Genomic DNA, 57,671 nt, shown 5'->3' on the forward strand with positions numbered 1-57,671 from the left:
GGAATCCCCGCAGCGGAGAGTTTGAGTTTTTGCCCGGGCCAGTTTTTGCTAATGTTTTGCTTGCCGATGAAATCAATCGGGCGACCCCGCGAACTCAGTCAGCTTTGCTGGAAGTGATGGAAGAAAAGCAGGTGACAGTAGATGGAGTTTCTCGGAATGTTCCGGCGCCGTTTTTTGTGATTGCGACTCAGAACCCGATCGAATATCAAGGCACTTTTCCGCTACCGGAAGCCCAGATGGATCGGTTTACTTTGTCTTTGACTTTGGGCTATCCCGCTGCGTTGGAAGAGTTGCAAATGTTGGAACGACTTTCTGATAGTTTTGCAGTGGAAGATTTGCAGCCTTGTATTTCTTTGGAACAGGTGCAGGAATTGCGGCGTTTGTGCGCTGCTGTGAAGGTGGAAGGCTCTTTGAAACAGTATATGGTAGATTTGGTGCGATCGACGCGCGAAGATGAGGAGATTACTCTCGGGGTGAGTCCCCGGGGTGCGGTGGCTTTGCACCGGGCATCCCAGGCTTTGGCATTTATGGAGGGCCGGGATTTTGCTACTGATGATGATGTTAAGTATGTGGCGCCGCACGTACTGTCTCACCGTTTAATTCCGGCGGGGGGAAGGAGGGCTAAGGCAATTGTAGATCGATTGTTGCGCTCTGTTCCTATTCCTTAAAAAGTTTGTAAGTAGGTCGTTCTAATTAAATAAATAGGCAAGATGCCTGTTCCACAAAGAATGATTTTTATTATAGGACAGGCATAATGCTCGCCCTTGTTATCTCAAATCCGGTGGCATCGGAATTAATATTACCCACCTTCAGGAAACGGCACTGCCGTTTCCCTACCATTAATAGGGCGAGAGTTACATCCGAGGAGGGCTAATGATTATTTTGGGGTAGGGAAACAGCATTGCCTTACTACTTTTTTAATCACGCCTTAATAGCACTATCAAACAGCGCGACTAATTTTTGGGCCTCTAAATCAACGTTGTGTTGTTGAGCAACTCTCTCGGCTCCTGTTTTCCCCATTTGTTCTAGCTTTTCTAAAGGTGCTTCCAATACCGCGCGCATCGCTACGGCTAATGCTTCTGCGGAACCGGGAGGAACTAACCAACCGCAAACACCGGGTTCTACGAGCTCCGGGATGCCAGCAACATAAGTGCTAATTACGGGCCGATTGAGAGCGAGGGCTTCCATAATTACGACGGGCAAACCTTCAGCAAAACTCGGCAATACCATTGCCCGTGAACCTAAAATCTCTTGCTGAACTCGATCGCCACTGGCCCACCCGGTAATTTCTATATGATTTTGCAGGCCGAGTTGCAGAATCTGCTTTTCAATATCCGATCGCAGCGGCCCGTCTCCTACGAGTACCAACTTAAACTCTAAGCCTTGAACTGCTAGCAAGTTAGCAGCTTCTAGCAATAACAAATGACCTTTTTGTTCGCTGAGCCGGCCAACGCAAGCTAAGCGCGGTGCTGGGGGTATGGGGACGTAGGGTGCAGCTAAAAATGCGGCATCTACGCCGCAGTGTATGACGTGAATTTTTGACCAAAAAGTGCGATCGCACCACCGAAAAAGCTGACTTTTACCGAAGGAACTAACTGCCGCTACAAAGGTCGATCGTTTAATTTTTTCGTCTAAGGAAAGAAGTGTCGCTTTATCAAATTCTTCAGGGCCGTGAACGGTGAAACTGTAAGTCGGGCCGCCAAGCACGCGGCACAGCATTGCAACTGTTGTGGAATTTGTCCCGAAGTGAGCGTGAACGTGTGCTGTACCGGATTCTGCAAACCAATTTAAAAGAATGCAAGCTTCTGCTAAATAAGCTAGATGCAGCAAAATCCCCCGTTCCGAGTGCCAGCCAACTTTGAACATTAACCGCACAGCTTCGATGAATCGAATGGGTCTAGTTGCGGCAACGCGCAGCAAACCCCACGCTAACCCCTTTACACCAACTCCTAAGATTACTTTAGTCAATTCTTGCTCTAGTTTGTCGGCCCCATCAACGAGTTCTGACTCGCAGGATCGGATCGAAAAACGTGCGACTTTCATGCCGCAATTTTCAACCGCTAGGACTTCTCTGCGGACAAAGCTGTGGCTGACTTTGGGATATTGGTTGACTAAATAAGCGATGTTCATGAAGGGGGAGAAAATTTTATGGTAAAACTTAGATTAGTTTAGCCTTTGGCAGCAGTACGTGGGCAACAAATTTAGCTGATTTGTTGAGCTTATTTGAGCAGGGGCGGAGGGCGATCGCTTTTGGTGGGATGGGGGAAGTGACAGCGGGGCGATGTCTATTCCGCCGAGAGGAAATCAATCCACACATTTTACATTTTTAATACAATAGTTAGGACTGTTTTTAGGTAGTAGTCACAAACCCTTGATTTTCCCGCGAGCACATCGATCACCATCAAAGCCTTTTTTTAGGGTTCCCAATCAAAAACTGTCTGAAGTATTTTCATATGCAAACCACTCCCAATCCGGTTTAACAGCGTTCTGTTTACCTCAATAATTAGTAATTATTCAACCTGCAATTCCATCTAATTTCCTATTGTCACCTCAATTTTCCCGAAAATCACCAGCCCGAAAAATAATTGCCCAAATCCCCAAAAAACCAGCAAATCTCGCACATCTCGCAACTCTCACAACTCCCTCCACTCTCGCCACCAACGATTTTTCTGAGGCGACTTGCTCTGCATCTACCCAAGATGACAGCAAATAAGGTAAAGTAAACGGCACAAGAGTCTAGAACTCTCCAACAACCGCAACTCGGCAAACCCGCCCCTGACCAGCAAAACTGGTCGGTACAGGTGGCATTAAGCGCTAACCGTCAACCTCTAACAACCCAGAAAAATGCAAACCTACTACTACGTTTTAGCCAGCCAACGCTTTTTGCTAGAAGAAGAAGCCCTAGATGAAGTGTTTAAAGAAAGAACTCGCAACTACAACGAACAAGAAAAACAAATAGACTTCTGGTTGGTCAAACAGCCGGCTTTCCTAGAAGCACCGACAATGGCAGAAGTTAAAGCAAAATGCCCTCAGCCAGCCGCCGCTATTATTTCTACCGATCCTGTCTTTATCACCTGGTTGAAACTGCGATTAGAATATGTACTGACAGGTGAATTTCAAGCACCGTCAGCAACTATTCCCGATGCCCTTGCATCCCTACAGACAGCATGAACAAAATAGCAAAATATCAGACGAAACAACTAACAATAATTAGGGGTAAATTGTACAAATTTATTTTGTCTCTCCCCCTATTTTCTGCTACTTCGATCGCCCTTTTGGTATTGACAATTTTATCGAGTTCTGTTAAAGCTCAGTCGGGCTGCCAACCGCCCCAGTCCGATGAATATCTACTGTTAATTGTCACCCCAACACCCGAACAGCAAGAAAGAGCAAAACGCTCTTTCCCTGGAAATACTAACAACACAGTTTGTCGGTACATTAATGACACGGTGACGCGAGTGGGTGGCTTTCGGGACTCGCAAATCGCCAGCGATTGGGTGAAATACATCGAAGATGTTGTCGGATTGCAAGCTTACGTAGTACGATCGCCCGCAGCGGCGCTACCCCAAAATTTGCCAGTCTACAACCCTCAGCCAGCACCAGGTTCTGAACCAATAACCAATTCTCCCAGCGGCAATCTTGCCTTCAATCCCCAACCCCTGGGTCCTGGTTATGCAGTGTTAGTAGATTACTTCAACCAACCGGAATTAGCCGCCCAAGTCAGGCAAGCATTAGGCACGCAAGTAGGCTTAGCTTCCTACGGCCAGCGTCCCTTTTTATTCGTCGCTTATACAACGGATCAAAACGCCGCTACTGCTGCGGTAAAAACATTGAGCGATCGAGGTTTTTGGCCGATGTTAGTAGACAGCCGCCGAGTTACCTTAATTTCTCCCGCTGTTCGCTAAAAGATAACTTACCCCACGATTATTGGGAGCGTGAAATCATTACTACACCCAAAGTCCTAGCAGAGGGGGACTAATGACAATTATTGTTGTTGTTGTTTTTGGGATTCTAGCGGGCTGCTTCCTAGCTGACTTTCTGCCCGCTTTTTTGCTTCCATTGCCGCTCCGTAATCCGGTTTGTAGCGAATTGCTTTGTCATAGGAGGCGATCGCATCTTCGTATCTTTTTACCGCTACAAGTGCATTACCGCGGCTGTACCAGGCTTCGGAGTAGTCTTGCTTGACATAAACGGCTTCGTTGTAAGACACTAGCGCATCTTCGTACCGATTCAAATTGTACTGAGCATTTCCTCTATTGTACCACGCCTGATATTCTTTCGGATTTAAATCTAAGGCTCTGTTATAACACTCAATTGCTTGTTCATACTTGCGTAATTCGTGGTACGACCAACCTAAATTGTACCACGCTTGATAATAATCCGGTTTTAATTTAACAGCTTTTTCGTAAGCTTCTACTGCTTCTTCATGTCGGCGCATTTTTAGCAAAGCGATGCCTTTACTGTACCAGGCTTGATAAAAATTTGGCTGAAACCGCACGGCTTTTTCGTAGGCTTCAAAAGCTTCTTTATTTTTGTTTAATTCTAGGAAAACATTGCCTAAGTTATACCAAGCTTCAAAATTATCGAATTTAATTTCAACTGCTTTTTGATAGGATTCTACGGCTCGATCGTACTGTTTTAATTTTTGGTAAGCTTGCCCCCGATTGTACCACGCACCGTACAAATTTGGCTGAAACTGTACCGCTTTTTCGTAGGAGGCGATCGCTTCTTCGTACCGCTGCGAATCTAACAGAGTATCGCCTCTGCCTTCCCAGGCGGCGGCATAGTCGGGCTGGATTTTCAAAGCGTTATCAAAAGATGCGATCGCCTCTTGAGACTGTTGCAACTTCTCCAAAGCATAACCGCGTCCCGTCCAAGCTTCCAAGTATTCCGGCTTTAATTCTATGGCTTTATCATAAGCTGACTGCGATTCTTGGTATTTTTTCAATTCATATAAAGTTTTGGCTTTTTCCTGCCAAACTTCCGCGTAGTCCGGTCTGAGAGTTATTGCTCGCTCGTAAGCTGCCAGAGCTTCTTCAAATCGGCTTAAATTGTAAAGAGTATTGCCTCGGTTGTACAAATCAGTTGCATTGGCAGAATTAAAAGTGTTTACACCATAAATAGATGCTATAATACTGACGCCAATTAAACTGGCGATCGACAATATTTTTAAATAGAGTTTTTTTCGGGATTTTACAGGCTTATTCGCAGCAGCAACCGGAGGTAATACAGGAACTGTACCGCTGAAATAATTTTTCAATTCTTTAATAGCTTGCAGCGTTTCGCCGGCACTAGAATAACGCTGGCGAAAATCGTACTTTACCATCTTATCTAAAATCTTGGCAAATTCAGGACTGACTGATGTTTTGTCCTGCCAAATAATTTCCTCTGTATCGGGGTTTCTTGGCATTTGGTGGGGATTGATGCCCGTCAGGAACTGAATTGCGATCGCACCTGCGGCATAGATATCGCTGCTAAGTTTCGGGTTGCCGTGAGCTTGTTCGCTAGGCATATAACCGGGAGTACCGATGCTGACACTCAAGCTATTTTTGATCTGAGGATTGGTGATTTGAGTAGTAATTTCTTTGACTGCGCCGAAGTCAATTAAAACTAATTTTCCGTCTCTATCTCTGCGGAGGATATTGCGGGGATTGACATCGCGGTGAATCACATTTTGCTGGTGTACGAAATCTAAAATTTCCAGAAGTTCTTGCAATATACAAATAACTTGATCTTCCTGCATAACTCCCGCATTCCCAGGAGAAGCAGGCGTAATTTCTTGACTTAAATCGTGACCTTCTATAAATTCTTGAACGAGATAAAACTCTTGATTCTCTTCAAAAAAAGCAAAAAGTCGGGGAATGCGATCGTGATTTCCCAATTTGTACAAAACTTGTGCTTCGGTATCGAATAAACGTCTAGCTACCTGTAGAGTTTCCGGATCGGTTGCTTGAGGTTTAAGCTGCTTGACGACGCAGAGGTGATTGCCTGGTAGCTGCTTATCTTCAGCTAAGTAAGTTTGAGCAAATCCGCCGCCTCCCAAGTGACGGATAATGCTGTAGCGATTGCTGAGTGTTATTCCAAGCATGAGATTTACCTAATATTTCCTAGTCTTTTGGAGAATTAGCTTCCAACCAAGCTGTTAAATCTTCCGCATTTGAAAAATCTAATATAGCCTCTCTAAATTTTTTAATTGGTCGAACGACCACTGGGAAGTTTGAATTTCCATAAAATAAATTTCCGGGTGAAATCCATGATGCAGTTGTTCAATCATTAATTTAGTTCCATTTGCTTTCTTTCTTGTTCCCTCCCCTTACGGAGGGGGGAGGGTGAGGGTGGGGTTCTACATTTTTGCTGGCATTGGGATGCTCCCACTCTAACTTAACTTTGAACCGATTTCAAAATTTCATCATCGACTGAAAAATTTATCTCAGCTTTGTCCCGTCCCGAAACTACATAATCATTCTGAAAAGAATCTTTCAATCCAGAAAGTAAATCAAATTCCGGCTGCCAGTTAAGATCGGTGACAGCTTTATTAACTGAAGCAAAAAAGTGCTGCAATCGCATCGGAAAAGCTTTCTTTTTGCCGAAGTCAAATTGTTTCGGATCGTAGTGTACAATCTTAATAGCATCAGGGGATTTGCCTGCCGCTTGAATGCAGGCGCGGGCTAAACCGTCAAAGGTGACAAATCGATCGCCCGAAACGTTGTAAATTTGCCCGATCGCCCTAGAGTTGCCCAAAACCGCCGCCATTGCTTTAGCCAAATCCTGACAGTGCCCCAACTGCGTGAAGTGCATTCCGTTACCGGGAATCGGAATCGGTCGATCGCGCACAATGCGGTCGAAAAACCAAGCCTCTAAATCATTATAATTTTGGGGACCGTAAATGTATGTCGGGCGAATCGAAGTCCAAGGCAAACCCGATGCGGCCAAGTAATTTTCGGTTTCGCATTTACCCAAATGCCGGCTTTTAGGATCGGTAGCGTCCCCTTCGATATGAGGCATTTGATCCGACTTCAAATAAACCCCCGCAGAGCTCATGTAAACAAAGTGCTGCACCCGCCCTTTAAATATTTCAGCTAAAGGCTTTGTATCGCTGAGTTCGCGGCCGTTGTTGTCAAAAACAGCGTCAAACTCGACCGTCGATAACTTTTCTTGCAGTTGTTCAACATTTGTGCGATCGCCCTGAATCTGTTTTACGCCCGCAACCGGTACAGGCTTGTTGCCCCGGTTAAACAACACCACTTCATGCCCTTGTGCTGCTAAAATCTTAGTAAGATAAACCCCGATAAACCGAGTACCGCCCATAATTAAAATTCGCATTATTTTCGATGCTCCTTACAGTTAGTGTAAATATCTTACAATAAAGTTATGCCTTACGGAGAAACCGGGTTTTTTAATAAAACACATATTAACAGCGAGCAGCCCTGGTACAAAAAACCGGAACGCTTGAGTTTTTGTGTGCAAGTCCTGGAAGTCAGTTTTGTGCTTTACTAAAGTGCGATCGCTCAAAATAAACATCATTTTAATTCGCCTCAAATAACCCTATGCAAGTTCCCCGGCTGCATCCAGAAACAATCGAAGAAGTTAAACAAAGAGCCGACATAGTAGACGTTATTTCCGGTCGCGTCGTGTTGCGAAAACGCGGCAAAGAATTTGTAGGTTTGTGTCCTTTTCACGATGAAAAATCTCCCAGCTTTACAGTCAGTCCCGGCAAACAAATGTATTATTGTTTCGGCTGCGGTGCAGGCGGCAATGCTTTTAAGTTTCTCATGGAACTGGAGAAACGCCCTTTCAGCGAAGTAGTATTAGAATTAGCTAAAAATTATCAAGTCCCCGTCAAAACAGTCGAACCAGAACACCGACAAGAATTGCAGCGGCAAATTTCTCTGCGGGAACAACTTTATGAAATCTCAGCACTAACAGCCAACTTTTACGAACACGCTTTGCGACAAACCCAAGGAGAAGAACCCTTAGCATATCTCAAATCAGAGCGCCAGCTAAGCGAAGAAACTATCCAACAATTTCAATTAGGTTATGCACCCCAAGGTTGGGAAGCACTTTACAGTTATTTAGTAGAACAGAAAAACTATCCGGCGCAATTAGTAGAACAAGCTGGATTAATTGTACCCCGAAAAAATGGCAGCAGCGGTTATTACGATCGCTTCCGCAATCGGATTATGATTCCCATACGCGACACCCAAGGCAGAGTCATCGGTTTCGGCGGTAGAGCTCTCGGTGACGAACAGCCGAAATACCTCAATTCTCCCGAAACAGAACTGTTCGACAAAGGCAAAACTTTATTCGCCTTAGATACAGCAAAAACAGCCATTAGCAAAGCCGATCGCGCAGTGGTGGTAGAAGGGTACTTTGATGCGATCGCACTTCAGGCCGCCGGCATCTCCAACGCCGTCGCTTCCCTCGGCACAGCCTTAAGTTTAAACCAAGTACGGCAGTTATTGCGGTACACTGACTCCAAACAAATTATCCTCAACTTCGACGCCGACAAAGCAGGAACTCAAGCAGCAGAACGCGCGATTGGAGAAATAGAAAAACTCGCTTATCAAGGAGAAGTGCAACTGCGGGTGCTCAACATTCCCGACGGCAAAGATGCCGATGAATACCTCAAAACATACTCCCCAGAACAATATCGAGAATTGCTCGAAAATGCTCCGTTGTGGCTCGACTGGCAACTGCAACAAATGCTCGTCAATCAAGATTTGAAGCAAGCCGATACTTCCCAGCAAGTTACCAAAAAAATCATTAACTTATTAACTAATATCACTGACGACAATCAGCTAGCACATTACCTGCAAAAATGCGCCGAAATTCTCAGTAAAGGAGATTTTAGACTCACAAAAATGATTGCTGAAAACTTACTCAATCAAGTAGTCAGCGATTGGGCAAAGCGGCAGAGTCAAGACGAAGCTTTGACAATGCCCCTGTTAATTAGAAACAAGCTCAAGCCGAACAAACAATATAAAAAGCAGCGTGCAAGCGGCGAAAACAAAAACTCAAAATCCAGCTTATCTGCCGTAGCCCGCAGTCTTTTAGAAGAAGCAGAAGCGCAATTATTGCAGATTTATTTGCACTGTCCCGAATACCGCCAAGATGTCAGAGAAGCAATAGAAGCTAGAGACGTGCAGTTTAGCCTTTCTCACCACAGATTTTTGTGGCATCAGATTGTGAATGCAGAAATATTGCACAAAATGTCTTTACAAGTAGCGCCTTCTGAGTTAATATTAAAATTGCAAGATAGCTTTCTTGAATATCCGAATCAACTCAATCAAATCTCGCATTTATTTCACTTAAATGAGTTCTCAGAAAGAAACGTTTATCGCGCACCTCTAGTAATTAGATCTGCCCTCGCCTGTATCGAGCAAATTATCAGCATGAAGCGCCGCCGGATTGCACTCAATATGTGGGAAAAAGCCAAGGCAGCTAGCAGTGGCGAAGAGGCGATAGAATATCACCAACTATTTTGTGCCGAACAAGAATGGCTCAAGGAATTAGAGCGGCTGCGTCAAGTTAATTTTTACGATTTAACATCCGTGCCTTGGGGCTAATACCTTTTTTGATTTTTGATTTTTGATTGGGGATGACTCATTCGATATAGGTTTGAAGCTTGCCTGCGGTTACATTATTTTTTTACTGGTAGAAGGAATAAAGCCCTTACTCCAAAATGGTTTGTAGTAAGGGCTTTATTCCTTTATTCAACGAGCCTTTTAATAATCGCAAAAAAGAGTTTCGCGAGTATCTCTACCCGTCACCGGATTAGTCCCTTTTGCCACTTTACAAAGTTTTTCTATCATATCGTCTCGCAGCAGTGTCTCAGTAAAATCTGCACCGTCAATGATAGCTCCTTCCAGCCTGGTATTGTAAGCGAAAGCACCCTCAAGGATAGCATTAGTTAAATTCGCTTTCATCATGCGAGCTAAATCTAAAGTAGCACCCGTGAAATTAGCGCATTCTAAATTTGCTTCTTCCATATTGGCCGCAAAAAAGCTGACGCCCCGCAAATCTGCATTGGTAAAATTGCTGTTGCGAAGATTGGCTTTATTAAAGCTGTCGTCAGTCAGAACTTGCCCAGTAAAATCAGCGCCGACTAGGATTTCTTTGTCGTGATCCAAAGCGAAAGCAGGTGCGGGATTAATACCGATCGCCCCAGCGGCAATTACTGCTAAAATAACAAAACTCAGCAAGAAAGTATAAATATGTTGGCGAATTCGAGAAATCATCATACAAGTTCAAGCTAATGGGCAGTCGTGAAAGTTCAGAATTGAATTCTACCAGAAAGAGCGTCAACCGTAGCTATCCCCTAGGGAATCGCCCGTTAGCCACGGCTGACTCCAATTCCTCCCAATCCCCAAACTCTAGGGATATCGGCACATTGGGAGAAAACTTAGTCGCCGAGTGGTTGCAGCAGCAAGGCTGGGAAATTTTGCACCGCCAGTGGCGCTGTCGCTGGGGAGAGATTGACATCATCGCACTCGGAAGAGATGAAGAAAGCGAAATCAACATAGGTAACGAAAATTCCCCATTCCCCATTCCCCATTCCCAAACATTAGCATTTGTAGAGGTAAAAACTCGCCGCCGGGGAAATTGGGATGCGGGTGGAATGTTGGCTATTACTACCACAAAACAAGCCAAACTTTGGCAAACAGCCGAAATATTTTTAAGCACTCACCCAGATTTAGCAAATAATTCTTGTCGCTTTGATGTCGCCTTAGTCAGGTGCGAACCTTCACAACAAAACACTAAGCAAATATTATTACCATTAACAGCAGCGAGTTCTCAATATTCCCTTGCAGGAAACTACCGACTCACCCTGCAAGAATACATTCGATCGGCTTTTAGCATTTAAAAATATATAATTAAAATTCAGAGGGTAAAATCTCAAACGAATGCCACTAGGTAATTTTTAATTGTTAACTTGCCTAGGCTGTCGCGCATTTCTTTCTTGAGCTTTAACGGAGCTGAAAAAAGCGTTAAATCTTCTCCCGCTTTCCCCTTCTCTCCCTCTCCTGTTCTGTCATCACAGTTAATGTATATGCGTAGCAATCTAGGCCAGAGTTTCCGGGCAATATCCCAGACCCTTGACAAACTGCTGGCGAAACGCTTCAATTTCCTTACGGTCAGGGCTGCCGTGACAAACCACGGCCACCTGGTAGCGGCGCATCACGCTCAGCGGCGACTGTCCGGTTTCCAAACTCCAAAGCGCCATTTGCAAGCGAATTTCAGGATCGTAAGGAATCCCGAGTTCGTTCATAAAAGCCCGAAAATCCCCGTGCATTTCGGGAGTTAAATATTGGCTCATCTTCACCTTTACCACCCAGCCGTCAATTTGGTGAATAACAGTGATAAATTGCAAGGGAAGATGATGAGCCGTGCGTAGGTAATCCACGACTCTCAGAGTAAGGCTAGTATTGGCGATGTAGTAGAGGTATTCCATAACGATCCTTATGAGCAAAGCTGATGCTACACCTCTATCCTCGCGGGCTATACCCGCCACCACAAGGGGAAAAGCACCCGACTTTGCATGGGGGTTTTTACCCAATTTGTTACCCAGTTGACAGATCGATCGCACAGGAATTCACTCGATGACAGAGATGGACTGGTCTTTGGACGGCTACGACTACGAACTTCCGCCCTCGCGCATTGCCCAAAATCCCGTAGTGCCGAGGGACAGTTCTCGCTTGTTGGCTGTAGATTCTCCCAGCAGCCACCAACACCGGATTTTTAGGGATTTACCCGATTTGCTGCAACCGGGCGACTTGCTGGTACTGAACAACACCCGCGTGCTGCCAGCGAGGCTCTACGGGCACAAACCCAACGGCCCGGCTGTGGAGATATTGCTGATGGAAGAACGGCAGCACAACTGTTGGCTGGCTTTGGTTAAACCGGGGAAACGCTTAAAGTTGGGAGCAAAAATTGAGTTTGATCCCATAGCGCCTGCCTGTGAGGACTCTACCACAGCTCCTTGCTGTTGCCTTCCCGATGCCACGATGCCCGATCGTCGTCGATTGACTGCGACAGTTATAGAGAGGGACGACGCAACAGGGGGACGGCTACTGGAGTTTGACATCCCCACAGATGAGAATCTGGTGAAGTTTTTGGACGAATACGGCCACGTACCCCTGCCGCCCTACATCGAAAATTCCCAAGCTTCAGCGGAACAGTACCAGACTGTTTATGCCGAGAGGCTTGGGGCCGTGGCTGCTCCCACAGCAGGCCTGCACTTCACCGAAGAATTGTTTAGCCGCTTGGAACAGCGGGGAATCGAAAAAACTTTTGTCACCTTACACGTCGGAGTAGGGACGTTTCGCCCGGTGGAGGTAGCAGACGTGACGGCTCACAAAATGCACGGCGAATGGGTGGAAGTACCCGCCGCCACCGTAGAGAAAATCCGGGAAACTCAAGCCCGAGGCGGGCGGATCGTTGCCGTGGGTACAACAGCAGTCCGAGCTTTAGAGGGAGCCGCGGCCGCGAGTGGCGATTTTTCCTTGCAACCTTTTTGCGGCCCGACCAATTTGTTTATCTACCCTGGTTACAAGTGGCGGGTTGTAGAGGGGATGATTACCAATTTTCACTTGCCCCGCTCTACTTTGATGATGATGGTAAGTGCGATGATTGGAAGGCTTCGGCTGTTGGATTTGTACCGAGAAGCGATCGAGCAACAGTACCGCTTTTATTCCTTTGGCGATGCCATGCTGATTTTACCCACAGCAAAAAAGGATTGATCGATCGGGCATCGGGTTCGCCCCATGCCCGGTATTCCCTTTCTATTCTTCCTCCTCTTCTTCATTGCCGGGATACACGAAGCTGTTGGAACGCCCAGTCAGAACAGATTTGCCCAGAGACAGAGCTTTCTGAGCTGCCACTACAGCTTTGCGCTTCCATGTGGCCTTACGCATATTCTTCTTGGATTTGGAGGTTTTCTTCTTAGGGACTGCCATGACGCTAAATACTTTCTGCTTGCTTATATAGACAAACAAACATTCTAGCCGATTTTGCCGGCAATGCTTACTCGAAAAACCGCAACAACTGCTCGGTCAGCAATATCAAGTAGTAGGGTGCGTCAGCGATTAGCTTCTGGAAAAATAGACAAAATCCCCTAGGCAACGCACCCGCAGCAGCTAAAGTTCGTGAAAGTGGTAGATCACGACGCCAGTTACGGCATCATTCTCGATACTCACATAACCGGTTTTGAGCATTGCCGTGAAAGCCTCTTCCACTTCGGCAAAGGTAGCGCCGGTTGCCATCACCCCTTGGGTGACAGATAATCTTCCGTTCTTTGTATAAGCTGCTTTCAGGAGTTTAACCCCTAACTGGTCTGGAGTTTGCTTGGGGTATGTCGCGGCGATCGCCCCGCTGCTGGGATATAGCGGTATACCTTCGCGAGATACGCCGAGTTTGCCCCTGAGACTGGCATTGTGTTCGTCCACCATGTTCGGCAGCAGCAGCAAGTCAAACAATTGCCCAAACCCAAACAAACCAAAGGTAAACAGCCACAGCAAACCCGTACCAATCTTGCCGTTGTAGAGGCGGTGGAGTCCGAATGGGCCGAAAAAACAAGCTGCCCATAAAAGGTAACTAACACCTAAATTGCTCATTTTCTGACCGTCCTGCCTGGTTATTCTAAGAATTGGAGTCCCTCTATACATTGTGTACTTTCTGTCTGGTGTTTAAACAGCTTGACATGGGAATTTATTTGTGTGGTAGCCTAATAAACTGACAAAAGGCAGAATTTGGTTTCCCAATACCTTGTCTGGAAGCCCATGAGTAATTTTGCGTAGCAATTCTTAACGCCAGTAACATATTTGCGCGGGCGAGAGCTTGGTAAACTGGAGGGCGTGGAAATTACAGCAGCTTAGACCGGGATTCCACACGGAGCGCCAAACCAAGCGCGCCGCCAGCGCTGGCCGGACATACACGAGCGCGATCGCCCGCAGTACCCGACAATTGAAACAAGCGAGTAGTTATAAGCAGAAATCCAATAAAAATATGGTAGATTCCCTCAAAAAACCCACTTTTGAAGAACTGCGGCCGGGAGTGAAAGCCCCAGCCAAAGAAACTATTCTCACGCCGAGATTTTACACAACCGACTTTGACGAGATGGCCAAAATGGACATCTCGGTAAATGAAGCCGAACTAGAAGCAATTATCCAAGAGTTCCGCGTTGACTACAACAAAAACCACTTCGTGCGGGATGAGGAGTTCGCTCAATCTTGGGATCACATTGACGGCGAAAAACGCCAGTTGTTCATTGAGTTTCTAGAACGTTCGTGCACCGCTGAGTTTTCTGGGTTCTTGCTTTACAAAGAATTGGGACGCAGGCTCAAAGACAAAAATCCAGTGCTCGCCGAGGGTTTCAACCTGATGTCGCGGGACGAAGCGCGGCACGCCGGTTTCCTCAACAAAGCTCTCTCGGACTTTAATTTGTCCCTGGATTTGGGTTTCTTGACAAAGAGCCGCAGTTACACATTCTTTAAGCCGAAGTTTATTTTCTACGCGACTTACTTGTCTGAAAAGATCGGTTATTGGCGCTACATCACCATTTATCAGCACTTAAAGGCCCATCCTGAAGACCAGATTTATCCGATTTTCCGATTCTTTGAAAATTGGTGCCAGGATGAAAACCGCCACGGAGATTTCTTCGATGCGGTGATGAGAGCTCAGCCTCAGATGTTGAACGATTGGCGCGCTAAGCTTTGGTGCCGTTTCTTCTTGCTGTCAGTGTTCGCGACAATGTATCTCAATGATATCCAGCGCGCCGGTTTTTATCGATCGCTCGGTCTCGATGCTCGCGAATACGACATTGAAGTGATTAAAAAGACCAACGAAACAGCAGGCCGCGTCTTCCCCGTCATGCTGGACGTGAACAATCCAGAATTTTATGAACGACTGGATGTTTGCCTCAAGAACAATCAGAAGTTGACTACAATTGCTGCTTCTAATACTCCGAAATTCTTGCAGTTCTTCCAAAAATTGCCTTTGTATTTGTCGAACGGCTGGCAATTAGTGAAGCTGTACTTCATGAAAACAATTGAATCACCTTCAGTACAGGGTGTTGTGCGTTAAGTTTTGATTTTTCATCCTCTGTGACGGCGGTTCTGCAGGAAGCGGAGCCGCTTTTTTTGGTATCCAGATTCACCGCAAAAAGTTCTCGCCAGACTTACACTCGCCCGGAATGGGAATTAATGCTGGTTTTTTTCCTAAAATTTATCGCCATTCCCCCTGAAGGGTAAAAGCCGCCCAATAATAAGGAGAACGCCACTCTTCCTGCTTCCACATTTCCAGTTGTGCGGCCCTCAATGCTGCCGCTGGCGTTAACCCTTTTTGCAGCATTCCCTGATAGAAACTCGACATTAAAGTAGCTGTTCCTTCATCATCCACATTCCATAAACTCACCACGACTCGCTGAGCCCCTGCATACATAAATCCCCGTGTCAATCCTACCATCCCCTCGCCTTGAACGATCTGCCCCATTCCGGTTTGACAGGCACTTAACACTACTAAATCTGCTGCTAACTTCAGATTAAAAATATCAGTAAGCCGCAGAAATCCGTTTAAGGGATTGCCCTTTTCATCTACCAGTGACAAGATGATTCCTGATAGTTCCGGGTTAGTGCTATTCGCTAAACCGTGAGTGGCAAAATGAATGATTTTATATTGGCTTAAGTTCTGACTGGTTGCTGCGGCGCGGCTGGCTGCAAAATCCAAAGATTCGGTGCGAGAATTAGCTGGTACTAACGCTTGAATGATGTGAGCTTCTTGGCGTGTAAATTTTAAACGGCTCAACTGTATGTTATTGGCGCGGCTAGAGCGGCTTAAACCGAGATTTACTGATTCTATTGCTTGGGGATTGGCGCTATTAGACTGGATTCTGAGTCGTTCATCGTCAGCGCTAAAAACTGGATCGGCGAGCATTGCTAAAGTCCGAGTTGGGGGTTGTCTGTCATTGTAGTTTTGTCTTAAGATTCCCAAGGTGGAAGCTGAAGGCAGCAGCACAATTTCATGGTCTACAATTAAAGGCTGATTCCGATTTTTACCTGGTGTTTCGGGGAGTGAGAGGGCGGCAAAGGGGAGGTAATTGAGAATGCCATCGCCAACTATCAGCAGGCGTTTTTGAGCGAGTTGTGCTGCTACGGGCTGTAAAATAATTTGACTGAGCGTGTTGTTAGCTTCAGCCACTCGATCGGGAATGTTTCGGTAGCGCGGGTTAGTCACAGCATCGCGGAAATTGCGGGCGGCTTTTTCGATGTCAACCTGTTTGGGCAATTCATAACTGGTGAGACTGGTTTTAGTCACAGCCCACAGATAGCTGCGCTCTTTCCCTAGAGAATACTGGAGTAAAATTGTATTCTGATCGAGGATTTGTTCTTGAATCTGTGCCAGGGTTAAAGGTTGCGGTTGGGTGAGGGTGGCGTACCGGGGACTGGTGGAGCGGATTTGGGCTTGAACTTCCTGATATTGTCCTAGTAAAGTTTGCCGTTTTTGGTCTAATTCTGCTGTTTCTGTGGGGGTATGATTGGGGCGGCTTATAGTTTCGATTCGCCGTGTTTCTAAGGCATCAAGTTGCTGTTGTAAATTGCGTTCTTGCTGCAATAATTCTGGGGCGACACCTTGGCGAATATCGGCGTTTGCTTCTTGAAGAAGTTCCAATAAAGTGCGGGCGCGGGAGCGTTCGCTAGCTTGAAAGGCTTTAGTATCATAACCAGATTTGGGTTGCGTTTTGTGCAGTTGCATTAACAGGTCAATGTAGAACTGGTAATAGTCCTGCACGGTGGCAAAGTATGATAGGCGAAGCTCGTGGTTGGTAATTTTGGTGCGGAGGTTTTCGATGATTTTGATGGAGGTTTCAATGTCAGTGAGGGCTGCGATTAAATTGCCTCGATCGCCTTTGATATTAGCCATATTGTAGAGGGTGAGAGCTTCCCCAGGACGATCGCCCACAGCGCGAAACAGTGGCAGAGCTTGGTTGAAATATTCTTCTGCTTTCTGCTGTTTTCCCAATTCTGAGTAAGTAGTACCTGTATTGTTGAGGGTGAGGGCTTCTCCACGCCGATCGCCCGCTTTTTGTCTCAAATCGAGGGCTTGTTTGTAGTAGTCGAGGGCTGTTTGTTTTTCTCCCAAATCTGAATAGACTAAGCCAATATTGGTGAGGGTAGTTGCTTCCTTAGCCCGATCGCCCACAGCCCGGAATAAGGGAAGGGCTTGGTTGAAATACTCTTTTGCTTTCTGTTTTTCTCCCAAATCGCTGTAGGCTAAGCCGATGTTGTTGAGTGTGGTGGCTTCCGCAGTGCGATCGCCCAAAGATGTGTCGCTGTTTGCGGGTAGGTTCGAGATGTTGCTGAGGTTGATACTTGCTTCAGGGCGATCGCCCATTTCCCGAATTAGGGAAAGGGCTTGGTTATAGTAGTCGATGGCTTGCTGTTTCTCTCCCAAAGCATAATAGACGGCCCCAATGTTGTTGAGGATGAGGGCTTGCACAGGGCGATCGGCTACAGTCTGATTCCAAGAAAGGGCTTGCTTGTAGTAGTCCAGGGCTTGCTGTCTGTCTCCTAATCTATTAGTAATGAAGCCCATTTGATGCAGCGTGTAAGCTTCCTTCTCCCGATTTCTAAGCCTTTGATAAAGCGAACGCGCTGCATCAAACTTTTGCAAGGCCTCCTGATCAGATGCTGCTGTTTCTTGAGCGAATAATAGCCTAGCTTCCTGAACCAATCGCTCGGCTTCATCTGTTTTTTGATTTAATCGTTGTTTATTTTTCTCAATTAATCGATCGGCTTCCCCATCCGGGATTTGATTTCTACTGAGATCGAGGGTTGTCAGATATACCAATCCCGCTAAAGGTTTGGCATCTGCGATTTGATTTCTACTGAGGTGTAGGGCGGTCAGATTTGTCAATCCCGCTAAAGGTTTGATATCTGCGATTTGATTGGATTCGAGGAAAAGCAGTATCAGATTTGTCAATCCCGATAATGGTTTCACATCTGCGATTTTATTGCCACTCAAATAAAGAAAATTTAACTCAGTCATTGTCGATAAAGGTGTCACATCTACAATTTGATTTGATGCGAGGGACAGCCCTGTTAGATTAGTCAACCCAGCTAAAGGTTTTACATCTACGATTTGATTGGCTTCGAGGAAAAGCTCTGTCAGATTAGTCAGCGCCGATAATGGTTTCACGTCTGAGATTTGATTGAAATTGAGGACGAGAAATCTCAGATTAGTCAGTCCCGATAAGGGTTGCACATCTGTTATTTGATTTCTACTGAGGTTGAGCTTTCTCAGATTGGTGAATTTGGATAATGGTTTGATATCGACTATTTGATTGCGAATCAGGGAAAGTTCTGTGAGATTAGTCAGGGTTTTTTGAGCGCGATCGCACTCTTGTGTTTTTGCTTTTGATAGCAACACCTCCACCGTATGTCTGGTTTCAGGGGGCAAATTCTCTTTGTGGGCACAGAAATCAGCAAAACTTTCAAATGTCTGGGGATTTGGCGCGGCGGCAGATCCCATTAGGATAGTCGCACCTACAGCTAAGCCCCAACGCCCCCAAATCGAAAGTATGGGATTCATAAGCACTCGCTCAAAAAAGACATGATTAGCTGCTATCATAATCTATCGCACCTTATGATGCGCGCTTTTCCTTCCTGCTTGCCAATTAGATCGGGAGCATTTGGTGAAACAATAGTCGCTAATGCTTCTCGCTGCACTCTCCAAGCATTATTAGAAGCCAGCTTTAAGAAACCGGGTGTTTCCAAAAAACCCTGTTTCTTACCAAAAATTCGGTTTCTGCACAAGTCCTATTTTACGTTACTCTCAACTCAGGAATTTTAAATTAGCGATTGCCCTCAAATCTAGCATCTATTATTTGCTGTTGTTTTATGAAAATAAACAAAAAAAAAATTAACAAATCGAATGTTATTTTTTCCCTGGGAATGCTCGGCGTTTTCCTTTTATCCTTAACTCTCCGCTTTTGGCAACTAGAGCGATTTAACACTTTAGTATTTGACGAAGTTTACTACGCTAAATTTGCCAACGATTATCTCACAAAAACTCCCTTTTTCAATGCTCACCCGCCTCTGAGCCAGTACATAATTGCGATCGGCATTTGGATCGGCACTCACCTTCCCTTCGGCAAAACAGCCGTCAACAGTATGGCCGGATCCCTGCTTTCTCCTTGGGATTACCGCTGGCTTAATGCTCTCACAGGTTCCTTTATTCCGCTAGTTGTGGGAACCCTGGCTTATCAGCTAGTTCCGCGCCGCACCTTTGCTTTTATTGCTGCTTTATTTATCGCCTGCGACGGTCTGTTTTTAGTTGAGTCTCGCTACGCGCTGAACAACATTTATCTAGTTTTGTTAGGAATTTTAGGTCAGTTATTTATTTTAAAATCCGTAGAAGCCGAAGGCAAAAAGCGCTGGCTTTGGCTGGTACTCGCCGGAATAGGTTTCGGCGCATCTGCTGCTATCAAATGGAACGGATTATGGTTTCTTTTCGGTACTTATCTAATTTTAATCTGTGCTTGGGCAGTTCGTTTTATCCAGGGGAACAGAGGAAATGAAGAACAAAGCCGCGAGGTAGATTCACCTCTAATTCCTGCCGAAAGCCCAGTACAAAAACTGACTAAACTCAATTTTATAGAACTCTGTTTGAGTCTAGCTATTATTCCTATTCTAGTTTACAGCATCTCTTGGATTCCTCACCTGTACTTTAATCCAACTCCCAATTTCTGGCAGATGCAAACGGAGATTTTAACTTATCACCAGCGTATTAAAAGCGGACCTGACGTGCATCCTTACTGTTCCACGTGGTACAGTTGGCCTTTGATGCTGCGCCCCATAGTTTACTTCTACAAAACGGCTAGCAGCAATGGCCAACCAGATCCGGAGTTGCCGCCTTTACCTGAAGGTGCAACTCAGGCAATTTTTGACGTTCACGCAATGGGAAATCCACTGCTTTGGTGGCTGTCAACCTTAGCTTTACTGCTAGTAATAGGAGTTTTAGTTCACCGGATTTTGGTGTGGCTGCAAACGCGCAGCGAGGCTTCTGTTGACACGATAGAACAGCAGCGGCCGATTTTGTTTCCGCCGACTGCTGAAATGTGGCTGGGGTTATATTTAATAGTTAATTGGGCCGCTAATTTGCTGCCTTGGGTGAAGGTCACTCGCTGCATATTTTTGTACCATTATATGGGCTGTTCTGTGTTTGCAGCCTTAGCACTTGCTTGGTGGGTTGATAGGTGGCTGCACAGCCATAAAACTCGACTCCGAGGGATGGGGGTAACAATTATTTTTCTGGTTTTGAGTGCTTTTATTTTCTGGATGCCTATCTATTTGGGACTGCCTTTGTCGCAAATGGAATGGAAAATTCGGATGTGGCTGCCGTCTTGGGTTTAAGTTAGAAATAATTCTTTTATTAACGGGCAAGATGCCCGTTCCACAAGAAAATTAAGTTTTGTGGAACATGAATCTTGCCTGTTCCTAACCAAGGTGCAAGATGTAAGTTATAACATTTATTACCAAGGTGAGTTTGCAAAAGCGAGCATTATTTTTGATAGAGTGCTCGATAAACTGGTTCGCCCCGTTTCAGAGTAGCAATTTCTCTTTCAGTAGCCACAGGTAGAGGATTTTCAGCTAGCCAGTTGTCGCCGTTTTGACGTTTAAAACTGGGGTGAGATGAAAAGCGATCGCACATTTCCCTTTCTACTTCTTCAATATCTGACTGAATAAACACTTCGCCGCCAATTGCCAGATAAGTTGCCAATTCATTAACTAATTCCTGCTGCACCACTCGCCGTTTGTGGTGCTTTTTCTTGAACCACGGATCGGGAAACTGAATGCTAACTCGCTGCAAAGTGTCTGGGGGTAAAGTTTCTAAAATTGGTTTCAAGGAACTATTCGCATTGCAAAACAAATAGTGCAAATTTGTCAACCCTTTTTCGTCCCGCCAAAGATTTGCCTCTTCTACCAGAGGTTCCCGAATTTCTAATCCTAAAAAATTCCAGTCTGTTTGGATTTGCGCCATGTGCCACAAAAACCGTCCTCTGCCGCAGCCGATATCTAAATGCAGCGGTAAATTTAAGTCGGCATAGATTTTAGTCCAATCCGGGGGATTTGCAGATGCTTGATATCTAATTGATAGGGGATTGACGTGTTCCCGCACTCTTACTCTTGCCAATTTTGCTATCTCCTGAATGTAATTTTGAACCGCTAATGAAGGCAGATTAACGTGGATTAACGCAGATAAATATTGATTTTTGCGAGGTTGTCTAATACTTTTTAAGGAATTAGAAATGAAAAATGCCAGACTTACGATTGTTCATTTCTAATTATTGCATTAGGCTTCTGGTTCAATGCCTGCTGCTCTTAATTGGGCAGCTAGTCGATCGGCCCGCTGCCGTTCCCTATCTACCATTTCTGCTCCCCACAATAACATCTCTCCGCTCTCATCCCACCACCGCAACCAATATCCCGTTCTTTCGGCCTTTGTTCCCTGCCAAACCCCCAGAAATAACCCAACTCCTGGAATCCAATAACGGCCGTTTAAATCAGGTGGTTGTACTTCATATTTTCCTGATGAATCCAACTGGTATACTTCTAACACTCCAGCGGCTGGCTCAAAAAGTGCATAGATTGGAACTCGCAATACTTGTTCGTAAAAAAACCATTTTCCCGGCGGATAAGTTTGTTTACTAGAATATTCATCGTTGGGACTAGCTGATAAAAATTCCATAACAATCGCCGGGACTTCCCCTTCTAAGTTGGGAGTGTAACTACGGCGAATTTCTTGACTAGAAAGCGGCTGGACGTTGCGGGTATAAAACCAATCTGGAGCTTTGATAACTAGCTTGCCGTTTAATGTAGCGCAAATTCCCATGTTTGGGGCAACTAATATTCCTGTTAATTAGCCCTGCGATTTCTAGGATTTCGCGCAAGGCAGCAGCTAGCAAGGGCTGGTCGATATTTTCCACAGGTTCCTCATCTAAAATGAAGTCGTCGGGCAATTTTTCCCAGGTAATTTTTAAGTCTGCTGTACTGACTGTCATTTTATTTCACCTCTGAATGAGATTACTGGAGCGCGGCTCGCAATACTTCGCGATGAAAGAGCGATCGCTCTACTATGAATTTTATCCTGTCTGGCGATAAGGCGTCGCCGTTAGCATAGTGTTCTATCCAGGTTTTGCTGATTAAATAAGGATCGTCTGGCAATTCTGATAATAAGTATCCTGGCATTTCTAGCTCTTCCATTAACTGGCTGACTTTGGGATCGTAGCTGAGGGCAAAACAGCGGCATTCTTCGGATGCTGCCATAATTAAACTGTGGTAGCGCATCCCGATCGCCATTTCGACTCCCCGGAACACTCCTTTCAATTTTCTCGGATCGTCTAAACTGAGGATGCGACTCCTTTTGGGCAGCGCTTCGTGCAAATGTTGGGCAATCTCTAAGTCGTGAGACGCTTGAAAAGGCAGCAGCAAAATTAAGGTGCGAGTTGCTTTTTGAAAGTCAACTAAAGCTTGAGTTAAGATTGACAAACGGGCAGGAGTTAGTGTAGAATGAGAACGCAAACAAACAGCAACTCTGGGCGCAGGTAAATCCCACAAACCCGACACGGGAGAATTCTCCAAAGCCCACACAGGATCGGGCGCTAAAGTAAAGGGAATTTGCCAATCTGCAAGTAAAGTAGCTGAACCTTTATCCCGCACGCTGACGGCTGTGCATCCAGCAAAACACCGCTGAGATAACTTGCGAGTCATTTCCCGCTTTAAAGGGCCAATTCCCTGGGCCCAAGCAACAGTTTTTAAGCCCATCCGCTGCGCTAATCCCATCAAACCCCCATAATAGAAAGGGCTTGCAATGCTAGTAGCGTCTTGGATTAAACTACCGCCGCCCCAAATTAGCGCGTCAGAGGTGCGGAGTGCTTCGAGAACTTGAAAGGCATTCATGCGATCGCGCGCAGCTACCCCGTACCGCTGATTTGTCTCGACAGGATTGCCAGACAGGACGATCGGCGTCACGCCATCTGGTAACATTTGCAGTAGCGATGCCAACAGCGCCTCGTCGCCGCCGTTGCCTTTACCGTAATAGCCGCACAAAATTGCTCGCATTTCTACTCTTTTATTTGTTTGTGATGGGGAATCTAACTATTTTAGATTTTAGATTTTTTTGAGATTCTAGATTTGATCCTACTACAAAAAAATGTTACTGTCAGCAAGCTTCAAGGCTTTACGTCATCAGTCAGCTCAAATCGCAAATCTAATAAAATCTCAAATCGCTAATCTAAAATTGTATGACGCATCATACTTTCTTTATATGACAGTTGCGTAAGTCCCGATCGATAAATCTTTCATCTTCGTTCACAATACAAAAAATGCACGCTTTGTCAATTCCCACCTGGATTATTCACGTCTCTAGCGTCGTCGAGTGGATTGCCGCAATCTGGTTAATTTGGACTTACGGCGAAGTCACTCAAAACCGAGCCTGGTGGGCCCTTTCCGCCGCAATGCTGCCCGCTCTCGTCAGCGCTATGTGTGCCTGTACATGGCACTATTTTGACAACTCTCCCGCCCTAGAATGGATCGTTACCCTGCAAGCGGCGATGACTCTCATTGGCAATTTTACTCTGTGGGCGGCGGCTTGGTGGATTTGGCGATCGGTTCAACCAGAAAAAATTAAAGATTGAAAAAGAGGTAAATATTTTGAAAAAAATCACTATTTTGAAAAAAATCACTATTTGGATCAAATTAGCCGCGAGTTCGCTGTTGTTAACAGCCGGATTTTTGCTTCCCAGCAAAGCCAGTAACACTTCCTTGCAACTCGCCCAACAGCCTAACTGCAAAAGTCCTCAAACTACACAGGAGCAGAATACGTGTTCCGGTCAAGAGTTTCAGGCCGCAGACAGAAAACTCAATCAAGTATATCAGCAACTTCAGCCGAAACTCAACAGCAAACAAAAGCAAAGATTGATAGTAGCACAGCGTACTTGGCTCAAGTTTAGAGATGAATCTTGCAATTATGAAATGGGACAGTTTGAAGGTGGAACTTTGGCTGCTTCTACCTACGGTTATTGCAGAGCGAGGGTGACACAAGAACGAGTTAAAGACTTAGAGCGTTATTTGCAACAAGCAAATTTGTAAAAGTTCGATCGCTCTTTAGGGAGTTACACACTGCTAACCCTAGGATATGGAACTCTGGTTTTTTTTGCACTTACCTACTTAGCGAGAGAATTAGCAGCAATTAAACCTGCCTCAATCAACAAGCGATCGAGACTGTCAACCAGTCCATCAAGACAAGGTAAAATTTGGCGATCGCCCGCAGGTAACGAAATAGAATGAGTTAGAGTGTGTATTTGGCTCTCCAAATCTTCCGGCAACTTTGAACACAAAGCTGTTGCCCTTTCTATCAGGCGCTTTTCGCCCGGATGAGGGATAGAATTAACCGCAAAAACCATATCAAAATAACTGCCTAAAAAAGCTGCTGTTCGATGGATAATACTTACTGAATCGCGGCGCAAAACAGCGGATTCTAACTGGTGGTGAAATGAAAAAATCTGGTGGCGCAAAATCGGATAATTTTTGGCAATTATGGCTTGACGGAGTTGTTCTGGATAAGGTCGATCGACATTGGCTTGCAATTGCTGAAACCAACCGTCTTTGTCATACAATGATACTGAGGTGAGAACGTTCCACCAAAAACAGGTTGAATAACCTACTGATGCTTGATGTTTGACCAGGACGCGATCGAGCTCTTCTTCGATCCATTCGGGCTTGCGGTACATAATATCTATACCGCAGCCAGTTTTAATATCTATCCACTCGTCCCCGGGTTCCCAAAATTGATTGTTGATTGCCATGCGATCGGAAAATTGTCTCGCTATCGCCTCCCGTATGTCAACAGGAATATCCTCTTCAACATACACGTAAAAATCAAAATCCGACGACTCATCCGTAACTATAGTTGTGCGAGAACCTGCTAAAACCACCGCTACAACTTGAGGCAAACTGCTAAAATGATCGCTAATAGTTTGAGCAAGTGGCGGAATTTCTTCTAGAGCTAATTTATAATTGTGCAGCATTTAATTACCTGGCTTTTTACTGAAAAAATAATAGAAAATGCTTAACTCTAGCAGTCAATATTTTAACGCATAAATTTGAACTCTTAACTCAACAATTGATAATTGTTAAGAAATAGGGCGGAGGCGAACTGATGTGCTGCACCATCGTATCCCCTACCAAAATTATCTCAAAAGTAACATAAAACATTGTTTTTTTATTTTACCCTTTGACACGCAGATAGTGTAGAATCTAAAATCTAAAATCTAAAATCTAAAATCCCTATGTCCTTCGTTGGTTTGCACATTCACAGCGATTATAGCTTGCTAGATGGGGCTTCTCAGCTACAGCAGCTCGCAGAACGGGCGGTGGAATTGGGGATGCCCGCGATCGCCCTTACAGACCACGGGGTGATGTACGGCGCGATCGAACTAATCAAAGTTTGCCGAAATAAAAATATCAAGCCGATTATTGGCAACGAAATGTATGTCGTCAACGGCGACATTGAAGTAAAAGTTCGAGGTAGAAGAAAATACCATCAAGTTGTTTTAGCTAAAAATACCCAAGGTTATAAAAACCTCGTCAAACTAACCACAATTTCCCACTTAAAGGGAATGCCTGAAAGAGGTATTTTTGCCAGACCTTGCATCAACAAGGAACTGCTCAAACAATACTCCGAAGGTTTAATTGTCACCAGTGCTTGTTTGGGCGGCGAAGTTCCCCAAATGATTCTCCAAAACAAGCTAGATGTTGCCCGTGAAGTAGCCAGTTGGTATAAAGAAGTATTTGGGGAAGATTACTATATAGAAATTCAAGACCACGGTTCCCCGGAAGACCGGATTGTTAATGTTGAAATCGTCAAAATTGCCCGCGAACTCAAGATTAAAATAATTGCCACCAATGATTCTCACTATATTTCCTGCAACGACGTAGAAGCACACGATGCTTTGCTGTGTATTAACACCAACAAACTGATTGAAGAAGACAAGCGGATGCGCTACAGCGGTACTGAATATCTTAAGTCCGCAGACGAGATGGCGCAACTGTTTCGAGACCATTTGGATGATGAAACAATCAAAGAGGCGATCGACACCACTTTAGAAGTAGCAAATAAAGTATCGAGATACGAGCTGACAGGAGAAGCTCGGATTCCCACAATCCCAATTCCTCCAGAACATACAGCCGATACTTATGTAGAAGAAATATCATGGCTGGGACTCTTAGAACGCCTCAAAGCCCGCACCAGAAATGAAATCCCTCCCGTCTACAAACAAAGGCTAGAATACGAGCTGAAAATGCTTCAGCAGATGGGCTTTTCAGAATACTTTTTAGTAGTTTGGGACTACATAAAATATGCTAGAGATAACAATATTCCCGTAGGTCCAGGACGCGGTTCTGCAGCAGGTTCTCTAGTTGCTTACGTCCTCAAAATTACCAATATAGACCCCGTACACCACGGACTACTATTCGAGCGATTTCTCAATCCCGAACGCAAATCTATGCCAGATATTGATAGCGATTTCTGCATAGAAAGGCGAGATGACATGATTAAATACGTTACTGAAAAATATGGTAGCGATCGCGTAGCGCAAATTATTACTTTCAACAGAATGACATCAAAAGCTGTTTTGAAAGATGTTGCCAGAGTGTTAGGTATTCCCTACAAAAAAGCAGACGAAATGGCAAAATTAATTCCCGTGTCTCGGGGAAAACCGGAAAAACTTAAAGTGATGATTTCCGATGACACACCTGCACAGGAATTCAAAGAAAACTATGAAAAGACTATTTGCATTAATGAAGAAACAGGGACAGAAGTCCCAGTTCGTCAGTGGATTGACATGGCAATTCGCATTGAAGGAACCAACAAAACCTATGGCGTTCACGCGGCAGGTGTAGTAATTTCTTCAGAGCCGTTGGATGAAATTGTACCGCTGCAAAAGAATAATGAGGGTGCTGTAATTACCCAATATTTCATGGAAGATTTGGAATTTTTGGGGCTGCTGAAAATGGACTTTTTGGGATTAAAAAATTTAACAACGCTCCAGAAAACAGTTGATTATATTAAGCAAACCCAAAATCAAATTGTCGATCCAGAAATGCTACCTTCTGATATAGAACGCAGAGCTCAAGAGGCTTTTGCCAGAATCAAAAAGCTACCAAATGATGTAGATAAAACTTATAGACTTTTAGAAAGAGGAGATTTAGAAGGTATTTTTCAGTTAGAATCCTCGGGAATGCTGGATGTAGTGAAAAAACTCAAACCTTCCTGTCTGGATGATATTTCTTCTATTTTGGCACTTTACCGACCTGGCCCGCTGGATGCAGGTTTGATTCCTCAGTTTATTGACTGCAAGCACGGTAAAACAGTTGAGTACGATCATCCGCTATTAGAACCGATTTTAAAAGAGACTTACGGGACGCTTTGCTTTCAAGAGCAAATTATGCGGATGGCTCAAGATTTGGCGGGCTATTCTTTGGGGCAAGCTGACTTGCTGCGGCGTGCAATGGGCAAGAAGAAAGCTGATGAAATGCAGAAGCAAAAAGAAACCTTTATCGACGGCGCAACTAAGAATGGAGTCAGTCAAAGAATTGCTGATAAACTGTTCGCGCAGATGCTGCAATTTGCGGAATACTGCTTTAATAAATCCCATTCAATGGCCTATGCTTATATCACGTATCAAACTGCCTATTTAAAGGCGAATTATCCTCTAGAATACATGGCTGCACTGCTGACTGCTAACAGGGGCGATCAGGATAAAGTACAGAAATATATTGCCAATTGTCTCAAGCTGGGTATTGAGGTTGAGCCGCCCGATATTAATAGCTCGGAACTTACTTTTACACCGCTTCCCAAACAGATGACTGGCTCGGCAAAAGATAAAATTTTGTTTGGAATTTCTGCTGTTAAAAATGTGGGAGAAGCGGCGATTGAAAATATTTTGGCAGCGAGGAACGAAGGGGGTAAGTTTAAATCGTTGGCTGATTTGTGCGATCGCGTAAATCTCCATTCTGTCAACCGCCGCGCTTTAGAAGCATTAATTCAATGCGGTGCTTTTGATAAAATTGAAAACAACCGCAATCAATTAGTACACGACCTCGAAGGGGTGATTAAATGGGCCCAAGAGCGCAAAAGAGACCGAGAAAGCGGCCAAGGTAATCTTTTTGACTTGTTAGGTGCGAATAGCTTCGGGAAGTCGGTCAATACCTATGAGTCTGCGCCAAAATCTAAAGTGGTAAAAGATTTTGACCAACAGGAAAAATTGCGTCTAGAAAAAGAATTGCTGGGCTTTTATGTATCAGAACATCCCCTAAAGTTTCTCATGCAAGTAAACCCAGACCCCGATGTAGTGACTCTCGAACAGTTAGCAGAGAAAAAGGGGAAAGTATCAGTTATTGTCATGCTCAGCGCTATCAAAATGGTAGTGACCAAAAAAGGCGATGCGATGGCTATTTTGCAGTTAGAAGATTTGACACATCAGATAAAAGCTGTTGTGTTCCCCAAGGCTTACGAACAAGTGAAGCCTTATATTGTAGAGAATGCTATCTTACAGATTAGTGGAAAAATTGAGAAAGATGGGGAGGAAATTCAGATAATTGTAGACACGGCCAAGCTGGTTGAAACAGTACAGATTACAGAGGAAATAGAGAGGGCGGAATCGGAAATAAACAACTCTTGGGCGGCGGAACCAGTCAACGTTGTACGATCGACAAAACCTGTCGAAGTTTTAGAAATGGTGATTGTCAAGCTGACACCCCAGCAAATACAAGACGGCAAAAAACTCAATTCCCTCAAAGCTATTTTGCAAGAACTTTCCAATCGTGGAGAAGGTGCTAGCGTTTCTGTGGGGGGAATGGTTGTCGGTGAATATTCCTGTCAACCCCTTCGCATTAACCCTCAATTGTGGGTGCAAGATGGCGAGGGAACTGTTAGCCGTCTCAAGTCGGCTGGATTTGATGCTGGGGTTTTTCCTCTAGACAATCGCAGGGATGCTGCGGTGTTTCGAGAAATGCGATCGCAACTTAATGTACATTCTTGGGCCAGTCGTTTACTTGATACTGACACCGATCGCCTTCACAAGTATGTCACTTATCTCGCCCAACTAAACAGACGCGCGCCAAATTAACACTTCGCCGCCATCTCCACCGGTGACTAAAGTTTGACCCTCAGGACTAAAAGCCACCGGATTGCACCCAGCCAGACTGCACAAACATTCTCCTGTTTCCAGGTTCCAGAGTTTAACCGTACCGTCTCGACTGCCGCTAGCCATAGTTTCGCGATCCGGACTAATCGCCACCGAAATCACCGCATCAGAATGCCCCCTCAAAGTATTAATCAATTCCCCTGTATCGGCATTCCACAATTTAACAGTAGCGTCGGCACTTCCACTGACAATCATTTTGCCGTCTTGACTAAATGCGATCGCATAAACCCAATCTGAATGACCGACAAAAGTCCGTACACTCTCCCCAATACCTACAAGCCACATCTTGATAGTTGTGTCAGCACTGCCGCTGGCAAGCATCATACTTTGAGGACGAAAACTAACAGATAAAACCTTGTCAGAATGTCCCGAAAGTTTTTGAACCAATTCTCCGTTGCGCTGGTTCCACAATTTAATACTCTGGTCGCCGCTAGCACTAGCAATCGCTCCAGAGTCGCAACTAAAAGCCACCGAGTACACGGAGCCGTAACGATGACTGTACGGCGACCCAAAATCGCTGTAAAATTCGCGAATCATCGCCTTTTTATCCAGCTTCCACTCAATAACTTTTCTGTCAAAACTGCCGCTAACCAGCATTCTCCCGTCTGGGCTAATTGCCACAGCATCAACCGTTGCGGAATGTCCGAAAAAAGTATGGATGAATTCACCTGTTTGCAGGTTCCACAGCTTAATTGTTTTATCGTCGCTGGCGCTAGCGAGAATATTACCTTGAGGATTAATAACCACAGCATTAACCGGGGCCGAATGACCCTGGAGAATGCGTTCGCACCGCCAGTTATTAGACGACAATAATCTCGGATTGCCAGCGGATGGTACAACATGAATCTTCTGGGGCGGCGCGGCAGAGACGGCGGTTGCTGTATTTGGCTGCGAGTTAGTTACTGGCGAATTAATAGCGATTTTGGTTCGATAATTATAAGAAATTTGAGAGCGGGGATATTGCCCAATATTTACCAAGTCTTGCAACACTTCAGCAGCGGATTGATATCGCTCTCGTACCGAATCTTTGAGTAATTTATTCAAAATAGTTGCTAATTTTTGGCTGACTTTTATGCCTTTTTGCGCCAAGTGCGATCGCCAAATCCATTTGCATTCCAAAGCATCGAACAAATCCTTCAATACCGCCCCAGTTAGCAGGTGAATGCAGGTAACGCCCAAACTGTAAAGGTCGCTCGCCGGATACGCCTTGCCGCTGCGAATTTGTTCGATGGGCGCATAGCCAGCAGTTCCAGTTATCGTCCCAGTTTGCGCCTCAGAAAGGCCGGTAATGTGCTTAGCAACTCCAAAATCTACTAGCACAAACTGACCGCCTCTGGGCTTCCCCTGTACAGCAGGAGATTCAGCGACAATTAGCCCTTTCATACCAGCAGAAGATTGAGGTAAATTTGCCCCTGCTTTTCCTTTACCAGGAATTGAGGTGCTATATCCCGCCGCAGCCCACAAGGTTTGTGGAGTTCTCCGCACAATATTTTCCGGCTTAATATCCCGATGAATCACCTGCTGCTCGTGAACAAATTGCAAAACAGGCAACAAATTGATCAACAATTCCCAAATCTGTTCCTCACTAAAAGCTCCCTGCTGCTGCAACTCCTGAAACAAATTATTTCCCTCGATTAACTCTTCCACAAGATACAGACGTTTTGCTTGTTCAAAAGAAGCCAGCAAACTTGGAATCTGCGGGTGCTCTCCGAGTTCGTGCAATCGGTGAGCTTCTTGTTTAAACAGTGCAGTTGCCTTTTCTAATTCAGCTTTTTCTTGAACTTGGGGGAAAAATTGTTTGATGGCGCAGGGAGTTTTCAACCTATCTTCATCGACAGCTAAAAAAGTTCTGCCAAATGTTCCTTCACCGATAGGTTGAATGGCGCGGTAACGCTCTTTCAGTAGCAATTTAGAGCCGCACGCCAGACAAAAATTGGTTGAGTCAGCATTCTGCGGCTTTTGGCAATGGGGATTGAGGCAATAGCTCATCTTTTTTCCGGCCTGGAGATTCCCACCACAGCTAAACTTAGCAACATGGTAGTCTGTTTCCACTCACGCCCAGAGCACCATTCTCGATAATACCTGAGAAACTTGCTTTCTTAACCCAAAATCTCCGCTCTCAAGTTGAGCTCGTGGCAAGAAACCAAGGTGAGGACACTAGAAGTGCTTGATGTGAGTTTCCATATATTCTAATGCTTTCCTAAAATTTTGCCGGTTGGCGGCTCACAAACTGGTATGTCAACAGTTAATTAACTGTTAACTACGGCTATTCTGGAGCATTTATGCGGAGAGTAAATACAAAACTGAGATGAACTCGGCTATTCTCCCCCATCTAAAAGACCCTCTGGCTCCTCGCCACCCTTCTGTGAGGATGCTTTGGCTTTAATCACTGCTTCTCTAAAGCCTAAAACTAATAAAATATTGGCAAGTGTTAAGAATAGTTCCGCAGAACCGTGCAGCCAATCGACATTTGCTAGTGACTCGTTGTAGGCAACTTTTGCGTAAATTGCGGCGGGAATCGTCACCGCTACAAAAACGAGAGTGCCGTAAAATCCCATCAGAGCTAAACGGGGCGTTTGTCCCGATCGAGTCAAAAACCAGAGAAATCCCAAGTAAGGAAATAGAGACAGAACAAATAAAGTTTCTTTGGAAATCATTAGTAATTGGTGAGCGACCAGATACTATGGTAAATTAAAACATCAAAAATTAGTGTGAATAATTTTTAACTTTTAATGTTGAGTTTTTAATATTTAATTAGACAGATTCACCCGTTTCTATCAAACCGCTATAGAATTACCCAAGACCATAGCTCTTAGCCCAATCCGCAGCAGGTTGGCAGTATTCAAAACCCCCTTACCCACGCGGAGACAAAACCCGTAACTTTTCCCCTAACACCGTTTTTACCATAACACATTTTTTACCGTGCCAGTTGTTACTTGTCCATCACTCCCACGCTACCCAGCAATCAGAAATAGAGACAGTTCCAAAGTTTTCTGTCTGCTAGGCATTAAGCAAGGATCGTTCCAAACCTCTAAATTCAAGCCGTTATTTCTATCGGCTGCCAGAATTTCCTTCAGCTTAGCATCAAAATCAAAACACGGGCCACAATCCCAAACTTTGAGTTCCCACCGTCCGTTGAACACCCTAATTTCCAGTTGAACAGGAGTTTCTGCTGGCAGATTTTTGTGAGCGTGGCGAACTGCATTAGTGAAACCTTCAGCCAACGCCAACTGTAAGTTCCACCAAACTTCATTGGGGAGCGATAAATCTTTCAACATGTTCAAACCACAACAAAACTTGAGTTAAAGCATTGACATCTGTTTTGACTTGCAGGCTAATATGTTGAACACAAGTTTCATGCAGCTCTTCTTGCTGCTCTGTTTCAGTCTGCCAATCCCAGGTATTTAATAAATTCATTAACCCATCTAAAACGCTAGCTTTTTTTATATTTTGGGATTGATTGCGACCTTCTACTTCGTAAGTTTTGCTCAGCGACAAACAATTTCGATTGTCGAGAGTCCGGGTGTAACTGAGCTCGTCTGCAATCTGCCACATGAGTTTGATCCCCCTGCCGCCTTCTGCAAGTTGATCTATGCTGTTGGACATCTATTTTCCTCGTCTGAAAGTATTAGCTGTACCCTATTTTCCCACCCGCCGAGACATTTGGTACTTTTTTTATACTTGCTGGCTCGGTATTATTTCGGGGATCGTACAAAAATGCTATCTTTTTTAGAGAAGGCAGCGCATCAGCAATATGTCTTAAGAGTCTAAGCCAATTGGCTTATTTACCTATCGCCTGTACGGAGAACGATCGCCCTCGGCAGCAAAATCCAACTGCATCGATTACAAATACTTATCTGCTGTCGGAGTCGGTCACTTGCCGCAGCCGTCGCCAGAATCCCTGGCATTTAGCGCCTCCGGCCGATCGGCGTTCGCTGCAAGGGAGCCTTGATGTGCGGGCTTTCATCCCCAACGCGTAAGTAATATCGGTGAGCGCGATGGCTACGCCCCGGCTTACGCCTACGAACCTTACGCCGTCGAGCCGCGTCCATCCACTAGACTAGGACTTACGCAAACAACCCAGTTTCTGCTCAGAATATTGGGTTTGACAGCGAGGAATTAACGAGGAAACCGGGTTTTTGGTCCCCCGCACGTAAGTCCAGCAGACAAATCGGTGATGAAAGGCAGTTACAGGACTTACCCAGACTATGACCAAAATCAAACTGAAAATTCTGACTGCAGCGATAATGCTACTCCCATTTTGCGCCGCACTTCCCTTACAGGCTCAAAATCTGTCTCTAGTCAAGCGGCTGCTAGAAACCAGAGGATGTCCCGGATGCGACTTATTTGGCGCTTCCTTGAGCCGTGCAGATTTGTTTGGCGCTTCCTTGAGCCGCGCCACTCTCAGCAGGGCCGACTTAGTTGATGCCGACTTGACTGCGGCTGACTTAATGGAAGCTAATTTAAACAACGCCAACATGAGAAACGCCTTTTTAGCTGACGCCGACCTCCGCAAAGCCGACCTGAGCAGGGCAGACATCAGGGGAGCCAACTTAGAAAATGCCAACCTCAGCGAGAGTTTTCTGCGAGACGCATCCCTCCAGTTGGCTAATTTAAAATGCAGTAATTTGAGCGCCGCTAAACTAAGTAGAACAGACCTGAGAACTGCCGATTTAAGCGGTGCAAATCTCAGCGGTGCAGACCTCCAAGAAGCCGATTTAAGCGGTGCAAATCTCAGCGGTGCAGACCTTAGATCTGCCGACTTGAGGGATGCGAGATTGAACAAAGCTAATCTCACAGATGCCAATCTCTGCGGGGCCCGGATGCCGAACAGAAAAATATCTCGGCGAGGCTGCGAAGTTAAGAAAGAACAAGCGATAAGCACGAACAATTACTGCAATTACTGCTATGCTTTGAATGACTGGTGGCTGAATGTATTAAGATTTTACTAAACGGTATAATCGCCCTAATTGCTCCGCTTCAGATATGTACTGTCAGAAGTGCGAGCAGGCGGTACAGATATTAAACTAAACCTGTTACCGCCAATAGCTTTTATCTACTTTGAAGAACCTAAAAATTGGCTCAGTATTTGCAGATATTCTGCGCCCCCCATCTGTGCCACATTAGTGTGACCTCCATCAGGAACTATGTACAACTGTTTGGGCTCAGGTGCTGCCTCAAACATTTTTTTGCTCATTTCGACTGGAACTACATGGTCAGCAGTCCCGTGAATAAAAAGCACGGGCATTTGCAGGCGATCGACTTTTGAAAGAGAATCAAACCGCTGTGTCAGCAACAAATCTATCGGAAACATCCAAAACAGCCCTTTTTGGAAATTAACCATCGCCCGCGTCGAAGTAAAAGAGCCTTCTACGATTAACCCCGCCGCCTCCGGGTGACGCACGGCTAGATCGATCGCGATCGCGCCTCCCAAAGAATGACCGTAGAGATAAATTTGATTCGGGTTAATCCCCCGCTGTTTCACCAAATAATCCCAAGCAAGTTGAGCATCCTCATAAACCTGAGATTCACTCGGAAAATCGCCCTGGCTTTTTCCATAACCGCGATAATCCATCACAAATACCGACAAACCTAATCGATGAAATCGATAAGCGTGTTCGACATTTGCTCCCACATTTGAAGCATTGCCGTGCAGGTACAAAACTACCCCCCCTAATCCCTTATTAAGGGCGGGAACCGCAGCGATGGCCCGTTTGTCACTTTGGGGGGTACCCAGAAATGACTCCCCCTTTCTTGCTCCACCCCTTGCTAAGGGGGGGTTGGGGGGATTTCCCGAGGCAGGAATCCACCACCCGTGCACGCTGTCCACCGCGCCTGTTTTAGTTGAAATTGGCAGCCAAACATCTTGATATTTCAACTGAAAATCATCTGGCGTAGTTTCGATCGCCCGCGCGGGAAAAAAGATAAACTTACCTTGTGCTACAAATAGGAATACACAAGCAGCAGAATAAGCAACGGCCAAAACTATCCCAAAAGCTATTAGCGATTTAGACAAAAGGAATACTAGCAACTTGTTCATAGATAGAGCACGCGGGAAATTAGAGATCGCTCAAAAGCTAATGGCAAATGATTAATTCAGACAATTAGCCAAGATCGATTACTAACTTCCGCCGCAGCATTCCGCCGATTTTCAAAAATTAATCCAATTCCGGGTGGTGTAAGTGCCAATTCGTAGACTGTTCGTAAGCGTGAGCCACTTGAAACAAGCGAGATTCTTGCAAAACATTACCAATCAGTTGTATACCCACGGGCAGTCCTTTATCATCAAATCCGCAGGGCAAACTCAAAGCTGGCAAACCAGCAAGATTCACGGGAATAGTCATCAAATCTGACAAATACATACTCAGGGGATCATTGAATTTTTCGCCTGCTTTAAATGCGGTAGTAGGAGCAGTGGGACAGACTAAAACATCAACTTGAGAAAAAGCTTTTTCAAAGTCTTCTTTAATCAAAGTCCGAACTTTTTGAGCTTTTAGATAATAGGCATCGTAATATCCAGCCGAGAGTACGTAAGTGCCGATCGCAATCCGGCGTTTAACTTCTGCACCGAACCCTTGAGAGCGAGTTTTGGCATACATATCCAAAAGATTATCGGGGTCTGGAGACCGGAAACCGTACTTGACTCCATCATATCGCGCCAAATTCGCCGAAGCTTCCGAGGGAGCAATGATATAGTAAGTGGGCAAACCGTAGCGGAACCGGGGACAAGAAATTACTTGAATTTCTGCTCCCAATTGTTGAAATTGTTCGATCGCCTTAGTAACCGCTTCTTTAACCCCCGAGTCCAGCCCTACACCAAAAGTTTCTTTAATTACACCAATTCTAATCTGACCCTTCGGTCGCAAACTGGGTCTCAAAGCTTGGGCATAGTCAGGAATTGGAACATTCAGACTCGTGGAATCTCTCGGATCGTAACCCGCGATCCCCCCCAACAAAATCGCCGCATCCTCAACAGTCCGGCCAAAGGGCCCGATTTGATCGAGAGAAGAAGCATAGGCGACCAAACCGTAGCGAGAAACCAATCCATAAGTCGGTTTCAGCCCCACCAAACCGCAAAAAGCAGCAGGTTGGCGGATTGAGCCGCCTGTATCCGAACCCAAACTCACGACACATTCTTCGGCGGCTACCGCTGCGGCAGAACCGCCAGAAGACCCTCCGGGCACGCGCTCCAAGTCCCAAGGATTCGCGGTAACTTGATAGGCAGAAGTTTCTGTCGAGCTCCCCATTGCAAACTCGTCCATATTCGCCTTACCCACAATCACCGCACCGGCTGCTTGGAGTTTGGAGACGACAGTGGCATCGTAGGGAGGAACAAAATTCTCCAAAATTCGAGAGGCGCAGGTTGTGGGAACGCCCTCGGTACACATATTATCTTTAACGGCGATCGGGATGCCGGCCAATAGGCCAATTTGCTCTCCGGCTGCAATTTGGGCATCCACTTTATGGGCCTGCGCCAATGCGCTGTCTGCCGTCACGCACAGAAAGCTTTTCAACTTCGGCTCTACCTGGGTAATTCGGTCTAATGCTTCTTGAGTAATTTCCACAGCAGAGCGTTCTTTATTGACCAGTTGTCGGTGCAACTCGCGGATGGATGCCATGCTCGTACCTTTATCATTTCTACTTTGAGACAATACAGTTAATATAACTGGCAATTGTACCTGCTTACAGCCCGAAGGCAAAGTCGGCTATTTTTATGGCGAAAGTTCGAGCCTCGAAGAGGGATCCGCTAACGCGCGATCGGTCATTTTATCTACAATTGATTAAATTGCCCAAATCCCACCGAACACTAAATAGCGATCGAGTTTTTTACCTCATCTTTTAACAAACCAAGAAGGCAACTGTATCAAAACTTATGCAACAAGTGGTTGGACGCGAGAATTATATGAGTAAGGGGTAAGGTGGGCAATCCGGACTCTACATAATTAGGTTTTCTCTCCAAGAATGTGTATGCAACATCACACTCATTAGGAAAGCAGTCATTCCCAATTATGTAATCTAAATGATAAAATATTAGAACCCAGCTTCTCTTCGACACCACCCAGGAATTACGGTAGAAAACGATGGCATTAAAAATAAATTAATCCAAAATTATGACTGCTTTATTCCAGGGAATATTCAGACTATTAAAGTTGTTGCCCATACATAATTATTAGATTTAAGTTATTGTAACATAGCATAAATAATCGCATTTAAAGCTGATTATTTAGGAGAGTTATCGCCTCCTGTAAATCCCGAAGTACATAAAATGAAATAAAAAGATATGATAATAAAAGATTAGATGATGGGGGTCGATACCCTAAGAATTAGGGTCAGATTATGAAGAAAAGTTTTTCAGTCAAAAATGACTGAAAGTTATCAGTCATTCGAGTGAATTAATGGCGGCTGCCCGATCGAAGAAAATAGCGATCGACCTTTTCCGATACACGCCCCTTGTGCCAGAGGTCAATCGATTTTAGATTTTAGATTTTAGATTTTAGATTGAAGCCTTCACCCCACAGATAAATTCGGGAAGCAATTTTCATCGGATACAGATTTTTTATTTCTCCACGGATGAATCCGGGGCTTGTATCCTGGATGCTTTCGGTCAAAAAGCCTGTCAGAAATCTGGGGTTGACAAAAAAGCTTGAAACGCTCACCGCCACGCCGAGGTCTTTTGTTGCGCGCACCTGCAAAAAACAGCAGTCCTTCCTCAAGTGCGACTAGCTGCGTGCATCTGGGGTAAAAAAAGCTACTTATTTGTCCGAACGATCCCCAGGAAAATAATTTCATCCGGAATTATCCCCAAAACCAAAGATATATGGTAAGAAGTTCCCGATGCCCCGTTGGAGGAATGCCACCTAAAGCTCACTTAGAATCCCACCTGACGGCAGAGGAACTCAAAATTCGCTACCGGCAGGCACAAAACACCACAGAGTCGCGCCGCTGGCACTTGCTGCTTTTAGTTTCCCGAAATTGGACTATCAAACAAGCAGCCCAAGTCGTAGGCCTCAACTATGACTACGCCAAAGAAATTGTCCAGCGCTACAACCGAGAAGGGCCTAACTCTGTGAGAAATCGCAGCGGAGACCGCCAGCCCCCTCCTGCGAAATCCTTGCTGAATCCTGAACAGCAAGAAGAACTGCGACAAGCGCTGCAAGGTCCTGCCCCCGACGGCGGAGACTGGACAGGCCCCAAAGTCGCTCGCTGGATTGCCGAAAAAATCGGTAGCGATCATGTCTGGCCCCAACGCGGCTGGGATTACCTCAAGCGGTTGGGTGCTGACTGGCGACGGCGGCGCAAAAAGTAGATAGTTCGCCATATTTAAAGGGGGTTGATTGCTTTGGTGCGATCGCTCCCTTTATTTTGGTAATATTTTGCAACATTAGCGCGATCAAAACCATTTTAGATTTTAGATTTTAGATTTTAGATTTTAGATTTTAGATTTGTTCTCTTATCTAAAATCTAAAACTGTTTGACTGATGTAACAATAGCTGCTTATATTGAATGTGGTGGTGTTGAGGATGTTAAATATGCGAGATATCAGGCGTTTTTTGTCGATCGCCAACAAGATGGCGGCAGTAGTAGCCGGCATTGGACTGGTTCAGATGTTAACCATCGCAAGTTCATTCTCTCAATCATCAAACCCGCGTTCCCTAGACGAACTCTACAAAATTCGCGATCGGCTGATCGCGGAATTAGAACAACCCCCCTCTCCCTCCCCAGAACCAACCCTGCTCTCGCGCTTAGTTCCTGTTGCCGCCAATCCTCAAGAACAACTGCTACAGCAGTTGCAAGCGGTGGAATCTCAAATATTAGTAGAACAGAGGGCTAAGGACGACTTACAGCAAGCAGTCCGTTTAGCCAACCGAGCTGTAGAAACTCAACGGCAGCCAAATAAGTCGATCGAATCTTCGCAGCAAACTCAATTTTTATGGCATCAGGCACTCAACAACTTGCAGGAAGTTCCTCAAAATTCATTTTTAGCTTCGCTCACTGCCTCAAAAACTCAAGAATACCGGGAAAATTTAACCGCAGCAACCTTTCAAGTACAGCAAGCAAAATCAGATTTTTTGGGTGCGCTTGCCCGGGAAAGCGGTTTGTCGGCTGAAGCTTCGATCGGTGTTTGCAACCTTTCTAGAGAATGCGTAAACCTCCGGGGCGATGTGCCTCCTGTCAGTCCGGCCAGCTTAATTAAATTGCCGATTGCTGTTGCCCTGATGCAAAAAGTCGAAAAAGAAAAAATTAGTCTGAACCAGGAAGTATTCGTCAATCGCGGTAATTTCACCGAAGACGCATCGGCAAAGATTACCTCCAATCGCAATTACCCGCTAAAGCTACTGTTAGAAGAAATGATCTATCGCAGCAGCAATATCGCCACCAATCAACTAATCGATTATTTGGGTTCGGATTACATCAATCAATATTTAAATAATAGCGGTTACGAAGTCACCCGCGTCAACTTCAAGTTGATGGGGGAAAGAATTATGCCCTCCAACCCCGGTTCTGGTCGCAACCGCCTGACTGCTAACGAACTCACCGAAATGATGGTGCAAATTTACAACGGCGAAACGCCCGGTGCTAAACTGTTAATAGAAACTCTCAACCGCCAGTACGATCACGCTCTGGGATTTGCTGCCTTGCAAGGAACTAAAGCTCAGTGGTTGGGCGAAAAAACCGGCCAAAATTCCCTGGTACTCGGCACAACTTTAGCGATGAGCATTGACGACGAGGCTTATGTGATTACTGTGATTGACAGCCGCAGCGGCGAGCTACCAATGCGCCAGTCTATTTCTAAAATTGCCGATTACATTGTCCGAAACCCCAGCTTTTAACGGCTGGAATATGCAATTTATAGCGGGGGAGAACGCACCGCCCAAACATTTAAAAAATGCCGCATCAACAACTCAGTGTTTCCGTCAAAGGCAAAGGATTTCCAATTCTCTGCTTGCACGGCCATCCAGGTTCCGGCGATTGTATGTCGGTATTCACACAACACCTATCAAAGCGGTTCCAGACTATTGCCCCTGACTTGCGCGGATACGGCAACAGCCGCACCTCAACTTTCTTTGAAATGACCGATCATCTGGTCGATTTAGAAGCACTATTAGACAGATTAGGAGTCGATCGGTGTTTGGTGATCGGATGGTCTTTGGGAGGGATTTTAGCGCTGGAATTAGCCATGAAATATCCCCAGCGAGTCACCGGTTTGATTCTCCTTGCATCTGCAGCCAAACCGCGAGGAAGCCATCCTCCCATCTCTTGGCAAGATAACCTTTACACCGGTTTAGCCGGAATTATCAATTGGGCGATACCCGGTTGGCAGTGGAATATTGATACTTTTGCTAGGCGATCGCTCTTTCGCTACTTGATACAGCAGCATAAAGCCACCCCTTACCGCTACTTAGCACAGGCAGGTACCCCCGCCTACCTCAAGACTTCCAACACGGCCACCAAGGCGTTAAATACCGCTCTGAGGGCTGGATACGATCGACTGATGCACCTCGGCGACATTCATTGTCCGTGCTTGGTGTTGGCCGGAGAGGGCGATCGGCACATCACCTCAGCATCCAGTTTAGAAACCGCCCGCCACCTCCACGATTGTCAGTGGCAGTGCTATCCCAATACAGCCCACTTGTTCCCCTGGGAAATTCCCGATCGGGTACTCGCAGACATCGATCGGTGGATTGAGAGTCACCCCGAAGCAGTTGGCAATTGCGAGTGTTGAGTTTTGAGTTTGTCACAAGTAATTTATTACCCAACACTCAAGAGTTTTGAAGTTACAACAACTCACAACTCAAAACCGCACAGCGTTGCGAGGGAAGCGTAGCCATATCTCATCAAAACTCAAAATTCCCCATGCTTCTACTGACCGCTCAAAACCGGCCAGAGTCCTCCATCACCAAGCTTTCCCAAATCTTCTGCAACAGTTAAAGTAAGTGGTTTGCAGCGGTGAATCGAAACACTAACACCTTCTGCCCCTTCATTTTCTATGTCTTCTACATATCCTGCTTTTGCAGCTTCCGCCTCGCCATCGGTTAAGAACGGGCCAAAATAGTAAATGCACCGCGGCGCTGAAGTTTTAACTTCAACCCACCAAGCCAATCCGAAAAAGTTGAGCAAGCTAATCAAGAATTCTTTCATCTGCTTTTCTAATGTATTTGACGGTGTTTTCAGGGTGCTGCGAACACGCCTAGGCTTTTGTTATTTACACGTGGCTAACTGCTGCCAAGAAACGATCCAAAACTATTTAAAGGTGATATTTAAATAGATGGGTGTCGAATTCCTGTTTGAACCTAGGGGCAAGGCCCCTTCTACTTTCGCCTAAACAAGTAACGACAGTCGATCGGCTATCCTTACTTGTTCTAGGTGTGATGCCACTGCATTCTGGGCGGCATTCACAATAAGCTACTCTGTTGTGCTCTTTTTTTCAACCACCTTTACGATCCGTGTACGTGAAACTTTTTGGGCCCGCGCTGGCGGTAAATTTCGTATAAAGCCATCCCCGTTGCTACCGAGACATTCAGGCTAGGAGTATGGCCCCTTAAAGGAATTGAAACTAATCCGTCACATCCGCGCTGTATCAAAAGGCTCAAACCGTCAGCTTCACCACCCACCACTAAAACAGTGGGCCCGGAGAACTTGACTGTCTCTATAGATTGACCGACGCCTGCTGCAGTGCCATAAATCCAAAATCCAGCCTCTTTGAGTTCTTCCAGCGCCCGATTAAGATTGACAACCCTCGCCACGGGCAGGCTTTCCAATGCCCCTGCTGCTACTTTTCTCACTGCCGAGGTAATCCCAACAGCCCGCCGCTGTGGAATCACCATGCCCTGAGATCCCAATGCTTCTGCGGTGCGAATAATCGCCCCTAGATTGTGCGGGTCGTTGAGTCCTTCTGCTACCACAATTACTGGATCTTCGCAAGCCGACTTAGCCTTTGCGATCAGTTCGCTCAAATCCAGGTATTCGTAGGCTGATACTTGAGCGGCTACGCCTTGGTGGTTTGCTTTGCGCGTGATGTAGTCGAGGCGCAAATCGTCAACTTCGTCAATGATGCTGCCGTTGGCTTTGGCTTCGGTTAGCAAGCTATGGAAGCGGGGATCGTAGCGCAGGTGGGGAACAACCCAAATCCGGTTGAGGACTTGGTTTGTTTCTAAAGCTGCTTGCACCGCATGGCGGCCGTAAATCATGTCGTCTGTGTCTGCGTCTGGTTGCACGACTGTATTTGAGGCACTGTCTACAGGGCGAGTGTCTCTGTCTTTGTCTCTGTCTCTGAAATGGTTGCCCCGGAATTCCTGCGGGCTATTGTCTTTGTCTCTGTCTTTGTAATAATTGCCCCTGGATTCCTGGGGTCTGCTGTCTCTGTCTCTGTCTCGGAAATTGTTGCGTGCCGGCTGCGGGCTGCTGTCTCTGTCTCTGTCTCGGAAATTGTTGCGTGCCGGCTGCGGGCTGCTGTCTCTGTCTCTGTCTCTGTCTTGGTAATAATTTCCCCTAGATTCCTGCGGGCTGCTGTCTCTGTCTTGGAAAGGATTATTTCTGCGAATTTCCGGTTGGCCGTCGGCATCGACTCTCCGTTTGAAAATTGCTCTCACGGGCATTTCTCGCGATTGCGGGGCGAAGGTCGATCGCTTTTGAGGCGCGTCTACTCCGCGAGTGTCGGGACGAGGCTTGCGTTCAAAGCGGGCAGAGGATGGTTGTGAGTCCTGACGGCGGCCTTCGCTTTTGAATGGCTTGCTGTCGGAATTCGATCGCGAGGAGTTTGGTCTGCTAAATTTTCTCATTGGTTTCTTGTGGTCAAAACGTTTTGGCTGAAGGCTAATCGATTGTAGATTGTAGATGTGAGATTCTTGATTGAGGGAGCAATCTTGGGGCTTTGAGTTTTTAGATATTCTAGGGAGGGAGCAAGGATTTTGCGGTGTTCAAATTGCTAGTTAATAACTGATAAATCCTGTTTTGCCGATCGAGATTTTTGCGGTTTTATGTTAGCCGTGCCAGGATGGTTAATTAATTCCTCCCCATGCCCGACTCTTAACTGCTACATCCTTTAAGTCTCAAGATCTAAAAGTGCCAGAAGTTCAGTCAATCTTTCAGGATCGGTGAGATACAAATATCCGACCAAGGTTTCTAAGCTGCTGGCTTGTTGGTATATCTCTGGATCTGCTCGCTTAGAACGGCCCGCTGCAGCATTGCGGCCGCGCTTGACAATTGCTAATTCTGTACTGTTCAAGTAAGGAGAGAGCGATCGCAAATGACGCGCTTGAGTTTCGGCTCGTACTTGCCCCACCACTAATTCGTGATAAGCTTGCAATCTTTTGGGTGGCACTAAGTACGAACTCCGAACGTAGAGTTCGTACACTGCATCTCCCAAATATGCCCAGGCTGCGGGCGAAATTCTTTCTATTTCTGCTGGTGTAGCCCTCGCAGGATGCACTCGATTTAAACTGATATCCGTCAGACTCAGTTTGAGTCCGTCATCTGCGATCGGCGACATACTTTTTTAAATAAAACTTCGGCACAGCTTGGTTTTTCTAGTCACTTACTTATTTGGTCTTTCGTCACTTCCGCAATTATAGCTTTTACATGACTGTTTGCTCTCAGAGCACGAAGCGAGATATACAGACAAAGCTTTTCGCGACGATCGCACTCCTAAAAAAGGCTTTTTACCAAATTGGGAGGCTCTAATTTTTATACCATTTTTCCGCGTGTTTGCCACACATATTTTACTGCCCATCCATCGAAACTCTAAACATCGGGGAAATAGCGGCTGGCGAGTGTCGCAGCTTCTGGGAAAATCGGTATTGTTTTACCAACACAAAAATAAAAATTTGCTATCCAGCGTTGAGAACCGGATAGCTAATTTAATTCACTTTGGCGTCAAGCATCCTTGACGTTTTTTACCGCCTCATCAACCGAAGGCTGCAAAGACAAAAATTTCTCTAAGCGAACCAGTTTAACAGTCTGAGTTACGCGGGGATTTGAGACAATTTGCAATGTCCCTTCCAAGGTTTGGGCTTTTTTGACAAGTTGCACAAGTGCGCCCAAGCCTGAACTATCCACAAAGTCTATCTGAGACAAGTCCAAAATTACGTGTTTTGGGCCCTCGTCAATACATTTGCTTATTACCTTCCGAAAAGTTGCCTCAGAAAAAGCGTCCAGCAGGCCAGTCAGGCGAAATAACTGATAGTTATTCTTGACTTCGCGAGTGCCTCTGAGGCTAACGGTCAGGGTCAATGACTCAGGAATGACACCCTCCTAGCTAGATATGGCTTAAAGTCGAGGCTTCATTATAGGAGTTTTTTGGTCTTTTGTCTACAGTTTTTTTTGCAGTGGTTTTTAGTTTTTTTGAGGCAGCAGCCATTAACGGTTGACTGCTGACTGCGGACTATTTACTGCTGGCTATTTTCTGATTGTCTCGCATTGACTGCACGAATCGATCGAATAAATAATCGGCGTCGTGCGGGCCCGGACTGGCTTCTGGGTGGTACTGCACCGAGAACAGCGGCAGAGTTTTGTGCTTCAATCCGGCTACGGTGCGATCGTTCAAATTGAGATGAGTAATTTCTACTTCGGGGGCTAGGGAATCGGGGTCGATCGCAAAACCGTGATTTTGGCTAGTAATTTCTACTTGCTGAGTTAAACCCGCTGGATGATTCAATCCCCGATGGCCGAACTTAAGTTTAAAAGTTTCTGCACCCAAGGAAAGTCCCAAAATTTGGTGTCCCATGCAGATGCCGAATACGGGTTTGTCCGACTTTAACAAAGCTTTCGCAGTAGCGATCCCTTCCGTTACCGCCGCCGGATCTCCGGGGCCGTTGGACAGAAAAATGCCGTCCGGGTTGTATTTGAGGATTTCCTCCGGCGACGTGTCAGCGGGGACAACGATTACCCGACAGCCGTAACTCGCCAGACGCCGCAGGATGTTGCGCTTGATCCCAAAGTCTAGCGCTACCACCGTCCACATTTTGCCCTTAGCAGGTTTGACTGTAGGACTGAACTCCCAAACCGAGTCCGTGGCTTCAGACCACTCGTAAACCTCGCGAGTCGTGACTTCCTGGACTAGATTCAGCCCGTCCATGCTGGGGGCATCTTGAACTTGCTCCAAAAGTTCCGCCTGGTCGAGAATCGTGGTCGAAATGCCGCCGTTGATCGCTCCCACCGTGCGAATTTTGCGAGTGAGGGCGCGGGTGTCGATCCCGTAAATGCCGGGGATATCGTACTGTTTCAGGTAGTCTTGCAGAGATTGCGAGCAGCGCCAGTTGCTGGGGCGGCTGCATACGTTGCGGGCGATCGCACCCCGAATTTGTGGGCGCGAGGATTCTTCGTCTTCGAGATTTACCCCGGTATTGCCCAATTCTGGATAAGTAAAAGTTACAATTTGACCGCAATAGCTGGGATCGGTCAATACTTCTTGGTAGCCCGTCATTCCCGTATTAAATACTACCTCGCCAACGACGGTGGCGTCAGCGCCAAACGACCAGCCGCGGTAAGCAGTACCGTCAGCCAGGACTAGGAGAGCGGGTTGTGCAGTTGAAAGTGACATGGCATCCTTAATTACTTTCGTTTGGTTTCATTCTTACCACTGCCAGGGATTTGATGCTAGTCGGCAATATACAGATATTATTTGAATTTGTGCAAGGGTTCGGGAAAAAAAGGCACTTATGCCCGAGGCAGAAGCAACAGATAATCAAAAACCTGCAATAAGTGCAAATTTTCCATCTCCCCCCGCGCCAGCAATTTATCTGCCAGCAGCTTATGAGGATCGAAAGTCTAAATCTATACCAAAAGGCAGTTGTCGCTGTTACGATCGAGCTACAGCGTTTAATCAAACTATGCCCAGCAAATCTCCCTTGCCTTTACTCTCAAACTCAAAAAAGCCTCTTCTGAGCCCTAACAGCCTGCACCAACCTTTACTGGTTTTAGCAGGGGTTATTTCTCTGAGCAGTTCAATTTTAGTAGGGACTGTTGCCAACTCCTCGCGAGCAGTGGCTCAAGAAAGTGAGGGATGCTTCATGAGGAGCTCGTCAGGCCGAACCATCAACCTCAGCCAATCAGTCTGCGGTTTTCTCCCCAAAGAATTGACTCCCACCACTTCGGCGGCGGCAAAGTCGGGAGTATTTCAGGCAAAAATCAAACGCCGAGAGGCTAATATACCCGTCATAGAAGTCACGTTTAACGGCAAACAAAAGTTCGAGATGATGGTAGATTCTGGAGCTAGTGGCACAGTAATTACACCAGCAATGGCTAAAGCATTGGGCGTTGTTCTTCAGGGAACAGTGCAAGCACAAACTCCCAACGGAGTTGCTACTTTTCCCCTCGGTCGCTTGACTTCTATTGAAGCAGGTGGTCTAGCAGTTAACAATGTAGTTGTGGCAGTCTCGCCATCCCTAGATATCGGACTGTTGGGTCACGACTTTTTTGGTAATAAAGATGTGACTATTAAGCAAGATGTAATTGAATTTCGATCGCGCTCTTAAAAAAAACGAAGAATGAAGAGGGAAGAAGTAAAGAAAAATTGAAAATTAAATAATTTTTCTTGTTGGTTAGTTAAAACAAAAAATTCTTTCTTCCTTCTTCCTTCTTCCGTTACAAAATCCGTTGCCGAACTTCCTTCATCCGTTACATCCGTTACATCCCGTACATTGCTCGTTGCCGAACTTCCTTCATTTCAAAAACTCAATCAACTGCTGCAACTTCAACCAAGATTCGCCGCTCAATAAAATGTCCTTAGCCATAGAAACTCCTGCGGCGTGGGAACCCATAGGAATTGCACCTCCCACCTGAAAAGCCAAAGAGGCATTCAAAGCTACAACATCCATTTGTGCGGGCGTACCTTTGCCTTGCAAAACGTTCCGCAAAATCTCGGCGTTTTCCTCAACATTTCCGCCTTTTAATGAGCCGATCGCACTTGGTGTCAATCCTACCTTTTCAGGGTCTAAAGTAGTCAGTTCCACTTTGCCATCCGACAAAACCGCCAAGTCAGTCACATCACCCAAACCCGCCTCGTCCAATTTTTCTCTACCGTGAACGACTACAGCTAACTCAGTCCCCAAGTCGCCCAAAGCTTGAGCAATAGTTGATACCAGACTAGGATCGAACACCCCGATTACCTGCCCTGTAGGGCGCATAGGATTGACAATGGGCCCTAATAGGTTAAAAACAGTCCGCACCTTCAAAGTGCGCCGGAGCGACGCTACAGCCTTAAGTGCCGGATGCCACCCAGGGGCAAATAAAAAGGTGATGCCCACGGAGTCTACCGCAGATCTTACCTTCGCGGGATCGGCGTTGAGGTTGACTCCCAGTGCTTCCAACACGTCAGCAGAACCCACTTTGCTCGATGCGGAGCGATTTCCGTGTTTCGCGACTCGAACTTTGCCGGCGGCGGCCACAAAAGCTACAGCAGTGGAAATGTTAAACGTGGAAGCGCCGTCGCCGCCTGTGCCGCAAGTATCTATTAATTTGAGATTGGAGATTGAGGATTTGGGATTGAAAACGCTCTCCGACTCGCCTGCAAGCGACTGAGAATGCAATACCTGAGCCATTCCTACCAATTCTTGGGCCGAGATGCCTTTGGCTTGGATGGCCGCTAAAATGGCTCCTGAGAGGACGGGGGGAATAGCTTCGGCTAGCCATCCCTGCATCAAGTCGGCTGCTTGGCCGCGTGAGAGAGATTGTCTGTCTAATAGTTGTTGCAGGAGGGCTGGCCACACAGGAGAATCCGCCGTCTGGGTTGAAGCTGGGGATAACTCTGGCGTTGCTAGGAGAGGAGAATCTGTCATTTATTAGTTCTAGTCAAATTTAGCCCGATCGAGCTTTGCGGCAAAACCGAGAATCGATCGGGATTTTACCAGACTGGCTGACCACATTTTGCGCGATCGGACCCAGATTTTTGCCCAAATGCCAGCACCGCTACAGAATTTTTCCCCCCACAGCAGCAGAATATGAATTTTTTGATACAACAATTACCCTATTGTTGTGCCAACTTTACATAGAAACTCCATATCGTACAACTGCCAGCAGTCTGCTGTATTATCTATCAGCAATAATACTTAAGAGTAACTCAGAGCAGCCAAAGACCGATAAAAGTTTCCGACAGGAGTTGTGGAGAGCAAAAATTTTAGACATTAGGAGAACCCCAGATTCATCTGTGGAGTCAATTCTTTAATCTAAAATCTAAGATCTAAAATCGATTGACAGCAAGGACAGCGAGCGTTTAGCTCTTGTATGCGGGTTAGTTGCCTCGGAGAAGAGTCGATCGTACTCTCACCCAAATCCTCTCAAAATAGGCTGTTGCGGTTGTAGAAGTCGGTGCCTTTAATTGTAACAACATCCTTGCTAGTAACTTATTTCAGGGTATTCAACTGCTAATATATTCAGAGAGATTTCCAGGAGCGGGTTTTGCTCGAACACCTGCACCGCAAGCCGATCGATATGCCAATGCGAGCGTGACAACCACTCAAGCCTCAACTAAATACCGGAGCAGCTAAACTTTCTGCAGCAACTACTAACAACTAACACCCTAGTAGGATAGATGAATAAACACACTCGTCTCCGGCTGCGACACACCATCTTTTAGCCTAACTAATGGCTCAAATTTAACAGGCGGTAGGCCAAAATATTCAACTCACACACAAGAGCAGGGTATTGACAAGTGGGAAATCAAAAATTAGGAAATAAAGCGATAGAATGCCTGAATGTCGCGGAGGCACTGCACCAAATGGAAGCAAAATATTATAGTATGTTTGAAAATGCTGTGTCGGGTATTTTTCAAACAACCCAGTCCGGTCGCTACATCAGCGCTAATCCAGCTTTAGCTCGCATCTACGGATACAATTCCGCTGCAGAACTGATGACCTGTCTGACTGATATTAGCGATCAGCTTTACGTCAATCCCGATCGCCGCGATCAGTTTGTTTCTGCTTTGCAAGAACAGGGCATCGTATCCGATTTTGAGTCACAGATTTATCGGCGGGATGGAACAATAATTTGGATTGCTGAGAATGCGCGGGCTGTCTGCGATGAAGCAGGGAAATTGCTCTACTACGAAGGTTTTGTAGAAGATATCACCCAGCGGAAGCAAGCAGAATCTGCACTTCGAGAAAGCGAAGAACGCCTGCGCTTAATAATTGAAGGCGTCAAGGATTATGCTATCTTTATGTTAGATCCTGATGGGTATGTAGCGAGCTGGAATTCTGGTGCAGAACGCATTTTGGGATACAAAGCTTATGAGATAGCAGGCAATAATTCGGAGTGTTTTTTCACTAAAGAAGATCTTGAAATCGGCAAGCATAAAGAAAAATTAATCCGGGCGGTGGCAGAAGGTCGATACGAAAATGAAGGCTGGCGGCTTCGCAAAGACGGATCGCGATTTTGGGCGAATATTATTGTTACTCCTTTGCGCGATGAAAGGGGAAAGTTGCAAGGCTTTTCTCAAGTAATGCAAGATATTACTGAACAAAAGCGGGCGGCTGAAGAAAAGATGCAGTTGATTGCTTCTTTGCAGGCATCGGAAAAAAAGTTTCGCACTTTGTACGAATCGACGACTGATGCGGTAATGCTATTAGACGAAGAGGGTTTTTTGGATTGCAATCCGGCGACTTTAAAGTTATTTGGATGCAGCACTGAGTCGGAGTTTTGCGGCAAGCATCCTTCGGAGTTCAGCCCGCCGTTGCAACCGGACGGACAAGATTCTATGAGTCTTTCTCAAGAGCGAATTAATACGGCTCTGCGATCGGGAAATTGCCGTTTTGACTGGAGGCACTGCCGTTTGGATGGTTCTGAGTTTCCTGCGGAAGTGCTGCTAACTTCTATGGATATCGGCGGCAAAATAGGGCTGCAAGGCGTGGTGCGCGATATCACTTATCGGGTGCAGGCTGAGGAGGCACTGAAGCAGGCTAATGAGGTATTGGAATGCCGGGTTAAAGAGCGGACAAGTCAGTTGGAAGAGGCTATTAAAAAGTTGAGATTGTCGGAAGAAAAGTTTTCTAAGGCTTTTCGATCGAGTCCAGATCCGATGATTATTACTACTTTTGCCGAGGGTCGTTTTATTGAAGTTAATGATAGTTTTTTGTCGATGACTGGTTACGCCTTAGAAGAAACGACCTCCAATACAGTACCGGGGTTAAATATTTGGGTAAGGTCTCAAGACCGACTTGATTTTAGGCAAAGTTTGCACGAACAAGGTGTTGTTCGCAATCAGGAATGCGAGTTTCGGATGAAGTCGGGATCGGTGGTGGTGTGTTTGCTGTCAGCAGAGTTGATTAATTTGGACGGCGAACTCTGTATGCTGGCGGTGATGACGGATATTACCGATCGCAAACACGCCGAAGAAGCCCTACGGGAAAGCCAGCGGGCCTTGGCGACGCTGATGAGCAATTTGCCGGGAATGGCCTACCGTTTTCGCAACGATGCCGATCGCAGTATGGAGTTTGTCAGCGAAGGTTGCTATCAGTTATCCGGCTATTCTCCTGAAGAATTTATCGGCACTCGGGAAGTTTCTCTCTCGGAATTGACTCACCCGGACGATCGCGATAATTTGTGGAATGCCGTGCAAGTTGCCTTACAAGAAAATCGACCCTATCAGCTAAATTACCGAATTACTTCTAAAAATGGCGAATTAAAATGGGTTTGGGAGCAAGGTTTGGGAGTGTTTTCCGACTCGGGAGAATTGATAGCTTTGGAAGGGTTAATTACTGATATTTCCGAGCAAAAACGCAGTGAAGAAGCTTTGCTGCGATCGCAAACAGAGTTAACCCAACAAAAACTTCAACTCGAAAATACTTTGCACGAATTGCAGCAAACTCAAGCTCAATTGATTCACACTGAGAAAATGTCTACTCTCGGTCAAATGGTAGCCGGTGTTGCTCACGAAATTAACAATCCTGTTAGCAGCGTCTGCGGCAATCTCGTCCACGTCGGCCACTACACGGAAGATTTGCTGAATTTGATCGATATGTACCAGAAGCACTGCCCGCAGCCGCCGGCAGCAATTCAAGAGAAAATTAAGGATATCGAATTAGAGTTTCTGCTAGAAGATTTGCCGAAAGCGATGTCTTCGATGCAGGTTGGGGCCGATCGCATTCGCGAAATCGTGCGCTCGCTCAGAAATTTCTCCCGCAAAGATGATTCTCAAATGAGCAAAGTTAACCTGCACGAAGGGATTGAAGGAACGTTGCTGATCCTGCAAAGCCGTTTGAAAGCCAGAGGAAACTATCCCGAAATTGCGGTAATTAAGGACTATGGAAATTTGCCTTTGGTTGAGTGTTATGCCGGGAAAGTCAATCAGGTATTTATGAATTTAATCGGAAATGCGATCGACGCGATCGAGGAATACAACGAAGGGCGTTCAGTTGCCGAAGTCAAAGCTAACCGCAGCAAGATTAAAATTAGGACAGAAGTCCAAAACTCCCATGCTGTAATTAGGATTTCTGACAACGGCCCCGGTATGCCAGAAGAAGTTTCCCAGCAGTTATTCGAGGCTTTTTTTACCACCAAACCCGCCGACAAAGGCACCGGTTTAGGCCTGTCAATTTCCTACAAAGTTGTCCAAGAACACGGTGGCAAACTGAGCTGCGTGTCTGCACTCGGGCACGGAGCCGAGTTTATCATAGAATTGCCGATCGAACAAACTAGCGATCGTTGACCGACTGAACCGGGAATTAGATGATACTGAGCGAGACGCGACAGCAGGACTGAACAAATGGTTCTTCCGTACTTAGTATGCTAAAGTATTAGGAAAATGCCAAAACAATAAGCCGCAAGCCTGAAAGTTATGAAAACTCCTAAATCCAAAGCCAGAGCGTTTTAAGAGCTTTAATTTATTATTTATTCCTTCGACAACGCCGTTGGTGGTTCTTTGTTCATGCTTACCCAGCTACCTCTGCCGAGCCTTCGCTCGATGGTTTTCACTGTTTTTTTGTAGTAAGGTTCTGCCTTCTTTAACCAATCGATTAATTCTATAATCCCTTGCCCTTTGTTGTATTTTTTCTACTACAACTCCCGGTAGATTAATAATTTTGGTTATTAATTTGTTCACAATCATCTAACGGATGAGGGGGGATGAATTGACTGCGGTAGTGCAACAATGTGTCAGTCCTGCCCGGAGTGCGGGACTGACACATTGTTGCACAAAGAGAGGATTCAGATTGGCTAATATTTTAGCACACTAAGTACGGAAGAACCTGGCTCTGGTGCAAGATGTGAGCAGACACAAAAAAACAAGGTATGTCAACGAATGTTTTGAGCCTAAAATCTTCTTCCCTTCAGCCTTCTACCCTCTGCCTTGCCTCAACAGTAAATATTAATGCCGACCTACTTAATTATCTCTGTGCAAATTGTCGATCGAACACTGACTTGAGCTTGCTGCGTAATAACCGTTGAATATGTAGATGCTTGCCTGGTTTCACCCGAGTCATGGTTCGGATAACCAGATTGTCAACATCAAAATTTTCCAGTCCTTCAATTCGCGTGGGTTCCAATACTTCTGGACATTCACTCTGAAGCAGCAGTCCGGCCTCATTAATTAATGCATACACTGCATCCAGATCCAAACCTGGTAGAGCTGGAACATCTACCTTGGGGTAGCTGTATTGCTTGGAGTAATTAACGATTGAGCCGATTTCTCCGTTGCGGATAATCTGTAACTGTCCGTCTGGGTGACGAACATGAGTAGTACGGAGTTCGATGGCTTCAACTTCTCCCTCCAAAATCCGGTCTTCTCCCTTCCCTGCCTCGATGTAGTCGCCTACAAGATAGTAGTTTTCAAACAAAATGAAGAAGCCGCAGACAATATCGTTGATTAAGTTTTGTGCCCCAAACCCCACAGCTAAACCGATTATACCTGCTCCAGCCAGAATGGGAGCTGGATTGATGCCGACTAAATTGAGAACAAGAATTCCTCCGACAAAATAAGTCAGATATTTTAAGATACTTTTGAACAGGGGAATGATAGTAAGACGCCGCTGCCGCTGCAAATCGGTAAGATGATCGGTTTTGAGGACTAAATCTTCTAAGATAATATTAGTAAATTCAATAAAGACTCCGCACAGGAAATAGAGTCCAATTATCTGGATGATTTGACCTGAATAATTCGTAATCCAAGCGATGGAGTCGATGTCTTGAATAATTAAAGTTGCGATCGCAACATACAAAATGTATTCCAGCGCCTTCTTCAGTCCTGGCACTAAGTGTCGAAAGCGTTCATAGTGACGCAATACATTTTCGCTGCTGGAGTAACGCAGACTCAGAGCATCCAGCGTGTCGATCAGCACAGACAGCACTTTGATGAGCAACTGCCCTAGAGAAACTGCCAGATAAGCTTTGAGTCCGACTCGGACATACTTGGTGACGACAGCCGGTGCGTGCAGAAAATCGCTGCAAAAAATCAACGCCTGCAGCCAAGTTCCATTTGATACAACCTTTTTGAGCGAGTTGAAAAATACCTCAACGCTTTCGTCGTTGGCGGTGATCTGATCCGAGCCTTGAGCCAGCACGCTGCCCCGATCCAGCACCTTTAGTAGATAAGGTAAACTGAGCTTGACCAGCAATAGTAGGCTAATGCACTTCAAGAAGGCGATCGCTAGTTGGTTCCAAATTTTGCGGGGAATGCTGCTCAGCAAACCCAGGTAAAAGGACAACAGACTTTTCCCCTGAAAAATCAGCGCCCCATTCACTCCTGCCACCAGCAAACACAGAGCGACGCAGGTCACGAGTAATATGACCGTGATATTTTGTCGCAGGTTCGTGACTTTTGGAGAGTGATTCCGAAACCGGGTTGACTCTAGCGCTTTCAAGCTAAAACCAGCCAGCCAGTTCAAAAACACGAACCCAGCCACAAGCCCAGCAATGCCGAAAAGGGTAATGGCTATATCTACCACCATGGGTAGTTTATGACTTCCAAACATTTGACTTTTTCCTGCTCTAAACTATCTAGACTGGTAGGGAAGTACCCGACTCTGACAATTCCCTCACATGATTGGGTGAGATAAAAATTATAGAATGAAGGCATCGCACAACACAAAACTTCACAATGTGGCGAGGTTAAGTTGCAAGATTTTAATAGTTAGTGAAGGGTTAAAGCTGACGGGGTAATACAGGGAGCTACAAAGCAGACAGAATCAGGGACATAGCTCGTTGACCCCGTTGGTGCTAAAGCTTAGGCTACGATCGAGTGCTTTTTGATAGTTGTGGGTGCCGAATGTAGGTTAAAAGAGCGAGCGGGACGATCGCACTCGTTAGATCGCTGATTAACCGAACGCGATCTAACGAGTAATTTTGATTTCTGATAACTATTTTTGACAAGGACTAAAAGATTGTCGGTGAAAGGCAGATACACCGCAGCGTTCCAAAGCCAATTTATGTTTGGCTGTTCCATATCCTTTGTTATTTGTCAAGTCATATTCAGGATACTGAACAGCCATCCGCAGGATTAATTCATCGCGCCAAACCTTTGCCACAATACTAGCAGCAGCAATCTGAATCGATCGCGCATCACCCTTAATCATTGTCTCTTGCTCGATCGCCAAATTGGGAATCCTTTGATTCCCATCAACCAAACACAAATCCGGCGTCAACTTTAACTTTAAAATCGCCCGTTTCATCGCCAACAAAGAAGCCTGCAAAATATTGAGGCGATCGATCTCCCGCACCGAAGCCGCACCAATTTGACAGTCAACAGCCACAGCCCGGATTTTCACAGCTAACCGACTCCGGGCTGCGGCACTCAACTGCTTGCTGTCGCGCACCCCGCAACTTGCTAATTCATCGAGAACTTCGTCGGGCAAAATGCAGGCGGCAGCCACCACCGGCCCGAACAAAGCCCCTCGTCCGACTTCATCCACACCTGCAATTACTAGAGTGTTCGAGGGAGAGGGGGAAAGGGGAAGATGGAAAGATGGGAAGAGAGTAAAAATTTCTACTTCTTCCTTCTTCCCTCTTGCCTCTGACTTCTTCCTTCTTCCCTCTGACTTCATATATCACTCATCCACAACGGCTGACGAGCGGCGGCGGCGGCGGCGGTTGATAGCAGGCTCCTCGGGTTCGCTGGGTTCGCTGGGTTGGGTGGGTTCGATCGGCTCATTGAGTTCGATCGGCTCATTGGATTCGATCGGCTCATTGAGTGCGATCGCCTCATGGGATGCGGTCGGTTCATAAGATTCGCCCATCACATCGCTGGGTTCCTCAATCCGATCAAAATCATCAGTTTCGTCGATCAAACTCTCGCCATAAATTTGGGTCTCATCATCATCATCATCATCCTCAGAAAAAACAGGCTCAACTACCGACCTTTCTGGATAATAATCCCGTTCCTCAACATTCTGTGCAGGCGTCGTCGCTTCAAATTCAAATTCGAGCTGCTCGAAAGGCGGCTTGTTCGGGGCCGCTCCCGGGAGAGTCACCGAAACGATCGCATTCTTAGGATTTTTCACGGTGCGATCGGTAAGCACCAAAGGAGAAACCCCCATCAGAGCATAAACATCCTGTTCCTCCGCCGTCATTTCCACCGAAATCACCTCTGGAGGCTCCACCATCGGCTTCATCAACTCAGACTTAGCCGGACGCACGCGATCGAAATCCTCGCGCCTGCCAACAGTCGCCATATTCACCAGCCCGAAGCCCTCCGAAGCCGCCCGGATGCCGGGGGGTGCCAGATACTCAGATCGCGTATCCGCGACGGGCGCGCTCGAAGTATTCGGCAGCCGCAACTTGCTACGTACAGGTTCCTCCTCCGCCGGGAGAGCAAAAGGCTCTTCGCCAATCCGGCGGCGGCGGCGGCGTCTAGTTCCGTTCCCCAAATCCTGATAGCTGGGATGGTTGAGCAAGTCCAAAGGCGAGGCGTTGCTGCCGGTCTCAAAATCCACACTTTCGCTCTGAGGTTCCCAAGCAGCCCGAGCAGGTTCGGGGGGGCGTTCTTCCCGCACTGGTGCAGGAGTTGCAGCCGCCACAGGCGTCAAGCTGCGGCGTTCCAATCCTTCGGGCAAATTCAACAAAACGCGGTTCGACGTAGCAACGGTGCGATCGCCCGATTCCCGCACCGCTGCGGCGAAGTCTTCTTCTCCGGGGAGTTGCACCAGATGACCCAACCCGCTGCAAGTCGGACAACTGTGACCAAACAACTCGTAAATATTTTGACCTTGGCGCTTGCGAGTCAGTTCTACCAGCCCCAATTCCGACAGTTGAGCGATTTGCGGTCGAGCTTTGTCAGCTTTGAGAGCTTTATTGAAATGTTCCAGCACCTGCAACTGATCGCGGCGGGATTCCATGTCAATAAAGTCAACAATAATCACCCCGGCAATATTGCGTAACCGCAGTTGTCTAGCAATTTCGGTTGCTGCTTCGCAATTTGTCCAGAGTACCGTTTCCCGAGCCGTCGCCGATCGAGTAAACGAGCCAGAGTTGACATCTATCACCGTCAGCGCCTCAGTCGGCTCGATAATCACATAACCGCCCGAAGGCAAATCAACCCTCGGTCTGAGGGCTTCTCGAATCGCAGCGTTAACCCGGAAAAATTCTAAAATCGAGGCGCGCTCTCGGTGGTGGTCGATCAAAACTCCCGCAGGAAGTTTACCGCCGTTCCAGCTCATCAACTGCTGCTTCACCCGCTTAATTCCATTTTGCGAGTCCACCACAATCCGATTCACGTCACCGCTGAACATATCTCGCAGCACCCGCTGGATAAAATCGTCATCCCGGTTGAGCAGTGCCGGCGCCCGCGAAGTACCGCCTTCGAGTTGAACGGCTTCCCACTGTTTTTGGAGGACTTCCAAATCTTCCATGATCGCTTCTTCGGTCATCCCTTCAGCTTCAGTGCGTACCAGCAGCCCCATCCCGGCCGGTTTCACCAAAATAGCCAGGGCTCTGAGGCGGTTGCGCTCGGCTTCGGACTTGATCCGCCGCGAGAGATTGACTCCCCTGCCGTAGGGCATCAGTACCAAATAGCGGCCCGGCAGGGTAATGTTGCCTGTCAGCCGGGGGCCTTTGCTGCCCGTCGGTTCTTTCATTACCTGTACCACCACTTTCTGCTGGGGGGTCAGGAGTTCTGTAATTGCTCCTGCCGAGCGTTTAAGGCGCAGCGGGCCGAGGTCTGTGACGTGCATAAACCCGTTACGTTCTGGATCGCCAATATTGACGAACGCCGCATCTATCCCAGGCAGTACATTTTCAACAATTCCCAAGTAAATGTCACTGACTTGGTGGCTGCCTGTGGCTACCACAAGTTCTTGGATTTGATCTTCTGAAAAGACGGCAGCAATGCGATGCTGCTCTGCTATAACTATCTGCTTTGTCATTCAATTTCCTCAAAAAACTGGCAGCAAGTTAGAGACACTTACGCACTCATAGTGCCTCTGAACTTAGACTGTAATTAGTAGTAGCTTGAAGAGTTATTAGCTGTGAGTTGGTGCAGGGTGGAAGG

The 57,671-nt window shown here is 46.2% G+C and carries 47 protein-coding genes and 1 pseudogene (1 of these 48 cut by a window edge); 19 read left to right on the forward strand and 29 right to left on the reverse strand.

The features are described from left to right. Positions 1-668, forward strand: the 3' portion of a protein-coding gene (locus QUA53_RS02475; protein WP_333066985.1) for a MoxR family ATPase. The gene continues 241 nt to the left of window position 1, outside the view; the window shows 668 of its 909 coding nt (coding positions 242-909); the start codon falls outside the window, past its left edge; the stop codon is at positions 666-668. Between the two features lie 253 nt (positions 669-921). On the opposite strand, the gene QUA53_RS02480 is transcribed toward QUA53_RS02475, so the two are convergent. Further along, positions 922-2,130, reverse strand: coding sequence for a glycosyltransferase (locus QUA53_RS02480; protein ID WP_333094890.1), 1,209 nt, complete (start codon positions 2,128-2,130; stop codon positions 922-924). Between the two features lie 420 nt (positions 2,131-2,550). Next, positions 2,551-2,730 (reverse strand): hypothetical protein, encoded by a 180-nt coding sequence (locus tag QUA53_RS02485; RefSeq protein ID WP_333094889.1) that lies wholly within the window; start codon positions 2,728-2,730, stop codon positions 2,551-2,553. Between the two features lie 114 nt (positions 2,731-2,844). Here QUA53_RS02485 and QUA53_RS02490 point away from each other — a divergent pair, with 114 nt between their 5' ends. Then, positions 2,845-3,171: an MgPME-cyclase complex family protein gene (locus QUA53_RS02490; protein WP_333042436.1), complete on the forward strand. Its 327-nt coding sequence runs from the start codon at positions 2,845-2,847 to the stop codon at positions 3,169-3,171. Next, on the forward strand, positions 3,168-3,905 hold the full coding sequence (locus QUA53_RS02495) for a hypothetical protein (RefSeq protein ID WP_333094888.1): 738 nt from the start codon (positions 3,168-3,170) through the stop codon (positions 3,903-3,905). Before QUA53_RS02490 ends, QUA53_RS02495 begins: the two co-directional genes overlap by 4 nt. A gap of 80 nt (positions 3,906-3,985) precedes the next feature. Here QUA53_RS02495 and QUA53_RS02500 read toward each other — a convergent pair whose 3' ends face one another. Together QUA53_RS02500 and QUA53_RS02505 are read right to left on the reverse strand one after the other, a co-directional pair. Continuing rightward, positions 3,986-6,088 (reverse strand): tetratricopeptide repeat protein, encoded by a 2,103-nt coding sequence (locus QUA53_RS02500; protein WP_333094886.1) that lies wholly within the window; start codon positions 6,086-6,088, stop codon positions 3,986-3,988. 293 nt (positions 6,089-6,381) lie between these two features. Beyond that, a complete protein-coding gene (locus tag QUA53_RS02505; protein WP_333094885.1) occupies positions 6,382-7,323 on the reverse strand; it encodes an NAD-dependent epimerase/dehydratase family protein in 942 nt (313 codons plus the stop codon). 224 nt (positions 7,324-7,547) lie between these two features. On the opposite strand from QUA53_RS02505, the gene dnaG reads away from it, so the two are divergent. Next, the gene (dnaG, locus tag QUA53_RS02510) at positions 7,548-9,566 is read left to right on the forward strand and encodes a DNA primase (protein WP_333094884.1); all 2,019 of its coding nucleotides are present in this window, start codon (positions 7,548-7,550) and stop codon (positions 9,564-9,566) included. A 159-nt stretch (positions 9,567-9,725) separates the two neighbouring features. Here dnaG and QUA53_RS02515 read toward each other — a convergent pair whose 3' ends face one another. Continuing rightward, positions 9,726-10,241 carry a pentapeptide repeat-containing protein gene (locus QUA53_RS02515; protein ID WP_333094882.1) on the reverse strand — a complete coding sequence of 172 codons (516 nt, stop codon included), beginning with the start codon at positions 10,239-10,241 and terminating at the stop codon, positions 9,726-9,728. Positions 10,242-10,255: 14 nt separating this feature from the next. On the opposite strand from QUA53_RS02515, the gene QUA53_RS02520 reads away from it, so the two are divergent. Continuing rightward, complete coding sequence (locus QUA53_RS02520) at positions 10,256-10,864, forward strand: YraN family protein (RefSeq protein WP_333094881.1); 609 nt, start codon at positions 10,256-10,258, stop codon at positions 10,862-10,864. A 198-nt stretch (positions 10,865-11,062) separates the two neighbouring features. Here QUA53_RS02520 and QUA53_RS02525 read toward each other — a convergent pair whose 3' ends face one another. Next, complete coding sequence (locus QUA53_RS02525) at positions 11,063-11,452, reverse strand: hypothetical protein (RefSeq protein WP_006632408.1); 390 nt, start codon at positions 11,450-11,452, stop codon at positions 11,063-11,065. A gap of 148 nt (positions 11,453-11,600) precedes the next feature. On the opposite strand from QUA53_RS02525, the gene queA reads away from it, so the two are divergent. Beyond that, positions 11,601-12,740, forward strand: coding sequence for a tRNA preQ1(34) S-adenosylmethionine ribosyltransferase-isomerase QueA (gene queA / locus QUA53_RS02530; RefSeq protein ID WP_333094880.1), 1,140 nt, complete (start codon positions 11,601-11,603; stop codon positions 12,738-12,740). A gap of 42 nt (positions 12,741-12,782) precedes the next feature. Here the strand turns inward: queA and rpmF are convergent, their stop codons facing one another. Further along, the gene (gene rpmF / locus QUA53_RS02535) at positions 12,783-12,956 is read right to left on the reverse strand and encodes a 50S ribosomal protein L32 (protein WP_006632406.1); all 174 of its coding nucleotides are present in this window, start codon (positions 12,954-12,956) and stop codon (positions 12,783-12,785) included. Between the two features lie 180 nt (positions 12,957-13,136). Beyond that, on the reverse strand, positions 13,137-13,613 hold the full coding sequence (locus tag QUA53_RS02540) for a TM2 domain-containing protein (protein ID WP_015176602.1): 477 nt from the start codon (positions 13,611-13,613) through the stop codon (positions 13,137-13,139). 391 nt (positions 13,614-14,004) lie between these two features. Here QUA53_RS02540 and acsF point away from each other — a divergent pair, with 391 nt between their 5' ends. Then, entirely contained in the window at positions 14,005-15,081 is a 1,077-nt protein-coding gene (acsF, locus tag QUA53_RS02545; protein ID WP_333095022.1) for a magnesium-protoporphyrin IX monomethyl ester (oxidative) cyclase, read from the forward strand. 141 nt (positions 15,082-15,222) lie between these two features. Here the strand turns inward: acsF and QUA53_RS02550 are convergent, their stop codons facing one another. Continuing rightward, entirely contained in the window at positions 15,223-18,624 is a 3,402-nt protein-coding gene (locus tag QUA53_RS02550) for a CHAT domain-containing protein (RefSeq protein WP_333094879.1), read from the reverse strand. A 269-nt stretch (positions 18,625-18,893) separates the two neighbouring features. Here QUA53_RS02550 and QUA53_RS02555 point away from each other — a divergent pair, with 269 nt between their 5' ends. Beyond that, positions 18,894-20,408: a phospholipid carrier-dependent glycosyltransferase gene (locus QUA53_RS02555; protein WP_333094878.1), complete on the forward strand. Its 1,515-nt coding sequence runs from the start codon at positions 18,894-18,896 to the stop codon at positions 20,406-20,408. A gap of 148 nt (positions 20,409-20,556) precedes the next feature. Here QUA53_RS02555 and trmB read toward each other — a convergent pair whose 3' ends face one another. The 3 genes and pseudogenes from trmB to csaB all read right to left on the reverse strand — a co-directional run bounded on the left by trmB (position 20,557) and on the right by csaB (position 23,117). After that, positions 20,557-21,189: a tRNA (guanosine(46)-N7)-methyltransferase TrmB gene (trmB, locus tag QUA53_RS02560; protein WP_333094876.1), complete on the reverse strand. Its 633-nt coding sequence runs from the start codon at positions 21,187-21,189 to the stop codon at positions 20,557-20,559. Positions 21,190-21,348: 159 nt separating this feature from the next. Beyond that, positions 21,349-22,057, reverse strand: a pseudogene (locus QUA53_RS02565) (Uma2 family endonuclease). 22 nt (positions 22,058-22,079) lie between these two features. Further along, a complete protein-coding gene (gene csaB / locus QUA53_RS02570; RefSeq protein WP_333094874.1) occupies positions 22,080-23,117 on the reverse strand; it encodes a polysaccharide pyruvyl transferase CsaB in 1,038 nt (345 codons plus the stop codon). Positions 23,118-23,380: 263 nt separating this feature from the next. Between csaB and QUA53_RS02575 the strand changes: the two genes are divergently transcribed. Both QUA53_RS02575 and QUA53_RS02580 read left to right on the forward strand, forming a co-directional pair. Continuing rightward, positions 23,381-23,692 carry a DUF2499 domain-containing protein gene (locus tag QUA53_RS02575; RefSeq protein WP_333094872.1) on the forward strand — a complete coding sequence of 104 codons (312 nt, stop codon included), beginning with the start codon at positions 23,381-23,383 and terminating at the stop codon, positions 23,690-23,692. Positions 23,693-23,726: 34 nt separating this feature from the next. Next, positions 23,727-24,146, forward strand: coding sequence for a lysozyme inhibitor LprI family protein (locus QUA53_RS02580; protein ID WP_333248657.1), 420 nt, complete (start codon positions 23,727-23,729; stop codon positions 24,144-24,146). A gap of 74 nt (positions 24,147-24,220) precedes the next feature. Here the strand turns inward: QUA53_RS02580 and QUA53_RS02585 are convergent, their stop codons facing one another. After that, the gene (locus QUA53_RS02585; protein WP_333094870.1) at positions 24,221-25,084 is read right to left on the reverse strand and encodes a DUF4037 domain-containing protein; all 864 of its coding nucleotides are present in this window, start codon (positions 25,082-25,084) and stop codon (positions 24,221-24,223) included. Between the two features lie 261 nt (positions 25,085-25,345). Between QUA53_RS02585 and QUA53_RS02590 the strand changes: the two genes are divergently transcribed. Further along, positions 25,346-29,185, forward strand: coding sequence for a DNA polymerase III subunit alpha (locus QUA53_RS02590; RefSeq protein ID WP_333094868.1), 3,840 nt, complete (start codon positions 25,346-25,348; stop codon positions 29,183-29,185). Here the strand turns inward: QUA53_RS02590 and QUA53_RS02595 are convergent. The 4 genes from QUA53_RS02595 to QUA53_RS02610 all read right to left on the reverse strand — a co-directional run bounded on the left by QUA53_RS02595 (position 29,162) and on the right by QUA53_RS02610 (position 32,869). Beyond that, complete coding sequence (locus QUA53_RS02595) at positions 29,162-31,252, reverse strand: serine/threonine-protein kinase (protein WP_333094866.1); 2,091 nt, start codon at positions 31,250-31,252, stop codon at positions 29,162-29,164. The genes QUA53_RS02590 and QUA53_RS02595 overlap by 24 nt on opposite strands. A gap of 329 nt (positions 31,253-31,581) precedes the next feature. Further along, positions 31,582-31,920, reverse strand: a complete 339-nt coding sequence (locus QUA53_RS02600) for a DUF3593 domain-containing protein (protein ID WP_333094864.1) — start codon at positions 31,918-31,920, stop codon at positions 31,582-31,584. 297 nt (positions 31,921-32,217) lie between these two features. After that, the gene (locus tag QUA53_RS02605) at positions 32,218-32,541 is read right to left on the reverse strand and encodes an ATP-binding protein (RefSeq protein WP_333094862.1); all 324 of its coding nucleotides are present in this window, start codon (positions 32,539-32,541) and stop codon (positions 32,218-32,220) included. Next, positions 32,513-32,869, reverse strand: coding sequence for a hypothetical protein (locus QUA53_RS02610; protein WP_333094861.1), 357 nt, complete (start codon positions 32,867-32,869; stop codon positions 32,513-32,515). Before QUA53_RS02610 ends, QUA53_RS02605 begins: the two co-directional genes overlap by 29 nt. A gap of 170 nt (positions 32,870-33,039) precedes the next feature. On the opposite strand from QUA53_RS02610, the gene QUA53_RS02615 reads away from it, so the two are divergent. After that, positions 33,040-33,243, forward strand: a complete 204-nt coding sequence (locus tag QUA53_RS02615) for a hypothetical protein (protein WP_333094860.1) — start codon at positions 33,040-33,042, stop codon at positions 33,241-33,243. 267 nt (positions 33,244-33,510) lie between these two features. Next, a complete protein-coding gene (locus QUA53_RS02620) occupies positions 33,511-34,215 on the forward strand; it encodes a pentapeptide repeat-containing protein (RefSeq protein WP_333248660.1) in 705 nt (234 codons plus the stop codon). Positions 34,216-34,319: 104 nt separating this feature from the next. Here QUA53_RS02620 and QUA53_RS02625 read toward each other — a convergent pair whose 3' ends face one another. Together QUA53_RS02625 and gatA are read right to left on the reverse strand one after the other, a co-directional pair. Then, positions 34,320-35,303: an alpha/beta fold hydrolase gene (locus tag QUA53_RS02625; RefSeq protein ID WP_333094858.1), complete on the reverse strand. Its 984-nt coding sequence runs from the start codon at positions 35,301-35,303 to the stop codon at positions 34,320-34,322. A gap of 118 nt (positions 35,304-35,421) precedes the next feature. Then, positions 35,422-36,882, reverse strand: coding sequence for an Asp-tRNA(Asn)/Glu-tRNA(Gln) amidotransferase subunit GatA (gatA, locus tag QUA53_RS02630; RefSeq protein WP_333067011.1), 1,461 nt, complete (start codon positions 36,880-36,882; stop codon positions 35,422-35,424). Positions 36,883-38,114: 1,232 nt separating this feature from the next. Between gatA and QUA53_RS02635 the strand changes: the two genes are divergently transcribed. The 3 genes from QUA53_RS02635 (at position 38,115) to QUA53_RS02645 (ending at position 40,988) form a co-directional block, all read left to right on the forward strand. Then, the gene (locus QUA53_RS02635; protein ID WP_039886916.1) at positions 38,115-38,570 is read left to right on the forward strand and encodes a helix-turn-helix domain-containing protein; all 456 of its coding nucleotides are present in this window, start codon (positions 38,115-38,117) and stop codon (positions 38,568-38,570) included. A gap of 223 nt (positions 38,571-38,793) precedes the next feature. After that, a complete protein-coding gene (locus QUA53_RS02640; protein WP_333094857.1) occupies positions 38,794-40,095 on the forward strand; it encodes a serine hydrolase in 1,302 nt (433 codons plus the stop codon). Positions 40,096-40,151: 56 nt separating this feature from the next. Further along, the gene (locus tag QUA53_RS02645) at positions 40,152-40,988 is read left to right on the forward strand and encodes an alpha/beta hydrolase (RefSeq protein ID WP_333094856.1); all 837 of its coding nucleotides are present in this window, start codon (positions 40,152-40,154) and stop codon (positions 40,986-40,988) included. Between the two features lie 137 nt (positions 40,989-41,125). Here QUA53_RS02645 and QUA53_RS02650 read toward each other — a convergent pair whose 3' ends face one another. The 3 genes from QUA53_RS02650 to QUA53_RS02660 form a co-directional block, all read right to left on the reverse strand. Next, the gene (locus tag QUA53_RS02650; RefSeq protein ID WP_333082740.1) at positions 41,126-41,404 is read right to left on the reverse strand and encodes a DUF1816 domain-containing protein; all 279 of its coding nucleotides are present in this window, start codon (positions 41,402-41,404) and stop codon (positions 41,126-41,128) included. Between the two features lie 296 nt (positions 41,405-41,700). Then, positions 41,701-43,044 (reverse strand): 23S rRNA (guanosine(2251)-2'-O)-methyltransferase RlmB, encoded by a 1,344-nt coding sequence (rlmB, locus tag QUA53_RS02655; RefSeq protein WP_333094855.1) that lies wholly within the window; start codon positions 43,042-43,044, stop codon positions 41,701-41,703. 263 nt (positions 43,045-43,307) lie between these two features. After that, positions 43,308-43,754 (reverse strand): Mini-ribonuclease 3, encoded by a 447-nt coding sequence (locus tag QUA53_RS02660; RefSeq protein WP_190662113.1) that lies wholly within the window; start codon positions 43,752-43,754, stop codon positions 43,308-43,310. Positions 43,755-43,851: 97 nt separating this feature from the next. On the opposite strand from QUA53_RS02660, the gene QUA53_RS02665 reads away from it, so the two are divergent. Continuing rightward, positions 43,852-44,151: a hypothetical protein gene (locus QUA53_RS02665; protein ID WP_333094854.1), complete on the forward strand. Its 300-nt coding sequence runs from the start codon at positions 43,852-43,854 to the stop codon at positions 44,149-44,151. Here the strand turns inward: QUA53_RS02665 and QUA53_RS02670 are convergent. After that, on the reverse strand, positions 44,138-44,494 hold the full coding sequence (locus QUA53_RS02670) for an STAS domain-containing protein (protein WP_333037230.1): 357 nt from the start codon (positions 44,492-44,494) through the stop codon (positions 44,138-44,140). The genes QUA53_RS02665 and QUA53_RS02670 overlap by 14 nt on opposite strands. 151 nt (positions 44,495-44,645) lie before the next feature. Then, a complete protein-coding gene (gene carA / locus QUA53_RS02675) occupies positions 44,646-45,803 on the reverse strand; it encodes a glutamine-hydrolyzing carbamoyl-phosphate synthase small subunit (protein WP_333094853.1) in 1,158 nt (385 codons plus the stop codon). 118 nt (positions 45,804-45,921) lie between these two features. Here carA and QUA53_RS02680 point away from each other — a divergent pair, with 118 nt between their 5' ends. After that, a complete protein-coding gene (locus QUA53_RS02680) occupies positions 45,922-46,737 on the forward strand; it encodes a retropepsin-like aspartic protease (RefSeq protein ID WP_333094851.1) in 816 nt (271 codons plus the stop codon). A gap of 186 nt (positions 46,738-46,923) precedes the next feature. Here QUA53_RS02680 and trpD read toward each other — a convergent pair whose 3' ends face one another. Further along, the gene (trpD, locus tag QUA53_RS02685; protein WP_333094850.1) at positions 46,924-48,039 is read right to left on the reverse strand and encodes an anthranilate phosphoribosyltransferase; all 1,116 of its coding nucleotides are present in this window, start codon (positions 48,037-48,039) and stop codon (positions 46,924-46,926) included. Between the two features lie 872 nt (positions 48,040-48,911). On the opposite strand from trpD, the gene QUA53_RS02690 reads away from it, so the two are divergent. Then, positions 48,912-51,902, forward strand: a complete 2,991-nt coding sequence (locus tag QUA53_RS02690; RefSeq protein WP_333094847.1) for a PAS domain S-box protein — start codon at positions 48,912-48,914, stop codon at positions 51,900-51,902. Between the two features lie 72 nt (positions 51,903-51,974). Here QUA53_RS02690 and QUA53_RS02695 read toward each other — a convergent pair whose 3' ends face one another. The 4 genes from QUA53_RS02695 to QUA53_RS02710 form a co-directional block, all read right to left on the reverse strand. After that, positions 51,975-52,133, reverse strand: a complete 159-nt coding sequence (locus QUA53_RS02695) for a transposase (protein ID WP_445305228.1) — start codon at positions 52,131-52,133, stop codon at positions 51,975-51,977. A gap of 445 nt (positions 52,134-52,578) precedes the next feature. Continuing rightward, positions 52,579-54,162 carry a mechanosensitive ion channel domain-containing protein gene (locus QUA53_RS02700; protein WP_333094846.1) on the reverse strand — a complete coding sequence of 528 codons (1,584 nt, stop codon included), beginning with the start codon at positions 54,160-54,162 and terminating at the stop codon, positions 52,579-52,581. A 384-nt stretch (positions 54,163-54,546) separates the two neighbouring features. Continuing rightward, a complete protein-coding gene (locus tag QUA53_RS02705; RefSeq protein ID WP_333094845.1) occupies positions 54,547-55,230 on the reverse strand; it encodes a ribonuclease HII in 684 nt (227 codons plus the stop codon). Between the two features lie 3 nt (positions 55,231-55,233). Next, complete coding sequence (locus QUA53_RS02710) at positions 55,234-57,546, reverse strand: Rne/Rng family ribonuclease (RefSeq protein WP_333094844.1); 2,313 nt, start codon at positions 57,544-57,546, stop codon at positions 55,234-55,236. Positions 57,547-57,671 lie beyond the last annotated feature (125 nt).

The sequence above is a fragment of the Microcoleus sp. Pol12B3 genome, assembly GCF_036701355.1.
Taxonomy (GTDB): Bacteria; Cyanobacteriota; Cyanobacteriia; order Cyanobacteriales; family Microcoleaceae; genus Microcoleus.

Coding starts and splice junctions, on each gene's coding strand:
- QUA53_RS02680 (WP_333094851.1), top strand. CDS start 45,922: ATGCCCGAGGCAGAAGCAACAGATAATCAAAAACCTGCAATAAGTGCA.
- QUA53_RS02650 (WP_333082740.1), bottom strand. CDS start 41,404: ATGAAAGAATTCTTGATTAGCTTGCTCAACTTTTTCGGATTGGCTTGG.
- QUA53_RS02480 (WP_333094890.1), bottom strand. CDS start 2,130: ATGAACATCGCTTATTTAGTCAACCAATATCCCAAAGTCAGCCACAGC.
- QUA53_RS02610 (WP_333094861.1), bottom strand. CDS start 32,869: ATGTCCAACAGCATAGATCAACTTGCAGAAGGCGGCAGGGGGATCAAA.
- QUA53_RS02515 (WP_333094882.1), bottom strand. CDS start 10,241: ATGATGATTTCTCGAATTCGCCAACATATTTATACTTTCTTGCTGAGT.
- QUA53_RS02575 (WP_333094872.1), top strand. CDS start 23,381: ATGCACGCTTTGTCAATTCCCACCTGGATTATTCACGTCTCTAGCGTC.
- QUA53_RS02645 (WP_333094856.1), top strand. CDS start 40,152: ATGCCGCATCAACAACTCAGTGTTTCCGTCAAAGGCAAAGGATTTCCA.
- QUA53_RS02710 (WP_333094844.1), bottom strand. CDS start 57,546: ATGACAAAGCAGATAGTTATAGCAGAGCAGCATCGCATTGCTGCCGTC.
- QUA53_RS02660 (WP_190662113.1), bottom strand. CDS start 43,754: ATGTCGCCGATCGCAGATGACGGACTCAAACTGAGTCTGACGGATATC.
- QUA53_RS02625 (WP_333094858.1), bottom strand. CDS start 35,303: ATGAACAAGTTGCTAGTATTCCTTTTGTCTAAATCGCTAATAGCTTTT.
- QUA53_RS02640 (WP_333094857.1), top strand. CDS start 38,794: ATGCGAGATATCAGGCGTTTTTTGTCGATCGCCAACAAGATGGCGGCA.
- csaB (WP_333094874.1), bottom strand. CDS start 23,117: ATGCGAGCAATTTTGTGCGGCTATTACGGTAAAGGCAACGGCGGCGAC.
- QUA53_RS02585 (WP_333094870.1), bottom strand. CDS start 25,084: ATGCTGCACAATTATAAATTAGCTCTAGAAGAAATTCCGCCACTTGCT.
- QUA53_RS02605 (WP_333094862.1), bottom strand. CDS start 32,541: ATGTTGAAAGATTTATCGCTCCCCAATGAAGTTTGGTGGAACTTACAG.
- rlmB (WP_333094855.1), bottom strand. CDS start 43,044: ATGAGAAAATTTAGCAGACCAAACTCCTCGCGATCGAATTCCGACAGC.
- gatA (WP_333067011.1), bottom strand. CDS start 36,882: ATGGCATCCATCCGCGAGTTGCACCGACAACTGGTCAATAAAGAACGC.
- QUA53_RS02590 (WP_333094868.1), top strand. CDS start 25,346: ATGTCCTTCGTTGGTTTGCACATTCACAGCGATTATAGCTTGCTAGAT.
- rpmF (WP_006632406.1), bottom strand. CDS start 12,956: ATGGCAGTCCCTAAGAAGAAAACCTCCAAATCCAAGAAGAATATGCGT.
- QUA53_RS02540 (WP_015176602.1), bottom strand. CDS start 13,613: ATGAGCAATTTAGGTGTTAGTTACCTTTTATGGGCAGCTTGTTTTTTC.
- QUA53_RS02550 (WP_333094879.1), bottom strand. CDS start 18,624: ATGATAGCAGCTAATCATGTCTTTTTTGAGCGAGTGCTTATGAATCCC.
- QUA53_RS02525 (WP_006632408.1), bottom strand. CDS start 11,452: ATGGAATACCTCTACTACATCGCCAATACTAGCCTTACTCTGAGAGTC.
- QUA53_RS02700 (WP_333094846.1), bottom strand. CDS start 54,162: ATGTTTGGAAGTCATAAACTACCCATGGTGGTAGATATAGCCATTACC.
- QUA53_RS02500 (WP_333094886.1), bottom strand. CDS start 6,088: ATGCTTGGAATAACACTCAGCAATCGCTACAGCATTATCCGTCACTTG.
- QUA53_RS02595 (WP_333094866.1), bottom strand. CDS start 31,252: ATGAGCTATTGCCTCAATCCCCATTGCCAAAAGCCGCAGAATGCTGAC.
- QUA53_RS02495 (WP_333094888.1), top strand. CDS start 3,168: ATGAACAAAATAGCAAAATATCAGACGAAACAACTAACAATAATTAGG.
- QUA53_RS02600 (WP_333094864.1), bottom strand. CDS start 31,920: ATGATTTCCAAAGAAACTTTATTTGTTCTGTCTCTATTTCCTTACTTG.
- carA (WP_333094853.1), bottom strand. CDS start 45,803: ATGTCACTTTCAACTGCACAACCCGCTCTCCTAGTCCTGGCTGACGGT.
- QUA53_RS02505 (WP_333094885.1), bottom strand. CDS start 7,323: ATGCGAATTTTAATTATGGGCGGTACTCGGTTTATCGGGGTTTATCTT.
- dnaG (WP_333094884.1), top strand. CDS start 7,548: ATGCAAGTTCCCCGGCTGCATCCAGAAACAATCGAAGAAGTTAAACAA.
- QUA53_RS02490 (WP_333042436.1), top strand. CDS start 2,845: ATGCAAACCTACTACTACGTTTTAGCCAGCCAACGCTTTTTGCTAGAA.
- QUA53_RS02705 (WP_333094845.1), bottom strand. CDS start 55,230: ATGAAGTCAGAGGGAAGAAGGAAGAAGTCAGAGGCAAGAGGGAAGAAG.
- QUA53_RS02635 (WP_039886916.1), top strand. CDS start 38,115: ATGCCACCTAAAGCTCACTTAGAATCCCACCTGACGGCAGAGGAACTC.
- QUA53_RS02520 (WP_333094881.1), top strand. CDS start 10,256: ATGGGCAGTCGTGAAAGTTCAGAATTGAATTCTACCAGAAAGAGCGTC.
- QUA53_RS02555 (WP_333094878.1), top strand. CDS start 18,894: ATGAAAATAAACAAAAAAAAAATTAACAAATCGAATGTTATTTTTTCC.
- trpD (WP_333094850.1), bottom strand. CDS start 48,039: ATGACAGATTCTCCTCTCCTAGCAACGCCAGAGTTATCCCCAGCTTCA.
- acsF (WP_333095022.1), top strand. CDS start 14,005: ATGGTAGATTCCCTCAAAAAACCCACTTTTGAAGAACTGCGGCCGGGA.
- queA (WP_333094880.1), top strand. CDS start 11,601: ATGACAGAGATGGACTGGTCTTTGGACGGCTACGACTACGAACTTCCG.
- QUA53_RS02620 (WP_333248660.1), top strand. CDS start 33,511: ATGCTACTCCCATTTTGCGCCGCACTTCCCTTACAGGCTCAAAATCTG.